Consider the following 57,208-nt stretch of genomic DNA (forward strand, 5'->3'; position numbering starts at 1 on the left):
CGCGACGAGAACTCGCCAACGCCATACGCGCCTTGAGCATGGATGCCGTGCAGAAGGCCAACTCGGGCCATCCCGGGGCGCCGATGGGGATGGCGGACATTGCCGAGGTGCTGTGGAACGACTACCTGTGCCACAACCCGGCCAATCCGAAGTGGCCCAACCGCGACCGCTTCGTGCTGTCCAACGGCCACGGCTCGATGCTGATCTATTCCCTGCTGCATCTGACCGGCTACGATCTGCCCATCGAGGAGCTGCAGAACTTCCGTCAGCTCCACTCCAAAACCCCCGGCCATCCCGAATACGGCTACACCCCCGGGGTGGAGACCACCACGGGTCCGCTGGGCCAGGGCATCACCAACGCCGTCGGCATGGCCCTGGCCGAGCGCACGCTCGCCGGCCAGTTCAACCGCCCCGGCCATACCATCGTCGACCATTACACCTACGTCTTCCTGGGCGATGGCTGCCTGATGGAGGGCATCTCCCACGAGGCCTGCTCGCTGGCCGGCTCCATGAAGCTGGGCAAGCTGATCGCCTTCTACGACGACAACAACATCTCCATCGACGGCGAAGTGCGCGGCCATGGCGGCGTGCCCGGCTGGTTCATGGACGATACCCCCCGGCGCTTCGAGGCTTACGGCTGGCACGTGATCCCCAAGGTCGACGGGCATGATCCGGACGCCGTGAAGGCGGCCATCGAGGAAGCCCGCGCGGTCACCGACAAACCGTCGCTGATCTGCTGCCAGACCATCATCGGCTGGGGTTCGCCCAACAAACAGGGCAAGGAAGACTGCCACGGCGCCGCCCTCGGCACCGACGAGGTCGCCTTGACCCGCGAGAACATCGGCTGGTCGCACCCGCCTTTCGAAATCCCGGCCGACATCTACGAGGCCTGGAGCGCGCGCGAGACCGGCGCCAAGGCCGAAGGCGAGTGGAACGACCGCTTCGAAAACTACCGCCGCGAATTCCCCGAGCTGGCCGCCGAGTTCGAACGCCGCATGGCCGGCGAATTGCCCCGCGACTGGGCGGAGAAATCCGCCGCCTTCGTGGCCCAGGTGAACGAGAAGGCCGAGACCATCGCCAGCCGCAAGGCTTCCCAGAACGCCCTCAACGGCTTCGGGCCCCTGCTGCCGGAGATCCTGGGCGGCTCCGCCGACCTCGCCGGCTCCAACCTGACCCTGTGGTCCGGCTGCAAGGACGTCAACGCCCCCGGCCACGACGGCAACTACGTCTACTACGGCGTGCGTGAATTCGGCATGTCCGCCATCATGAACGGCATCGCCCTGCACGGTGGCTTCAAGCCCTACGGCGCGACCTTCCTGATGTTCTCCGAATATGCCCGCAACGCGCTGCGCATGTCGGCCCTGATGAAGATCCCGGTGATCTACGTCTACACCCACGACTCCATCGGCCTGGGTGAGGACGGCCCCACCCACCAGCCCGTCGAGCAGACCGCCACCCTGCGCCTGATCCCCAACATGCAGGTCTGGCGGCCGTGCGACGCGGTGGAATCGGCGGTGGCCTGGAAGTGCGCGATCGAGCGCCGGGACGGTCCCTCCGCCCTGATCTTCTCGCGCCAGAACCTGCCGCACATGCCCCGCACGCCGGAGCAGATCGCCGCGATCGCCAAGGGCGGCTATGTCCTGGTTGACTGCACCGGCACCCCCGACCTCATCCTGCTGGCCACCGGCTCGGAGGTCGAGCTGGCGGTGAAAGCGGCCGAGGCCCTGACCGCCAAGGGCAGGCAGGTGCGGGTGGTGTCGATGGCCTCCACCAACGTGTTCGATGCCCAGGAGCCGGCGTACCGCGACAGCGTGCTGCCGCCCGCCGTGACCCGCCGCCTCGCCATCGAGGCCGGTGTCAGCGACGGCTGGTGGAAATACGTCGGCAGCCATGGCAAAGTTATCGGCCTGGACCGCTTCGGCGAATCCGCGCCGGCCGGCGTGCTGTTCAAGACCTTCGGCTTCACCGTCGACAACGTGGTCGGCCAGGCCGAGGCCTTGTTCTAACCTCACCCGAGACCATCCCATGGCTTTGATCTCCCTGCGCCAACTGCTGGACCACGCCGCCGAGCACGGCTACGGCCTGCCGGCGTTCAACGTCAACAACATGGAGCAGATCAAGGCCATCATGGAGGCGGCTTCGGCCGTGGACGCCCCGGTGATCCTGCAGGGCTCGGCCGGCGCGAGGACCTATGCCGGCGAGCCGTTCCTGCGCCATCTGGTGCAGGCCGCCATCGAGATGTATCCGCACATCCCGGTGTGCATGCATCAGGATCACGGCGCCTCCCCGGCGGTGTGCATCCGCTCCATCCAATCCGGCTTCAGCTCGGTGATGATGGACGGCTCCCTGCTGGAGGACATGAAAACCCCGGCCAGCTATGCGTACAATGTCGAGACCACCCGCAAGGTGGTCGAGATGGCGCATGCCTGTGGGGTATCGGTGGAAGGCGAACTCGGCTGCCTGGGCTCGCTGGAAACCGGCCGGGCAGGGAAGGAAGACGGCCATGGCGCGGAAGGGGAGCTGGACCACTCGCTGCTGCTGACCGATCCGGACGAGGCGGCGGATTTCGTCCGCCAGACCCAGGTCGATGCCCTGGCGATCGCCATCGGCACCAGCCACGGCGCCTACAAGTTCACCCGCAAACCGACCGGGCAGGTGCTGCGGATCGACCGAGTCAAGGCGATCCACCAGCGGATCCCCACTATCCATCTGGTGATGCACGGCTCGTCTTCGGTCCCCGAGGAGTGGGCGCAGATGATCAACGACTACGGCGGCGACATCGGCCAGACCTACGGCGTGCCGGTCGAGGAGATCGTCGAGGGCATCCGCCACGGTGTCCGCAAGGTCAACATCGATACCGACCTGCGCATCGCCTCCTACGGCGCCATGCGCAGGTTCATGGTCGAGGACAGGAAGAACTTCGACCCGCGCAAGCTCTACAAGGCCGCGCAAACCGCCATGACCGCGATCTGCCGGGCCCGCTACGAGGCCTTCGGCGCCGCCGGCCAGGCCGCCAAGATCAAGCCCCTGCGCCTGGAGGACATGAGCTTGGCGTATGCCCAGGGCAAACTCGATCCGATCGTCCGCTAGCGCGGTGGGCCGAACGGGCGCCGGGAGGCGGACGTGAAAGCGTCCGGCAACGGAACGCAAGCGATGCAATTGGAAAAACAAGGGGGGCGATCCCGCAACCCGCCCCGCCGAGCTTTTGTACCCAACTGACCAGACTTATGGGGGAAACCACGTGAAGAAACCGTTCTCGACCCACATCCTGTCCGCAGCCCTGCTGCTGGCCGCCCCGCTCGCGGGCGCCGCCGATTATCCGCCCGACTTCAAGCCGTCGGTGATCTATCGGGATCCCAGCCTGACCGGCAAGCCCGCGGCCCCCGAAGCCGCCCCGCCGGCCCAACCCCAGGCAGCGCCCGCCGCGTCTGCCCGCCCGGCACCGGCGGCCCCCGCCAAGACCGAGGCAGCCCCCGAACCCCAGGCCGCACCGTCCAGCCCCGCCAAACCCGCCCCGGACACCGGCTCGGATTATTACCTGTTCGGCGGCGTGGTCGCCGCCCTCATCGGCTTCGTGCTCTGGAGCAGCCGCCGTCCGGCCACCGCCCACCCGGCCGCAACCGCCGCAGCGGCCGCCCCCGCCGCCGCACCGGCGCCGGCAGCCACCGGCGTCGCCAAATACCTCCAGGCCCAAGGGCTCGCCACCGGCCCCGAAACCGGTGTCGCCAAATACCTCAAGGCGCTGCCGGAACCCGTCCGTACCGCCGAAACCGGCGTGGCCCGCTACCTCAAGAACCTGCCACTGCCCGAAGTGGCTGCCGCCGCCGAAACCGGTGTCGCCAGGTACATCAAGAACCTGCCCAAGCCCGCCGTCGTGGCCACGGGCGAAACCGGCGTCACCAAGTACCTGAAAAGCCTCAACGGCTGACCCTGCGAAAGGGGAGGGGCTGCATTGACAGCGGCCCCCTCACTCTTTACAGTTGGGAAATTGTGCGTTTAGCAATACCCCATAACTCCTAAGGCTTAAGCCCGACTTTTTTCTCTCTACCTTACTTTTTTGATCGGAGGAGATCTCATGGCAAGACCATTGATTCAGCTCGCCCTGGACACGCTGGACATCCCGCAGACCCTGAAGCTCGCAAGCCTCACCGCGCCCTATGTCGATATCTTCGAAATCGGCACCCCCAGCATCAAGCACAACGGCATCGCCCTGGTGAAGGAGTTCAAAAAACGCTTCCCCAACAAGCTGCTCCTGGTCGACCTCAAAACCATGGACGCCGGTGAATACGAAGCCACCCCCTTCTTCGCCGCCGGCGCCGACATCACCACCGTCCTCGGCGTCGCAGGACTGGCCACCATCAAGGGCGTCATCAACGCCGCCAACAAGCACAACGCCGAGGTCCAGGTCGACCTGATCAACGTCCCCGACAAGGCCGCCTGCGCCCGTGAGTCCGCCAAGGCCGGCGCCCAGATCGTCGGCATCCACACCGGCCTCGACGCCCAGGCCGCCGGCCAGACCCCCTTCGCCGACCTCCAGGCCATCGCCAAGCTCGGCCTCCCCGTCCGCATCTCCGTCGCCGGCGGCATCAAGGCCTCCACCGCCCAACAGGTCGTCAAAACCGGTGCCAACATCATCGTCGTCGGAGCCGCCATCTACGGCGCCGCCTCCCCCGCCGATGCCGCGCGCGAAATCTACGAACAGGTCGTCGCCGCTTCCGCCTAATCGGGAATTTGCATGCATCAGAAACTGATCATAGACAAAATCTCCGGCATCCTCGCCGCCACCGATGCCGGCTATGATGCAAAACTGACTGCCATGCTCGACCAGGCCTCCCGCATCTTCGTCGCGGGGGCCGGCCGGTCGGGGCTGGTCGCCAAGTTCTTCGCCATGCGCCTCATGCACGGCGGCTATGACGTCTTCGTCGTCGGCGAAATCGTCACCCCCAGCATCCGCAAGGGCGACTTGCTGATCGTGATCTCCGGCTCCGGTGAAACCGAAACCATGCTCGCCTTCACCAAAAAAGCCAAGGAGCAGGGCGCCTCCATCGCCCTCATCTCCACCCGCGACAGCTCCTCCCTCGGCGACCTCGCCGACTCCGTCTTCCGCATCGGCTCCCCAGAGCTCTTCGGAAAAGTCGTCGGCATGCCCATGGGCACCGTCTTCGAGCTCTCCACCCTCCTCTTCCTCGAGGCCACCATCTCTCACATCATCCACGAGAAAGGCATCCCCGAAGAAGAAATGAGAACTCGTCACGCCAACCTGGAGTAATCCAGACTCCGGAGCGAGCGGATTCCTTTCGGGGCCGCTCGCGTGGCATGTTGTCCGTCCCTGGCGGCTTTCGCTCGAGCTGCCGGGACGCCGGTTTCCGCCGAGGGCAGGGTCATCCCGACCTCGAAAAACCCTTCCTTGAACGCACCATCGTCACAGGCTCCCGGCCCATGTTCGAGAGGCGATCTCGCGTATAATTGAAACGCACGGGAGGCTAAAATGTCCAAGAAACACCCCATCATCGCCATCACCGGTTCGTCCGGCGCGGGCACGACCACCGTAAAATGCGCCTTCGAGCATATTTTCTTCAGGCTCGGACTCAAACCACTGGTCATCGAGGGCGACAGCTTTCATCGCTATGACCGTGTGGAAATGCGTGCGCAGATCGACAAGGCCAGACGTGAAGGACGTCATTTCAGCCATTTTTCGATCGAGGCCAACATCCTGGACGAGCTCGAAAACGTTTTTCGGCACTACGGGGAAACGGGAACGGCTCGCCGCCGTTTTTATGTCCACAATGAAGCCGAGAGTCAGCGGCTGGGGGGTTACAAACCGGGAACCTTCACTCCATGGGAAGAAGTACCTGCAGGGACGGATCTGCTGTTTTACGAAGGTTTGCACGGAGGCGTGATCACCGACCGCATCAATGTCAGAAAATACGTCGATCTTCTCGTCGGCGTGGTTCCCATCGTCAATTTGGAATGGATTCAAAAAATCCATCGCGATACCGCCGAACGCGGCTATAAGCCCGAAGACGTTACGGAAACGATACTGCGCCGCATGGATGACTACGTCAAGGTCATCACCCCCCAATTTTCACAGACCGACATCAATTTCCAGCGTGTCCCGACGGTCGATACTTCCAATCCGTTCATTGCCCGGGATATTCCCACCCCGGATGAGAGTTTCGTCATCATCCGCTTCAAAGAGCCTGGCAAATTCAACGTGGATTTCCCTTATCTCCTGGCCATGCTGCAAAACTCCTTCATGTCACGACATAATTCGATCGTGATTCCGGGAGGCAAGATGGGGCTCGCAATGGAGATCATTTTCCGGCCGATACTCGAACGCATGATGGCGGATCGTGAGAAAGGCTGACCTCCCTCACGCAGCCCGGCTCGCCATCGACGGTCTGGCGGCGCCCTCCCTGCTTCGCCAGTTCGCGATAGAAGCATCCCCAGTCGAAAGCGGGACCGGGATCCGTTTTCCGCTGCGGGGCGATTGTACTGTGTCCCACGATGCGATCCTCGGTGATCGCCGGATAACGCGCCATCAGCTCCGCCACGAGAGCGGCTAGACTCCTGTATTGTTCCCGCCGGTAGAGAAGATCGTCGGTTCCCTCGAGTTCGATTCCGATCGAAAAGTCGTTACAGGCACTCCGTCCCCGGAACTCGGACACGCCGGCATGCCACGCCCGACGATCGGGCGGCACATAGTGTTCGACTTCACCGCCCCGCCGTATCAGTGCATGGGCCGACACCCTAAGGTGCCGAATAGACTCAAAGAACGGATGGACGGTGCCGTCGAGGGTGTTGGTGAACAAGTGCCGTATCCAGGGACCGCCGAACCGACCCGGCGGAAGACTGATGCCGTGGATCACGATCAGGGAGATCGTCTCCCCCCACGGCCTGTCGTCCTGATTGGGCGAGGACACGGTTTCCTCTCCCCAGCCCGTTCTGTCATCCTCTTTCATCGCCCGCATACCTCGTCAGTCGTGTCGACGCTCACCCGCGCACCGAACAGTCACGCGCCGCCATCGACGGTTCCTCGCCGCGCCGCCCAGGCGGGCCGGCGGTAGGCTAAACTATGGTAGCCGAATTCCGTCTGTCAGTGAGTCCAGCCCATGCCATCAGGCCTTCATCCCGATGCCGACCATCTGCACCCGACCGACGATCTCCCGGACCATCACTCTCTGGCAGCTCAAATTCGCGCCATTTTCGAGACCGGCTTCGGGCAGCTGCTGCAGGACTTGTTCAGCCGGATCGACGACGAGCTGTTCAAGCTCGCCGACAGAGCCGACAACAGCGGCTTGCAAACGCTGTATTTCGATGCCATGCGCCAAATCCGCCGTGACCAGGCCGGCATGCGAAGCCGCTGCCTGCGGGAAATACTCGAGGCCGAGGAGCACTTCTGGAATCCTGCGGACACCCCCTCCGCACAGCCGGAGGATTCCGGCAACCCTGGCCTGACACTCCTGGAAAACGACGTCCTGGAAATCGAGCTCGCGGTGACCCATGCCGCACAGAAGGCAAACCTCCTGTTCCAGGACACGTTGGGGCCGTTCGAACTCCGTCTCGCGGCGCTCAAGGGACTCCAAGGCCCCCCTCTGCCGCCTCATCCGTTCACACCCGAGGCACTGGCCCACGCATTCGCCGCGTCACTCACCGGCCAACCGGTCGACATCCGGGTGACCCTGCTGATACTGAAACTGTTCGACCGCCACGTCCTATGCCAGATGGGGACGACCTACCGGCAAATGAACCAGCTCCTGGCCGACCATGGCGTGCTGCCGGATGCCTCTCTTGTCTTCAAGGCCAAGACTTCCACGATGCCGGAGCAGCACCGGCCATCATCCGCCGCCCACGTGCGAGAAGACGACTCCGCTGAACAGCTGAGTGATCTGCTGCATCTGCTCGATCTCTGGAAGCGCCAAGCGGGAAACGACGCGAGCCAAACCGATGGCCAACACTTCGATCCTGGCGAAGTGGTCGGCGCCTTGAGTCTGCTGCAGCAAAGCGCCAGTGCCCTCGCGTCCGGCGAATGGCGCCCCGGTGCCCCCGTCCCGCGGCTGAAGCAGTCCCTGGTCGAGCAGCTGACCGGCTTTTGTCCCGACGGCGAACTGCGCCGTCTGGGCCGGTTCGAGGAAGACGTCATCGACATGGTGTCGATGATCTTCGATTTCATCCTGGAGGACCGAAACCTGCCCGACCCGGTCAAGGCGCTCATCGCCCGCCTCCAGATCCCCGTCGTCAAAGTCGCGATCATCGAGCGCTCGTTCCTGGCCAAAAAAACGCATCCCCTGCGGGCGCTCTTGAATGCCCTGGCTCAGGCCGGCGTGGGCCTGGAACCGGACGACAGGAAGGACCGGATCGTGCTGAAGAAAATCGAGGAAGTGGTTTACCGGATACTGACCGAATTCGACGAAGATACCCGAATATTCGCTGAGCTGCTGGAGGACTTTTCCGCTTTCATCGAGGGCGAGCGCAAGGGCGTCAAGGCCATGGAAGAACGCACGCGCCAGGCGGCGATCAGCCAGGAGCGGCTAACCCTGGCGAAGCGCGCCGCCGCCGTCGAAATCACGGCCCGCATCGAGAAGCGGCCGCTTCCGCCAGCCCTGGTTTCGCTGCTGCTCAACGCCTGGAAGGACGTGTTGGTGATCGCCCATCTGCGCCGGGAGAAAGATTCCACCGACTGGGACGAGGCCCTGGCCATCATGGATCGGCTCATCGATTGGGCGGACGCCCATGACGCCGAACCGCGGCGAGCGGACGCCGGAACGGGTGAGCCGGAAGCCATCCGGGCCGCTCGCGAGCGGCTGGAGAACATCGCTTTCGATCCGGGGCAATTGCACGCGTTTTTCAAGGACCTCGAACTCTGGCATCTCAGCCGCGGGAACCTCGGTCCCACACCGGCTCCGGCCAATGCAACGGTGGAACCGTGTGAAATCGAGGACATTCTCATCGAGGGCATGGAGGATGCCCAGCCCGCCGCGCAGTCCGCGCCAGCCATCAATGAAAGCTTCGTCGAACAGGCCAGGAACCTCTGCGCGGGGGATTGGGTCGAATTTTGCGATGGCCCGGCATTGCCCTTCCGTGCCAAGCTCCTCTTGAAAAGCCGGTTCACCTCCCGTTATGTTTTCGTCAACCGGCGCGGCATGAAACTTCGCGAAATCGGCCTGCATGAACTGGCTTCCGGACTCGCCGCCAATACGATCCGGCTGATAGCGGGGGCGAACGAACCGTTGCTGGACCGGGCGCTGAACGCGGTCGTCGACACCCTCGCATGCTCGACCGAGCAAAGCCATGCATCCGCAACTTCCTGATATTCCATAGCACCAGCTTCGATCCACAGCCATGACGATCCGCGTCCGATATTTCGCCGCCCTGAGGGAGCAGATGGGCCGCGCCGAAGAACAGCTCGCCTTCGAAGACCTCGCCAGCGTCGCCGATGTCTGGAAAGCCGTCTGCCGGGGCAAACGCCTGCCCGAAGATGTCCTGTGCGCAGTGAACATGGACTACGCCGGGGCCGACACACCGGTGAAAGACGGCGACGAAGTGGCCTTCTTTCCGCCGGTCACCGGAGGCTGACATGCTGATCGAGATCCGCAGTGAGGCCTTCGACCCTCTCGCCGAACTCTCCCGCTACCAGGACGCGTCTCTGCCCACGGCACGCATAGGGGCCCTCGCGGTCTTCATCGGTACCATGCGCGACTTCAACGAAGGCTCATCCGTCCACAAGATGACGCTCGAGCACTACGCCGGCATGACCGAGCGTCAGCTGCAAACCATCGTCGACGAAGCCCGGAACCGCTGGCCGTTCGACGACGCTCTCGTGATTCACCGCGTCGGCGAGCTGTTTCCCGCCGACCCCATCGTGCTGGTCGCCGTCTGGTCGTCCCACCGCGGAACCGCCTTCGATGCCTGCCGCCATATCCTGGAAGCGCTCAAGCACCGTGCTCCGTTCTGGAAGAAAGAGAGCCTGGAGCAAGGCGAGCGCTGGGTCCGGACGAACACGGACGGCCATGCTCCTCCCCCCAGCCCGTGATCCGTTCCACCGATGGCCGAACACCCGTCTTCGATTTACGCAAAGCTGAACCTGGACTCCGGCAAACTGACCTGGCAGGAAATGCAGCCGCACTTCGCCCGGGGAGCCATCGTTCGGGTCACTCCGGGTCTGGATCTCATCGAGGTCGCCACAGTCATGGCTGCCGACGAGACGCGAACCCTGTCCCGCTGGCTCCGCGACGGGCAGGTAGGACGAGCGACCGCAACCGAGGCCCGCGACTGGCACGAGCGCGATCCGCTGTTCTGGGCCGTGGTCGTCGCTCCCTGGGTCTTGGTGCAGGAAATTCCCTCGTCCACGGAAATGAACGATCCGTCGAGGTCGTCACCGCCACGATGATCAGCTACGACCCCAAGTCCTGGTGGGGACTGATTTTCAAGTTCCACAAAAGCGACACGTTCCGGCGTCTGCTGCCGGCCATGCTCTCCCTGGCCCTGTTCTCCGCCGGGATCGCCTATGCGGACCGGCACCTCCTCCCGAATCAGCTCAAGAGCACCACAGCCCTGCACGCCCTGTTGGGCTTCGTCATTTCGATGCTGCTGGTGTTCCGCACCAACACCGCCTACGAACGCTGGTGGGAAGGCCGGAGACTGTGGGGCAGCCTGACCAATGCCTCGCGCAATCTGGCACTCAAGCTGGATGCCTTTCTGCCGAGCGGCCACCCTTCCAGGCCACAGATCGCAGGGCTCATCGGCGCGTATGCGGACAGCCTGACACGCCACCTCCGGGCGGCAGCCACGGCGGAACACCGTCCCAACCGTATCGCCGCCCAACTGTTCGCGGAAACGGCCCGCTTGAGGGACAGAGGCGACCTCTCCGGTGATCAGCTGCTCTGTCTCAATCCCGACCTGAGCGCATTCGCCGAAGTCTGCGGTGGCTGCGAGCGGATCCAGAAAACGCCCATTCCGTATTCCTACAGCCTGTTCCTGAAGAAGTTCATCTTTCTTTACATCGTTTCCATGCCGTTCTGCTTCGTGCCGGAGTTCCACTACTGGACGGCGCTGATCACGACCCTGGTATTCTACGTGCTGGCCAGCCTCGAACTGATCGCCGAGGAAATCGAGAATCCGTTCGGCGAGGACGCGAACGATCTTCCCACCGACGACATCGCAGCGAGCATCCGCCTGAGGGTACGCGAACTCCTGGCTCGAGGCGAGCCCGAACGGTGAGCGCGTGATCGACGTCATGGCACCGATGTGTGATATTAAGGATATTCGGCGAAAACCGGGGCTCCCGCCGCGCCGCCTTTTCAGCCCTTTCCATTGGAGAACAGTCATGCCCGATCACGTCTACAAAGTCATCGAAATCGTCGGCTCGTCCACAGTCAGCACCGACGATGCAATCCGCACGGCCATAACCAAAGCCGGGAAGACCCTGCGCCACATGAACTGGTTCGAAGTCGTCGAAACCCGCGGACACATCGTCGACGGCGAGGTGGCGCATTTTCAGGTCACACTGAAAGTCGGCTTTCGAATCGAAGACTGAAAGCTCCATTTTTTCCCCTGTTTCATACCTCATGACCCTCCCCAGCGCCCGTACCTGTTTCCTCCTCGGCTTCCTGTTCTGCGCCGCCCTATTGGCAGCGGCGCTTTACTTCCAGTTCTCCGGCGGACTCGAGCCCTGCCCCTTGTGCATCTCGCAACGCATCATGGTGCTGGCGGTGGCGCTGGTTTTCCTGGCTGCAGCGATCCACCACCCGGCCTCCATCGGTATCCGGGCTTACGCCCTATTGGGTACCGCCGTGGCTCTGGGCGGCGCTTCGATTTCCGGCCGCCATGTCTGGCTACTGCACCTGCCGCCGGAGGAAGTCCCTGAATGCGGACCAGGACTGAGCTACATGTTCCGGAATTTTCCACTCGGCGACACACTCAAGGCGATGCTGAGCGGTACCGGCGACTGCGCCAAGGTGGACTGGACTTTCCTCGGCCTGAGCATGCCCGCCTGGGTACTGATCTGCTTCCTGGGCCTGGGCGCCTTCAGTCTGCTGCAATGGTGGAACGCCGAACGCTGAGCGGACCACCGCCCCACGGAACGCCGGTACCAGGATTTCGGCCCTGCAAATCGCGATCTGTTAAAATGCACGGATCGTCTTTTCCAGGTTTTCCTTCGACCGTGGCCAGTCACCCCCTCCGCATAGCGACCCGCAAGAGCCCACTGGCTTTGTGGCAGGCAGAATACGTCGCATCCCGTCTTCGGGCGGCCCACCCCGACCTCCGGGTCGAACTGGTCGGGATGACCACCCGGGGCGACAAACTGCTCGATGCTCCACTCGCGAAAGTGGGCGGCAAGGGATTGTTCGTGAAGGAGCTGGAACAGGGCCTGCTCGAGGGCAGGGCCGACATCGCCGTCCATTCCATGAAGGACGTGCCAGTCGAATTCCCCGAAGGGCTCCATCTCGCCGCCATCCTGGAACGCGAAGACCCGCGTGACGCTCTGGTCTCCCGCCGTTACCGGAGCTTCGCGGAGTTGCCGGCCGATGCCCGTATCGGCACCTCCAGCCTGCGGCGCCAGTGCCAGATCAAATGCCGCCTCCCCGGCTGCACCCTGTACGATCTGCGCGGCAACGTCAACACCCGGCTCGCTAGACTGGACGCGGGTGAGTTCGACGCCATCGTGCTCGCCTCTGCCGGCCTGAAACGGCTCGGCTTCCAGGAACGTATCGCCGAAACACTGACACCGGAACAATGCCTCCCGGCCATCGGTCAAGGGGCGATCGGCGTGGAGTGCCGGAGCACCGATACCCGGACCAACGCCCTGCTGGTGCCGCTGCACCATCCGCCCACGGCGTGGTGCGTCCTGGCCGAACGCGCCATGAACCGACGCCTCGACGGCGGCTGCCAGGTTCCGATCGCCGGTTTCGCCCAGCTCGAAGGCGACACCCTGAGCCTGCGCGGACTGGTTGGCAACCCGGACGGCTCGGGCATCATCCGCGCCGAAGCCGTCGGTCACCCGTCCACCTTCGAGGCACTGGGAAAGCGGGTCGCCGAGCATCTGCTCGACCAGGGCGCCGACGAAATACTCCGGCGCGTTTACGCCACCCCCTGACGACGATGAGCCCGCCGCCCTCCTTGTCGGGGATGCGCGTCCTCGTCACGCGACCGAAGGAACAGGCCGAACCCCTGTGCAGGCTGATCGAAACGGCAGGCGGCAAGGCGGTCCGTTTCCCCCTGCTCGACATCGAGCCGAGCGCGCAGGCGGAAGAGGGAGCGGCTCTCCTCCGGCAGGCATCGGATTGGGACTGGTGGATCTTCGTCAGCGTCAACGCGGTGAACCGGGCCCGGGCTCTGGATGTGCTTCGGCCGGACGGTGCCGGGCCGCGCATCGCCGCCATCGGCAAAGCCACGGCCGATGCCCTGGTCGACGGCGGGATTGCCGTGGACCTCGTTCCGGAATCGCAGGCCAATTCGGAAGGACTGCTGGAGACGCCCCCGATGCGGGACGTCGCAGGCCGGCGGATCCTCATCGTGCGCGGCGAGGGCGGGCGGGAAACGCTCAAGGAACGGCTTGTCGAACGTGGGGCACTGGTCCAGTATGCCGAGCTGTACCGGCGGGTGCCGGTGCACACGGGTGCCGAAGCACTGATCGAAGGCCTGCGGACCGCCGGGCTCGACATGCTGACCGCCACCAGCGGCGAAGCCATCGAGCATCTGTACCGCCTGGTTCCACCCGAGGACCGGCCGCGGCTGGTCGAGACGCCGCTGGTCGTCATCAGCGAACGATTGAAAAATCAAGCCGGATCGCTGGGTTTCCGGCACGTGAAGGTGGCCGACGCCGCATCGGATGCCGCCGTGCTGCAAGCCCTGGAGGATGTCGCAGCCCGTTTGGCATCCTTGCGAGCCGCGCCCAACGACGGGGATAAGCCATTGGCCGAGGAAGAAAAACAAATGACCGAAGCGCCGCAATCACCGGCAGCCGGGGAAGTCTCCCGACACCCGCACGGCAACGCTGCCGCGCCTCCGGTGCATCCGCCGCGCAGATCGCGGGTAGTCGCCTGGCTGGGCTACTCGATGCTGGCCGCCATTCTGCTGCTGGCCACCGCCGGCTATTTCCTGATCCAGGAACTGCGCTCCAAGCAGGAGGGTCTGGGCGGCGAGCTCAACAAGGGCGATCTGCACTTGCTGGAACTCAGCCGCCAGGTCAGCAGCCTGCAGACTCAACTCGCCACCCTCCATTCCCAGTTCGCCACCCTCCAGTCCCAGCTCGGGACGGAGGACAGCAAGCTGGAGCGTCTGCTCGGCGAGCAATCCGCCAGTTTCGGCCAGAGGCTCGAGGACAGCCGCAAAGAACTGACGCGGTCCATCGAGACCCTCCAGCGTCAACTAAGCCGGACCCACAGCGATGTCCTGATCGCGGATGCCGAATATCTTTTGGGCATTGCCAATCAGAAGCTGCACCTCACCGGTGACGTGAAATCCGTCCTCGAAGCCATGAAGGCCGCGGACCAAAGACTCCATGACAGCGGCGACCCCGGCGTGTTCAAGGTGCGGGAGGTCTTGGCGGAGGAAATCAACCGACTCGAGGCCTTCCAGCCGCCCGACGTGGTCGGACTGTCGGCCAGGCTGCTGGCGATTGAAGCCAAGACGCGGGAGCTGCCGCTGTTCCTGCCACATCCCGACATGTCGAAGGAACCGCGCGAGACGTCCAAGCCCAAATCACCGGAGCCCGAAACCGGCGATGCCGTCGAGTCCACCCTCGAGCAGCTCAAGGGACTGGTCACCGTGCGCCGCAGCGACCGCCCCGTGCATGCCGTCCTGACTCCCCAGGAGGCCGCCGGCCTCCGGGAAATCCTGCTGCTCAAACTGGAGATGACCCGCACCTCCCTGTTGCGCGGCGACGATGCACTGTTCCACAGCAATCTGGAATCCGCAAACGCCTGGCTGAACGAAAATTTCGACCGCGAGTCCCCCGCCTTCAAGGACATCTCGGACGATCTCCGGGCCCTGGCCGGCGTCCAGCTCAAGGCCGCCTTCCCCGACATCAGCGGATCACTCGCCTTGCTCCGCAACATCGAAAAACTGCGGCTCGAAACCGACCCCGTCGCACCGGCAAGCACGGCCGCCCCCGCCGGGAATGAAGCGCCGGGAGACAGACCGTGAGAAGACTCGCTATTGCGGCCGCGATCCTGGCCCTCGTCGCCGGGGCGGCGTATTACGTCTACCGCCATTTCCTGGCCCAGGGCGATCCCGGCTACGTCATCATCGGCTACGGCCCCTGGACGCTGGAATCTTCCCTGGTGGTCCTCGCCGGTGCCCTCACCCTGGCCTTCATTCTGTTCTACGCCAGCATCCGCCTGGTCATCCACGCCATGCGGCTACCCAAGATACTGCGGCAGCGCGGCGGCCACCGGCGTAGCCGGCAATCGCAGGAGGCGCTCATCACGGGCCTGATCGAATCCGCCGAAGGCAACTGGGAAAAGGCCGAGAAGACGCTCATCCGCCATGCTGCCGACAGCGGCGTTCCCCTGATCAACTACCTGACCGCGGCCCGGGCGGCGCACTCGCGCGGGGCGGCCGAGCAACGTGACGAATACCTGAAACTGGCCCACGAAGCCGTGCCCGAGGCGGAAATCGCCATCGGCCTCACCCGGGCGGAGCTGCAGCTTTCCGACAAACAGTTCGACCAGGCGCTGGAATCGCTGTCGCAGCTCAACCGGATCGCTCCCACCCACGCAACCGTCCTGAGACTGCTCCATCAGGTCTATGCCCAGATGGAAGACTGGGAAGGCCTGCGCAACCTCATCCCCAGCCTCCACACCAACAAGGTGATGATGGAAGCGGAGATCAAGCTGCTGGAGACCGAAACCTACAGCGCCTTGCTGAAGCAGCACGCAGAGACGCGCGATGCCGCGCGCCTGAAAGCGCTTTGGGAGAACATCCCGGCCCATATCCGCAAGGCCGCCGGTATCGAAACGCTGTATTTCGCCGCCATGATCGATGCCGGCGCAGGACCGGAAATCGAACCCGCCGTACGCGCGAGTCTGGACCGCGAATGGAGTCAAACCGTCGTGGTCCTTTACGGCTGCATCCAGCTGCCCGACCCCGGCGAGCAACTCGCCCGGGCAGAGCAGTGGCTGGTCCGCCACAGCAACGACGCCGTGCTGCTGCGGGTGCTCGGCAAGCTCGCGGTACTCGCCCGGCAGACCGAATCCGCCCTGCGCTATCTCGACCGGAGCCTGGCACTGGAACCGAGCGTGGAGGCCTGCCAGCTCATGGGCGACCTGCTCCTGGAGCGGAACGAGACGGCGGCAGCCTGTGACTGTTTCCGTCGAGGACTGCTGCTCGCCTCGAACGAAGTCATCGCCCAGATCGACCGAAACCCCCGCGGCGAATCCGAACCCGCCGGGTTCGACACCGAAACGCCGGACTGACGGCGCCCTCAGCCACGGCTGCCGGCGAATATCCCCAGCGAATCCCAGATTTCATCCACCCGGCGCCGCACCGCCGCATCCATGGTGATGGGCCGGCCCCATTCCCGGCTGGTTTCACCGGGCCACTTGTGGGTGGCATCGAAGCCGACCTTGGAACCCAGTCCCGACACCGGCGAGGCGAAATCCAGGTAGTCGATCGGCGTGTTCTCGATCAGGGTGAGATCACGGGCCGGGTCCATCCGCGTCGTCATCGCCCAGACCACGTCCTTCCAGTTTCTGGCGTCGACGTCGTCATCGACCACGATCACGAACTTGGTGTACATGAACTGCCGCAGAAACGACCATACGCCGAACATCACCCGCTTGGCGTGGCCGGCATACTGCTTTTTCATGCTGACCACGGCCAGGCGATAGGAACAGCCCTCCGGCGGCAGATAGAAATCCACGACTTCGGGAAACTGCTTTTGCAGGATGGGGACGAAAACCTCGTTGAGCGCCACGCCCAGTACCGCGGGTTCGTCAGGAGGCCTCCCGGTATAGGTGCTGTGATAGATCGGCGAATGCCGCTGGGTGATGCATTCGATGGTGAAGACCGGAAACGACTCCACCTCGTTGTAATACCCGGTGTGGTCGCCGAACGGGCCTTCCGGCGCCGTCTCGCCGGGATACAGAAATCCTTCCAGGACGATCTCGGCGCTGGCCGGCACCTGCAGGTCGCTCAGGATGCAGGGGGTAACCTCCGTCCTGGCGCCCCGCAAAAGGCCTGCGAAGCCGTACTCGGACAGCGTATCCGGCACCGGCGTCACCGCCCCCAACATCGTCGCCGGATCGGCGCCCAGGGCCACCGCCACCGGAAAGGGCTCGCCGGGCCTTGCCTCCTGCCAGTCGCGAAAATCCAGGGCACCGCCCCGGTGGGCCAGCCAGCGCATGATGGTCTTGTTGCGGCCGATGACCTGCTGGCGGTAGATTCCCAGATTCTGCCTTGCCTTGTACGGCCCGCGGGTGATGACCAGCGGCCAGGTGATCAGCGGACCGGCATCACCCGGCCAGCAGGTCTGGATCGGATAGCGTCCGAGGTCGATGTCGCTGCCGCGCAGCACCTCCTGTTGGCAGGGGGCGTTGCGGACCTCCTTCGGCGCCATGTGCAGCACCTGGCGGTACAACGGCACCTTCTCGAAGGCATCCCGCATGCCCTTGGGCGGTTCGGGCTCCTTGAGGGAGGCGAGCAGCACGCCCACCTGCCGCAACGCTCCCACCGAAACCTCCCCCATCCCCAAGGCCACCCGCCGCGGGGTGCCGAACAGATTGCCGAGCAAGGGGACGGCGGAGCCTTTGGGATGTTCGAACAAGAGAGCCGGACCTTCCGACTTCAATGTCCGGTCGCAGATTTCGGTGATTTCGAGATTCGGGTCCACCGAAGCACCGATGCGCCGCAGCTCCCCTTCCGCCTCGAGCCGGGCGATGAAATCCCTCAGATCCCGGTATTTGGCACCATTTCGGCTCATTTGCGCTCAGCCGGAAAAAAAACCGTATGGTCAGGCGAAGAAACCCTTCACGCTCGCTTCGATCACCGCCCAAGGCAATACGAAGGGCTTCCTGGTGATCGTGATGGCCAGAACGTCGCCCCTGAATTCGTAAACCCCGTCCACCCCATGGCCGCTGAAACGGCCCGAGGTTTCGTCGCCGAAGAATTCCATACCTTTCTCGCGCGCCGCCTTTTCCGCCTTGGCGACGAGCGAGCGGGGCTCGGAACCGATCTTGATCTCGATGACTTTGCTCATGGTCCTGTGAGGCACTGAGGAATAGCGGCCGGTATGGTAGCCGAATTGGTCGGAGCTGGCGATGACGGCGGACCGGCAACGATCGCCCGGCACGGGTATAATTCCAGTCCGTATCCCATAAGAACCGCCCGGAACGAGGGCGGCGTTCCCACGCATCGGTTCAGTTCAAAGTTAAGAGGAAGCTCGTGCAACTGGAACACATCTTGAGGTCCTATGCGCGTTACGCGCCGGTCTACGACCACACCTTCGGCTGGCTCCTGAACTTCCGCGGACGCTCGCTGGCCGCCCATCTCACCAACCGTCGGCCGGGCCGCATCCTGGAAGTGGGCGTGGGTACCGGCATCAGCCTGCCGTTCTACCGCAAGGAGCATCAGGTGCACGGCATCGACATCTCGCCCCACATGCTGGAGCGCGCGCGCCGGCGGGTACACAGCAAAAACCTCGATCACGTGGTCCGGCTGGAGATCATGGACGCGCGCGAGATGGCATTCCCCGACGATTACTTCGATGCGGTCGTGGCCGCCTACGTGATGTCAGTGGTACCGGAACCGCAGCGGGTGCTGCGCGAAATCGAGCGGGTCTGCAAGGCAGGCGGCGACGTCATCATCGTCAACCACTTCGCGGCCGACAAAAAAGGTACTCGTCGCCATTTCGAGACCCTGCTGTCACCGCTGTCCCACAAGCTCGGCTGGCGTCCCGACATGCCCATCGACGAAATTCTCGCCCATACCTCGCTGCATGAAGTCCGCCGGCAGACACTGCCACCGATGGGGCTGTTCACCCTGCTGCATCTCAAGAAAGCCTCTCCGGACTTTGCCGATCCGGCAAGGACTTGACTCAGCCGTGGGCGGCCGGTGAGCGCAATGTTAGAATTTCGAGAATACATCTGACCCAGCCCGTCTCTGCCGCACAAGACATGCTCGATCCATCGCAAGCCTACGATGTCCCCTTCGAAATCCGCGCGGGCTCGTTCAATCTGCCCGTGCTCAAGCTGACCAGCGACAGCGCGGACGCCATCGCCGGCCTGCTCGCGGCCCGGGTCCAGCAGGCCCCGGACTTCTTCCGGCACGCCCCGGTCATCCTCGATCTACACGAGCTGGCCACTCGTGATCAGGTCCCCGACTTCGACGCCCTGTTGCAAATCCTCCGCGGTAGCGGGCTGACCCCGGTGGGGGTCCGCGGTGGTAATGCGGAACAGAACGCCGCTGCGGATGCGGCGGGGCTGGCCCTGCTGGCCGAGGGCAAGCATCACGAAAGCCACCCCGCGACCGAGTCCCCCCAGCCCACACCGGAACCGATTCGCCCCCCCCGGCAGGGCACGAAAATCATCGACCAGCCGATTCGGTCGGGCCAGCGGGTCTACGCGAACGACGGCGATCTGGTCGTGATTGCCACGGTAAGCCCGGGAGCGGAACTGATGGCCGACGGCAACATCCATGTCTACGGCTCGCTTCGCGGGCGCGCCATGGCCGGTGTCAAGGGTGACCTCGACGCCCGTATCTTTTGCCTGGATCTCCAGGCGGAGCTGATCGCCATCGGCGGCCATTACAAGGTCAGCGAGAACCTCGACGGCACCGCGCGCGGCAGACCGGTACAGATCATGCTGCGCGACAATGCGCTGATCATCCAGGATTTATGACGTTTTCGACGAATATTGGGAGGACCGAAACTTGGCCAGAATCATCGTTGTAACCTCCGGGAAAGGCGGGGTCGGCAAAACCACGACCAGCGCCGCCTTCGCGACGGGGCTTGCGCTCAAGGGTTTCCGCACTGCAGTGATCGATTTCGACGTCGGACTGCGCAACCTGGACCTCATCATGGGCTGCGAACGCCGGGTGGTCTACGATTTCGTCAACGTCATCAACCAGGAGGCGACCCTCAACCAGGCACTCATCCGGGACAAGCGGTGCGACAACCTGTTCATCCTCCCCGCCTCCCAGACCCGGGACAAGGAGAGCCTCACCAAAGAAGGCGTCGAACGTGTCCTGGGCGAATTGGGCGAAACCTTCGACTACATCGTCTGCGATTCCCCGGCCGGCATCGAGCGCGGCGCCACCCTGGCCATGTACTTCGCCGACGACGCCATCGTCGTCACCAATCCCGAGGTCTCGTCGGTACGCGACTCCGACCGCATGCTCGGCATCCTCGCCTCCAAGTCGCGGCGGGCCGAAGCGGGCGGGGAACCGATCAAGGAATACCTGTTGCTCACCCGCTATTCGCCGCAGCGCGCCAAGATCGGTGAAATGCTCAGCGTGGACGACGTTCAGGAAATCCTGTCCCTGCACCTGTTGGGGGTGATCCCGGACTCCCGCGCCGTGCTCAACGCCTCCAACGCGGGCTCGCCGGTGATCCTGGACGAAAAAAGCGATGCGGGACGGGCGTATGATGACGCCGTACGCCGTTATCTGGGTGAGGATGTGCCGCACCGGTTCATCGCGGCGGAAAAGAAAAGCTTCATCAGCCGGCTTTTCAGAGGTTAAGACCATGGGACTCCTGGACTATTTTCGCGGTTCTAGAACCGACAGTGCGGCGGTCGCCAAGGAGCGGCTGCAGATCCTCGTGGCCCACGAACGGGCCGAACGCAACAAGCCCGATTATCTGCCCTTGCTGCAGAAGGAGCTGCTCGAAGTCATACGCAAATACGTCAACGTCGGCCAGGATGCCATCACGGTCACCATGGAAAAGGACGACAACCGGGAGGTGCTCGAACTCAACGTCGTCCTTCCGGACGCCATCGAATCCCGGCCGAAGCGCAAGCGCGGCTGAACGTCCCATTTTCCGACCCGCCCAAACCACGGGAGATCCTCCATGCACGACGACATCGCTACCACCGTTGGGAACGCCGCCGGCAAGATATGGCATTTCCTCGACCAGAACGGCGAAGCCAGCGCCAGCCGGCTTGCCGATGAAACGGGCCTGGACAGGAACGAGGTGCAGCGCGCCATCGGCTGGCTGGCGCGCGAAGGCAAGCTCGTCACCGAAAGACGCGGCCGTTACGAGTTTTTCCGGCTGACCGCCGAATGACCTCGAAATCCTCCCTGCTCCCCAGGGAGCAGGGAAGGCTTCGATGTCGGCAAGGCTTTCCGGCCTTCGGAGCGCGGCGATCCTGCCCTTCATGTCATGAAAATAGCGACGTGGAACGTGAACTCCCTGCGGGTCAGACTGCCGCAGGTGCTCGACTGGCTGGATTCGGTGCAGCCGGGCATCCTGGCCGTGCAGGAAACCAAGCTGACGGATGACGCGTTCCCGGTCGAAGCGCTGCGTGCCGTCGGTTACCACGCCATCTACAGCGGCCAGAAGACCTACAACGGCGTGGCTGTACTGAGCAAAGCGCCGGTCGCGGACGTGTTGACCGATCCGCCCAACCTGGACGATCCGCAGCGGCGCATCCTGGCAGTGACCGCGGGACCCCTGCGCATCATCAACCTGTACGTCCCCAACGGCAGTGAAGTCGGTTCGGACAAATACGCCTACAAGCTCGACTGGCTGGCGAAAGTCCGCGATTTCATCGCGGAAGAAATGGCCGCACACCCCCATACGGTCGTGCTGGGCGACTTCAACATCGCTCCCGAAGACCGCGATGTGCACGACCCGGAAAGCTGGCGCGAAAAGATCCTGTGCAGCACGCCCGAACGCGATGCCTTCCGTGCCTTGGCAGGACTGGGGCTGTCCGATCTATTCCGCCGCTTCGAGCAGCCCGAGGGCAGCTTCTCCTGGTGGGACTACCGCGCCGCCGGCTTCCGCCGCAATCTGGGGCTCCGGATCGACCACATCCTCGCCTCCCTGCCGCTCGCCGGGCGCTGCACCGCCTGCTCCATCGACAAGACGCCGCGCAGCCTCGAACGTCCCTCGGATCACGCACCGGTCGTCGCCGAGTTCGACGGTTTCTGACACCCCGATCGGCTGCGGCTTAATTTTTGCTGGCGTCTGTCGGATAATCGACCGATTGTTTCAAACTCCAAGGAAAGTCCCATGCACAAGATCACCCTCATCCCCGGCGACGGTATCGGCCCCTCCATCGTCGACGCCGCCGTCAAGGTCATCGAGGCCACCGGCGTCCAGGTCCAATGGGACACCCAATCCGCCGGCATGGCGGCGGTCGAGAAATTCGGTACCCCGTTGCCGGACGCCACGCTGGACTCCATCCGCGCCAACCGCATCTGCTTCAAGGGACCGCTCACCACTCCCGTCGGCGGAGGTTACCGCAGCGTCAACGTCACCCTGCGCCAAGCTCTCAACCTCTATGCCAACGTCCGTCCGGCCATCTCCTTCGAGGGCACCGACACCGCCTTCAGCGACGTCAACCTCGTCACCGTCCGCGAGAACACCGAAGGCTTGTACGCCGGCATCGAGCATTTCATCAAGGTCGACGAGGAAAAGATCGCGGCGGAAAGCATCGCGGTCGTCACCCGCAAGGGCTCCGAGCGCATCATCCGCTATGCCTTCGACTATGCCCGCCGCGCCCGGCGCAAGAAGGTCACCCTGGTGCACAAGGCCAACATCCTCAAGTGCACCTCCGGCCTGTTCCTGGAAATCGGTCGCGAAATCGCCAAGGAATACCCGGACATCGAATTCGACGACCGTATCGTCGATGCCTGCTCGATGCAGATGGTCATGCAGCCTCAGCGCTTCGACGTGCTGGTCACCACCAATCTGTTCGGCGATATCCTGTCGGACCTGGCGGCCGGCCTGATCGGCGGCCTCGGGCTCACGGCGGGCGCCAACATCGGCACCGACGCGGCGCTGTTCGAAGCCGTGCACGGCAGCGCGCCTGACATCGCCGACAAAGGCATCGCCAATCCCACCGCCATGATCATGGCCGGCGCCATGATGCTCGAACACATCGGCGAACCGGACGCCGCGCGCAGGATCGAACGCGCGGTGCGCGAGGTGATTGAGGACGGCCGCTCGGTCACGCCGGACCTGGCCAAGGACTCCCCCTGCGGCACCGCACAGATGGCCGAAGCCATCGTCGAGCGGGTGCGTCAGGCGTAGCGCGATTCAACGCTGGCAGCGCGGACAGTAATAGGTCGCGCGCTGCCCCAGCCGCATGCAGCGGATCGGCTCGCCGCAAACCCGGCAAGGCTGACCGGCACGGTCATAGACCCGGAGTACCTGCTTGAAGTAGCCCGGCGCGCCGGATTCGTTGACGAAATCCCGCAAGGTCGTACCTCCCTGCTCGATGGACGCCGCCAGTACCTCGGCGATATGCTCCCCCAGGTTCCGGTAGCGGGCGAGACTGATTTTTCCGGCGGGACGCGCGGGATGGATACCGGCCCGAAACAAGGCTTCGTTGGCGTAGATATTGCCAACGCCAGCCACGACGCGACTGTCCATGATGAAGGATTTGACCGCCGTGTTCCGTCCCGCAGCGAGGCGGTGCAGATGCGCGCCATCGAATGCTTTGTCCAGGGGCTCCGGACCGAGCGCGGCCAACAGCGGGTGCCGCTCAGGCGGTTCCGCAGTCCACAGCAAACAGCCGAAGCGCCGCGGATCGTGGTAGCGCAGGCAAATATCGCCTTCGAACACCAGATCGACATGATCGTGCTTGCGCGGAGGAAAGCCCGGCTTGCAGATACGCAGACTCCCCGACATACCGAGATGGGCGATCAGGGTGCCTTCGTCGAAATCGAGCAGGAGGTATTTGCCGCGGCGACGCACATCCGTCAGTCGCCGACCGGTCAGCGTCTCCCCCAGATCGGCGGGTACCGGCCAGCGCAGCCGCGCCTCCCTCACCCTTACGTCGACGATTCGCCAGCCGGCGATGTGCGGAGCGATGCCGCGGCGGGTGGTTTCGACTTCGGGCAGTTCGGGCATCGTGTCTCAGGAAGTCTTGCGGCAGGAAGCGATCAGATCGGCGAATTCGCGCATGAAACCGGGGTGGCTTTCCAGGAACGTGGCGCGGTCGCGGAAAAATGCCGCGCGCAACGCCGGAACCGCCGCCGGCTCGACCCGGCTCCCGAAACCTTCCTCGCCCAGGCCGAACATCCGGTCCAACAACCGGTTGCCGAATTCGAAATTGAAATGGCCGACGTCCTGCCACAGCCGGGTCTGGTTATCGCGGATGGGCTCCAAAAGATCGGGATCGTAGCCCTGGAAATCCCAGACCTCCGCCCAGCGCCCCTCCGGATCCGCCGCGCGGACGGTGCGTGCAACCGACAGCAGCGCCTCCCAGCGCAGATCGGCGAAGCCGCAGGCGATGTCGGCTTCGGCGCGCAAGGCATGCACGGGATAGGCGACCAGCCGGGTTTCGACACCGGCGCGGGCGAGGCGGTCCACCAGATCTTGGAGGCCGGCGAGGTCCGCGGGAATGGTCGTCCCCAGGGACGGATCGAAATCCGGCGGGACCACGGCGGCCCGGGGCTTGAGCAGGCAAGGCGCATCCGGCCTCAGGTTGGCCAGATAGCGGGCGAAGTCCGCCCGGAAACGGCGCTCCACTTCGTCGACCTCGAAGCGAGTGTAATAGAACAGGCCCTCCGCGGTATGGGTCGGCATCCTGCGCTGGCCTTTCACCGTCCGCAGCGAAGCCTTGATGGCCTTGCCCGACAGCAGCAGCGCAGCGACCGGCAGGTGCTCCATCTCCGCCATGAGCATCCGGCAGTCGACTGCCGGGAACGGATGGCCGGGCTGGAAACCGATGACCATCCGCTTCGGCGCGGCGTACTCGAGGGCGAACCGTACCGAGCAGTACACCCGTTCCCAGTCCGCACCCGCGAGGCCGAAGTTATAGCCCCGTTCGTGCCGGTCCGACCGGGTCAGCGCCGGATGCAGCGGATCGAAGCCGATTTCCGCGTAGGAATTGCCGAACACCAGGGCGGCAGGCCGTTCGCGCCGGACGATCTGCGGCTTGACATGGCGCTCGTAGCGCTTGAACTCCGGTTTGACCGCGTTGAAACCGGGAATGCTCACCTTGCGGTTGTACCAAAACGGATCGACCAGGTAACAGAACGTCGCCAGCGCCGCCAGCAGGGCGAAGATCCCGGTCGATACCGTCTTGAGATAGGCGTCGCTGTCCATCGTCAGAACTGGAAGTAAATGAATTCGCTCAGCCCGGAAATCGCGCACACCGCGGCCACCCCGACGACGATGCTCAGCAACGCCCAGGCCCGATCCGGCCGCCACTGCCAGAACCTCGCTTCGTGCGAACCGACTCTGGCGCCGTTCAGGCCGGGCCGGAAGCGGGCGAAGATTTCGTTGGTGTTGGGCATGGCTACGGAAACCAGCAACAAGACCGCGATCCATAGCACCGGCCCGGCACCGTGCAGCAACGGCGACTCACTGAACTTCCAGCCTTCCGCCGCCAGGTAGTCGCCCAACGCGCCGTCTTTCAACCCGGCCGGCAGCGCCAACCCGTTCAGCCCCAACATGCCGCGCAAGATGCCCCCGGCGGTCGTCAGGCTGTCGGAGCGGAACAACACCCAGCCGAACACCACGGCGAGGAAGGTGAGGAGTCTCCCCGCCCAGCGCGCCGGGCGGGACGCGGGGTCGGCACCCCATCGCGCGCGCCGCCGCAAGCTACGCCAGCCGCGATGGATGACGAGGTAAGTACCGTGGAGCGCGCCCCAGGCCAGATAGGTCCAGTTGGCGCCGTGCCAGAACCCGCCCAGCACCATGGTGACGAACAGGTTCAGGCCGTGCCGCCAGGGCGCACAGCGGTTGCCGCCCAGTGGGATGTAGAGGTAGTCCCGCAGGAAACGGGACAGCGTCATATGCCAGCGCCGCCAGAAATCGGCGATGTCCGTCGCCTTGTAGGGGGAATCAAAGTTGACGGGCAAACGGATTCCGAACAGCAGCGACAGGCCGATCGCCATGTCGGAATACCCGGAAAAGTCGAAATAGAGCTGGAAAGTATAGGCGAGGGCGCCTGTCCAGCTTTCCAGGAACATCGGCGGCTGGCTCTGCGCCGCCGAGAACAACTGCTGGGCATGGGGCGCGATGCCGTCGGCCAGCACCGTCTTCTTGAACAGACCAAACAGGAACAGGGTGAATCCCGTGGCGAAATCGTCGGCGATCCGTCGGCCACCCGGGTCCCGGGAAAACTGCGGCATCATCTCGCCGTGATGCAGGACGGGACCGGCGATCAGGTGGGGAAAATACGTGACGAACAGAAGATAAGGCACGAAACGGTATTCCCGCGCCCGACCCCGGTACGCATCGACCAGGAAGGCGATCTGGGTGAAGGTGAAGAAGGAGATGCCCAGTGGCAGCACGATCTCCTCGAAACCCCAGTGGGCGCCGGACAGATCGTTCACGGCGCGCACGAAAAAATTGGCGTATTTGTAGTAGCCCAGCACGACGAGGTCGACGGCGATGGAACCGGCCAGCAGCCAACGTCGCGCCTTCGACCCTTGCGGCATCAGACTGATGTGGCGCCCGGCGAGAAAATTGAAACCGACGGAAACCAGCAACAGCAGGACATACTTCGGATTCCACCAACCGTAGAAGAACAGCGAAGCCAACGCCAGCCAGGCGAGGGCAAGATCGCTGCGGTGCCGCCGCAGGGCATAGAAGCCGGCAAGCACCGTCGGCAGGTAAAAGAACAGGAATTCGTAGGAGTTGAACAGCATCGGACCGGCTCGAGCGGGGCGACCGGGACCGGTCCGAACGAAAGGCGTAGCGTTGCCTGTGGCGACGGGCCGGAAGGGACACGCCCCGTCTTCAGTCTGCCTCGATTTCCTCGGCCCCGCCCTCGTCCGTTGGGGCCTGGGGGACCGGTGAAGCCGACGGGGACGCTTCCTCGGTCCGGGTCTCGGCAGGTTTGGGATTCAGGCTGAGCAGGCGCTTGGCTGGCTCGCCCACGACCTCATACTGGAGCCCGTAATCCGGGCGAACCAGCAGCAACTCGGGTTCGCGCTGGACGATGACGAAATCCACCGACTCCCCGTTCGCCAATCCGATGTGGAGTTTCTGCCCTTCAGCCGCCTTGTCCAGGTGCTTGACGTCGATCGCACGTGCCGCCTGCCACTGGGTCAGCAGCTCGCCGATGAGGGTCTCTCCGCCTTCCTGCGGCGTCTCGAAGACCCATTTGCCATCCTGCCCCAGCCGGGCTTTCCATTCCGGCAAGGCGATCTCCTGGATCCGCGCGTCCTCGGGCAGCAGTTTCTTGTCGACGTAATCCGTCGCCTGCGCCGTCAGGTGCCGCGAGAAATCATCGCGCACCAGGTGCAGCGTATCCCCGATGCGAACGTAGCGCCGCATGTTGATGGGATCGGCTCCGCCGAAGACCAGCACCACATCTCCCAGGGTCAGGCTGGCGAGGGGCTTGTCCAGCTCGAATTTGGCCAGTTCGTCCGGCTTGAGCGGATAGCTGGCGTCGCTGGGGGTTTTGGCGATCTCCAGCAGCTGGCGGACCCGGAACTCGTTGGCCGGAGCGGAAAACGGCGCCGACACCCACCAATGTCCTCCCTTCTTCGCCAGGACGATGGTCTTGTCCCCCCGCTGCAGGGTCAGAGTATCGACCTTGTCAGTCTCCACGCCTGTCAGCGGCGTCTCGGCGGGCTCCTTCTTGCCGGGCTCGAAATAGGCGACGGCGCCGAGCACCGCCAAGACGGCCAGCAGCGAAAGATTGAGCAGCATACGAGATTTCATAGTCCCTCCACCAAATAACCGGAAGCCGAGGCAGACGACGGCTCCCGGAACGTCCGAACCAGAGCCGCCGCGACCTCGACCCTCAACGCTGGCGCCGCCGCCACCAGATCAGCACGCCGCTGCCGATCAATGCCACAGGGAGCACGATCAGGAACCCGAAACCGATGATGCCCGAAGCCAGCGGAGTGAGCTGCAGATCGCGGTCCGGCGAAGTCTTGGCAGGAATGTTGATGAACTGGTCGTTCTGGCTCAGCCAGTTGATCATGTTGAGGCCCAGATTGAGATTGCCGCCGTTGCCGAGAAAGGCGTTGGACAGGAAATCGCCGTCGCCGATCACCACGATGCGCTGTTCCCGCGGCTTGCCCGCCTCGGCGCCCTCCTTCTTTTCTTCCCCCTTCGGCTCGGGCTTGAGCTCGCGGGTCAGGACGTAGGCGATGTGCAGCGGGCCCTGGCGTTCGCCTTTGTCGGCATCGAACTGAATCTTGCCCTCGATGGGGCCGGTCTCGGTCCAGGAGCGGGAGAGGGTGTTCAGCAGCGCCTCGCGCTCGAAGTCATGGTTGTCCTGCACCGCATCCAACGCCAGCGCCGACGGGAACAGGGTCATGGTCTGGAAGCCGTAGGTGATGGCGTGCGGCGGATATTCGGCGACCAGGGCGAAGGTGGGATCGTCGATGCCGAACAACTGGGTGGAGGCATCCACCACCGTGCCCCGCAGCACCTGTATGCCGAGCTGCTGGGCGAGTGGCCCGAGACCCTTGAGGTTGTCGGAATCGATCATCCACAGGAGATTGCCGCCCTGCTTCACCCAGTCACCGATCAGGCTCACCTCGCCCGGCAGCAGGTTGGCGTTCGGGCCGGCGATGACCAGTACGTCGGTGTTGTCGGGAATCTTCGGCGTGACCCCCAGGTTCACCGTGGATACGGTGAGGCCCTTGCGCCCCAGCTCGTCACCGAACTGGCCCAGATCGTGGTTGGCACGTTCGGTGGGCGAGCGCTCGCCGTGGCCTTCCAGGAACACGATGCGCTGGTCCTTGGCCCGGGCCAGGCGCTGCAGCGCATTGGTGATGGTGGTCTCGTTCGCCTCCTGCACGTTTTCGCTGCGGCCCTGGTATTCGATGACCAGTTCGCCGTCGACCGAGATGCCGAGTTCCCGCACCTTGTCCGGCTGGGTATCGGGGTTGACGAAATTCAGGCTCAGATCTTTCTTGCGACGGCTGTAGCGGCCGACCTGGTCGCTGATCTGATCGCGCAGGCTCTTGGTTTCACGGGCGTAGGCCGTCACCCGGACCGGATCCTTCAGCATGTCCAGCACCTTGACGCTGGCTTCCGACAGTGTGTGTCGGTGGGCGGCGGTCCAATCGAACTGCGCGGAATAGCGGGTGCTCAGCCAGGCGACCAGCGCCACCACGCCGAGAAACAACAGGGTGAACGTCAGGTTCTGGAGCCGTAGCTCCATGTGAGTCTTGCGGTTGATCTTCATTTTTGCAGCCGGTCGTTATCCAGACGATGGACGCTCAGCACCAGGAACGTCAGGATGAACAGGAGGAAATAGATCAGGTCGGTGGTCGAAACCAAACCTTTCAACAAGGCCTCGTAGTGCCTCAGCAGGGATAGGTACTGCAGCACGCCATTGGCGTTTCCTTCCGCACCGCCCGTCCAGTCGATGATCCACAGCAGCAGCAAGGCGCCGAAGGTCGCCACCGCCGCCACCGTCGGCTGGTTGGACGAAGCCGAGATGTAAAGGCCCACCGCTGCGAAACCGGCCAGCAACAGCACCAAGGCCAGGATACAGGAAGCCAGCTTGCCGAGATCGAGCGCGCCGCCCATCAGCAGGGACAGCGGCATCAGCGCCAGCATGCCGACCATGATCAGCAGGAAGAAGAACACGCCCAGGTATTTGCCCACGATGATGTCGGTCATCGACACCGGCGCGGTGAACAGCAGGCTCAGGGTCCGGTTGCGGCGTTCCTCGCTGATCAGGCGCATGGTGAGCAGCGGGGTCACCAGAAGGAGAATGACGCCGGCATTGCCGAACAACGGAGCCACGATAAGGTCCGTCACGCCCGGAACGTCCTCCATGCCGGCCATGCGCGGCTGGACCATCAGGAAATAATCGAGCTGGGCCAGGAACATATAGCCCAGGATGATCTGGATCACGCCGAGCACGGACCAGGCCAACGGCGACAGAAAGAGGGTGCGCAATTCGCGCGCTGCGATCGTGAACGCCATCATGCCGTCTGCTCCTCGCCCTGCGGACTGGTCTGGGTGATATCGATGAAGATCTGCTCCATGCTGCGCCGCTCCGGTACCAGTTCGGCCAGGCCCCAGCCGGCGCCCACCACGATCTCGGCGATCCGGACCGCCGGGTCCTTGTCCTTGTCGTGAAAAATGCGGTAGCGGTTGTGGCCGGTCTCCTCGATGGACTGCACACCCTCCACGCTGTAGAGTTGCCGTACGTCGGCCGGCTCACAGGTCGCCACCACGAGGCTGGAGGCGCGCATCCGCTGCTCCAGGCTGGCGATGGTGCCGTTGAGCACCAGCCTGCCCTTGTGGATGATCTGGACGTGGGTGCAGGACTCTTGCACTTCCGGCAGAATGTGGGTGGACAGGATCACCCCGTGCTCGCGGCCCAGTTCCCGGATCAGCTCGCGGATCTCGCGGATCTGGATCGGGTCCAGGCCCACGGTGGGCTCGTCCAGCACGATCACCGCCGGCATGTGTACGATGGCCTGGGCGATGCCGACACGCTGCTGGTAACCCTTCGACAGGTTGTTGATGAGGCGCGGCCCCACCTCGGTCAGACCGCAACGCTCCTTCGCGGTGTCGACCGCGCGGCGCGACCGGTCCCGGTGGATCCCGTGGAGCCGGGCGCAGAACTCCAGGTATTCATCCACGGTCAGATCCCGATAGACTGGCGGAATCTCCGGAAGGTAGCCGAGCTCGCGCTTGGCTTCGCGTGGCTGGTCGAGGATGTCGATCCCGTTGATCAGGATCTGGCCGGAAGTCGGCGCGAGGTTCCCGCAGATCATCTGCATGGTCGAGGACTTACCGGCGCCATTGGGGCCGAGAAACCCGAGAATCTCGCCTTTCTCCAGCGTGAAGCTCACATTGTTCACAGCGCAGTGATCGCCGTAATACCTATAGAGTTCTTGAACTTGAATCAGGCTCGTCATGTTGCGCGTAAGATACGAAAGTTTGTACGAAATGCAAGTCGACCGGGACGCACGGCCCCGTCCATGCTGAAACCACCACCCTTGGGACTCTACGTCCACGTGCCCTGGTGCGTGCGCAAGTGTCCGTACTGCGACTTCAACTCCCACCGCCTCGAGGGAGGACTGCCGGAGCGCGATTATATCGCGGCCTTGCTGAACGATCTGGCGCGGGACGCAGACAGGGTGACCGGCCGCTGCGTCGAATCGGTCTTCATCGGAGGCGGCACGCCCAGCCTGCTGAGTCCCGAAGCCGTCGGCCTGCTGCTGGAGGGTGTCAGGTCGCGCATCGCCCTGGCCAGCGACGCGGAAATCACGCTCGAAGCCAATCCCGGCACGGCGGAAACCGCCAAGTTCAAGGGCTTCCGCGAAGCCGGCGTCAACCGCCTGTCGATCGGCGTGCAGAGCTTCGACGATGCCAAACTGACCGCGCTGGGCCGCATCCACGACGGCCGCGCCGCCGTCGAGGCCGCGGCGATGGCCCGCGAAGCCGGATTCACCAACTTCAACCTCGACCTGATGTTCGGCCTGCCCGGACAGACCATCGCCCAGGCGAAACGGGATGTGGAAACGGCCATCGCCCAGCGGCCGACCCATGTCTCCTATTACCAGCTCACGCTCGAACCCAACACATTGTTCCACCGCTCCCCCCCTGCATTGCCGGAGGCGGACGCGGTTTGGGACATCCAGCGCGCCGGCCAGGCACTGCTGGCCGATGCCGGCTACGGCCATTACGAAATCTCGGCCTATGCCCGCGACGGCTTCCGCTGCCGCCACAACGTCAACTACTGGCGTTTCGGCGACTATCTGGGGGTGGGCGCCGGCGCCCACGGCAAGGTCACCGACCCGGCATCGGGTCGGATCACGCGCCTGTGGAAGACCCGCCATCCCGCGCGATACCTGGAAACCCAGGGTCTGGGCGGCGAGCACGTCGTGGACGATGCGAGCCTGCCCTTCGAATTCCTGATGAACCAGTTGCGGCTGCGGGAAGGTTTCGAACTCGCAAGCTTCACCGAACGCACCGGACTGACCGCATGCGCCCTGGAACCCGCCCTGTCGGAATGCCTGCAAGAAGGGCTCCTCGAACGCCATGGCGGCGTGATTCGCTGTAGCGACCGCGGCTGGAATTTCCTGGACGACGTCTTGCAGCGCTTCCTCCCGCCGGCCTGAACCAAGGACGAACGGGCTTAGACCGGCCCCAGGAGCGAAGCGACGCCCAGGTTGAGCAGCGTGAGCAGGAGACTCCCCAGCAAGGCCGAAGCGAAATCCCTGACCCTTATGCCCGGCACCAGCACCGACACCAGCCACAGCATCGAGGCGTTGATCACCAGGAGGAACAGCCCGAAGCTCAGAATCGTGAACGGCAGGGTCAGCAGCACCATGACCGGCCTTACGAACGCATTCACCAGGCCGAGCATGATCGCGCCCAGGATCGCCGGCCCCCAGCCTTCCACCTCCACGCCACGCACCAGATGGGCCACCACCAGCAGCAGTGCCGCCGTAAAGAAAAGGTGCACCAAAAATACGACCATGGCCGCCTCCGTCAGTTTCGGCCGTTCATGGACATACAGCCTCGCAGGAGGCCGATCGCAGCAAGCCCTCGAACGCATCCTCCGGCAGCGGCCTGGAAAACAGGTATCCCTGGAAGTAATCACAGCGGATGCGCTCGAGCAGCGCGTACTGCTGCGGAGTTTCCACCCCTTCCGCGATGACCTTCAAGCCCAGCCGGTGCGCCATCGTTACGATGGCTTCCGACAACAAGAAGCTCTTGGAATCCGGCGTCATGTCCCGAACGAACGTCCGGTCGATTTTGAGGTAATCGATTCTGAATTCCTTGAGATACGCAAGCGAAGAATACCCCGTCCCGAAATCGTCGAGCGCAATCTGCACACCCGCGGCCCGAAACTGGGCGAGCTTGTCGGCGATCGCCTGGTCCGTATCCATCAGCAGCGTCTCGGTGATTTCGAGCGCCAGCATACTTCCATCCAGCCCGAGTTCCCCCAGCCGTTCCAGCCAGCGACCGAAATCCCTGCCGCCGGCTTGAAACTGCCGGGGCGAGACATTGATGCTGACCTGGAAATCGGTCCCGAACCGGCTCCGCCAGCGGGCCGCCTGGCAAGCCGCCCGCTCGAACACCCAATCGCCGATGCAATGTATGCTGCCACAGTCTTCGGCGATCGGTATGAAGGCGGCGGGACTCACCTCGCCGAACTCGGGATGCTCCCACCGCAACAGGGCCTCGGCCTTGCGTACCCGTCCGGACGCCAGTTCGACGATGGGTTGGTAATGCAAACGCAACTGACCCGCCTGCACCGCGTCCCGCAGCGCCTGGCTCAGGCGTACCCGCATCGACATGGCGCGCTGCATCTCCGGATTGAACGCCTGGTAACCGTTGCGCCCCGCCCGCTTGGCCGCATACATCGCTTGATCGGCATTCCGCAAAAGACCGTCGGTGTCGGCGGCGTCGTCCGGAAAGACGGTGATACCTATGCTCGCGGAAACATGGGCGAGTTGATCCCCGAGGCGGAAAGGCTCGCTCAGGCTGTCGATGATGGCGCGTGCCAGCCGCTCGACCTCATCCATGCCTTCGAAGTCCGGTACGATCACGGTAAACTCGTCGCCCCCGAGCCTGGCGACGGTTACGGTCTCCGACTCGCGGACACAGCGCCGGACGCGGTGGGCCACCTGGACCAGCAGGGCATCACCCTGGTGGTGCCCCAGTGTGTCGTTGACCTCCTTGAAATGATCCAGATCGATGTATAACAGCGCCACGCGGCCGCGGTCGCGGTGCGCCCGTTCACTGGCCAGTGCCAGGCGCTCGGCGAACAACCGTCGGTTGGGCAACCGGGTCAGGGCGTCGTAGCAGGACTGGAACTCGATCAGGGCTTCCGACGCCTTTTTCTCGGTGATGTCGGAGAACAGGGCGACGCGTAGGTGGACTTTGCCGGCTTCGTCGTAAATCGTGTTGATGGTGAGATGCTCGGCGTATTCCTCGCCGTTCCTGCGCCTGTTCCAGATCTCGCCGCGCCAGGTTCCGGTAGCCTCGAGGGCCGCCCACATGGCCTGGTAAAAGGCGGGACCGTGCCGCCCCGATTGCAGCAGCTTCGGGTCCTTGCCGACCACGTCTTCCGGCCCGTATCCGGTGAGGGCGACGAAAGCGGGGTTGACCGCCACGATCCGGTTGTCGGCATTCACCAGCAGCATGCCTTCGCTGGAGGCGCTGAACACCATTCCGGCCACTTGCAGCTGCTCCCGGGCTGCCTTGTGCTCGGCGATCTCCCGCTGCAGGCGCCGTTCCTGCATGACCAGTCTGGCATGGTTGCGCAACCGCGCCTTCACGATGGCCATGGGAGACGACTTGGCGATGTAGTCCACCGCCCCGAGAGCCAAGCCGAAGGTTTCGTCGTGTTCCCCATCCTCGGCGGTCAGGAAGATGACCGGGATGTCGCGGGTCCTCCCGTCCGCCTTGAGCCGCCGGCAAACCTCGAAGCCGTCCATGTCCGGCATCGCCACGTCGAGGAGGATGAGGTCGGGCTGCGCCCCCGCTTCCAACAGAAATAACGCCTCGGCCCCGGACGTCGCGAACTGGACGTCGAACTCGGGTTCCAGGGCGTCCAGCAACAGGCCGACGTTCGCCAAGGCGTCATCGACGATCAAGATACGGGCTTGCCGGTCATCCGTTTCGTTCATTCCTCTCCCCAGACTTGCGATGCCATCCAGGCGCCGATGCCTCGCTGGCTTCCTTGAAATTCAATGGCCTGACTCGAACCTCGATGGCACTGAATGCCAGCGCCGTACCGGTAGGGCCTGCAACTCACGCTGCCGAGGCCGCAATACCTCGGCGTCGAATTCCCCACCGGACGGCCGCGACTCGCCGGAATCGCGAACCGCGACGGCGGCTCCTGCGGGCTGCCCACGCACCGTAAACCAGAGAGCCGATGAGCGTTCTGTTTGTCTCTAATGTAACAAAACTCTGGAAACACGGGGTACAGCGGTGCCCTCCAGACCGTCCACCGCGGCAGTACAGGCGGCCAGGCAAAGGGGGAGCAGAATCGAAGGGATTGGGCGATTCATGACAAGGGTGGATGGACAACCCGGTGACGGGACAGTGTACCGACACGGCGTGAGGGTTCATGCCGGGCTCTCGTGCCCGGCGCCCTCGGGGTCGATGCATGAATCGACAGGAAAGCCGGTTTGCCCGGGTGGCGCCCGAAGGGTTCGGCATGGGGATGCGCCGAACGAATACCGCTCCTGGGGGAGAATTAAAGCAAAGGGGCTGCGACTTTCGGGCCGACCGGCAAACCTCATTTGACCCCGCCGCTCTGGAGCGCTTTAATTCTTTCTCACCGAGGCATCGAGCCCCTGCCGAATTCCGCTTCGTACCGCGTTCCGCCTCTTCCACTCCGCATCCGATGAGCAGTATGCCACACCCGGCTGGCCCTACCGCCGACCTGGTCCGCCCTTCGCTGGCCGGGCTGATCCGCCTGAACCATCCGGCCTCCGGCATCGGGCTGTACCGGATCGCGGTGAAGGCGGTGGAGAGCGGCGGCTACCTGTCACGCTTCAAGGCCCGCGGCATGGAATTCGCGGAATCCCGCCCCTATGCCCCGGGCGACGACGTTCGCAACCTAGACTGGCGGGTCACGGCGCGGACCGGCCGGACCCACACCAAGCTGTTCCGGGAAGAACGCGAGCGGCCGGTGATGCTGTCGGTGGACTACCGCGCGGCGATGTGGTTCGCCACCCGCGGGGCGTTCAAATCGGTGCGCGTCGCTCAGCTCGCTTCCCTCCTGGCCTGGAGCGCAAGCCACCACGGCGACCGGGTGGGCGGCCAGATCTTTTCCGATCACGGCTGCAGCGAGTTCAAGCCAGAGCACGGCCAGCGCGGGGTGCTTCGCCTCATCCGGCAGCTGGCGGAGGCGCAGGCTCCGGCGTTGCCGGCAACGGCGTCCGAAACCGTACCGGCCATGGCCATGAAGCACTTACAGCAGCACGCGAAACCGGGGACTTTGGTGTTCGTGCTCAGCGACTTCCGCGGCTTCGACGCCGCCGCGCAGACCGCCTTGAGTGCCCTGGCGCGGCATTCCTCGGTGGTGTTGGTGTTCGTGTACGATCCTCTGGAGGCGGAATTGCCGAAATCCGGCCATTTCCGGGTCAGCGACACGGTCCGGGAAACGGCCTTCGACGCCGGCCGCCGCAGCGCCGAGCGCTGGCGCGCGAAATTCGAAACGCGCCGCGGCGCACTGGAGCGTTTCGCCCGCGGCCGCGGCATGCGCTGGCTCGAATGTTCCACCGCCGACGATCCGCTGGCTTTCCTGCAGCGGTCGCTGCGCGCCTCGTCGAAAACACGCTGAGAGCATGGAACAGCAGCTCGATCTCCGTGACATCCATCTGCCCCCGCCGGTCGGCGGGTGGCCTCCAGCGCCCGGCTGGTACCTGGCGCCGCTGCTCGTCCTGGCGCTGATCCTGACCCTGTGGATCGCATGGCGGCGCCTCATCCGCAACCCGTTCCGGGCGGCACTGCTGCGCGAGCTGGCCGTAATCGAGGCATCGGACGAGCTCGAACCGGCCGAGAAGATCGCGCGGGTCTCGATCCTGCTGCGGCGCGCCTGCCTCACACTCTATCCGCGTGAGGACGTGGCGGGATTGACCGGCCCGGCGTGGCTGGAACGGCTGGACGCCGTATTGGGCGGTCGCCAGTTCCGCGATGGCCCCGGCCGCTGCCTGATCGACGCTCCTTACCGCCCCGGCGGCGCAGTGCAACTGGATGTCCTGTTTGCCCTCTGCCGGAGCTGGGCGCGCAAACTTCCCCGATCCCGGCGATACCCGCCCTGAGCTTCACTGCCATGTTCGAATTCGCCTGGCCTCTGCTGTTCCTCGTCCTGCCCGCGCCGCTCCTCGTGCATCGGTTCTGGAAACCCGCGCCGCGCGGCGGCGAAGCAGCGCTGCGGGTTGCTTTCGCCGGCGAGTTCGCCGATCTGGGAGCCGCGGGGAGCACGATGCCGGGCAGCCGCGCGCCCCTGATCCTGGCCGTGGTGGGCTGGCTACTGCTGGTGGCCGCCGCCGCCCGCCCGCAGTGGCTGGGCGAACCGATCGAGCAGACCGTGAGCGGGCGCGACCTGATGCTGGCGGTGGACTTGTCTGGCAGCATGGACATCGAGGATTTCGTGGTCGACGGGGAGGTTTCCAACCGGCTCGAGGCGGTCAAGCGGGTCGCGAGCGCTTTCATCGAACGCCGCAGCGGCGACCGGATCGGTCTGATCCTGTTCGGCGAACAGGCCTATCTCCAGGTGCCGCTCACCTTCGACCGCAAGACCGTCGAGAAGCTGCTCGATGAGGCGGCGATCGGCCTGGCCGGCGACAAGACCGCGATCGGCGATGCCATCGGCCTGGCGATCAAGCGCCTGCGCGACAACCCGGCCGACCAGCGGGTGCTGATCCTGCTCAGCGACGGCGCCAACACCGCCGGCCAGGTCCAGCCGCTGCAGGCCGCCGAGCTGGCGGCGCGGGAAGGGCTGAAGATCTACACCATCGGCGTCGGCGCGGACGAAATGATCGTGCGCGACTTTTTCGGCACCCGCCGGGTCAATCCGTCCGAGGACCTGGACGAGGCCGCGATGACCGCCATCGCGGAGAAGACCGGGGGACGCTATTTCCGCGCCCGCAATACCGAGGAATTGGACAGGATCTACGCCCTGCTGGACCGACTCGAACCCATCGCGCGTGATGCCCGCTATTTCCGCCCCCGGGACGAACTCTATCCCTGGCCGCTGGGACTCGGGCTGCTGGCCGGTGCCGGTGCGTTGTGGCTGCGCGGGAGGAACGCCACGTGACGGAGTTTCATTTCCTGCGTCCGCTCTGGCTGCTGGCCTGGATTCCCCTGATGCTGGCACTCGGTTACTGGTATCGCCGCAGCCAGGGCGGAGGCGACTGGGCCAAGATTTGCGACGAGGTGCTACTGCCTCATCTGTTGACCGGTACGCCGGGGCGGAACGGCAAGCTGCCGTGGTGGCTGGGTACGATCGTCGGCGCCCTGGCGATCCTGGCAGCGGCCGGCCCCACGTGGGAACGCCAGCCGATGCCGGCCTTCCGAAACCAGTCGGCATTGGTGATCGCGCTGGAGCTGTCTCCGGCGGTGGACGCGACGGACCTTCGACCCTCCCGCCTCACCCGGTTGCGCTACGCGGTCACCGACCTGCTGAAACGCCGCAAGGACGGCCAGACGGCACTGCTCGTCTACGGCGGTGATGCTTTCACGGTCACGCCGTTGACCGACGACGTCGACACCATCGACGCCCAGCTTCCGGCCCTGAGCTCCGATCTGGTACCGGCCACCGGCCACGATGCCGGCCGGGCGCTGACACTGGCCGCGCAGCTCCTGCGCGATGCCGGTTTCCGCCACGGCGACATTCTGCTAGCCGCGGTCCGGGCGGACCCGGCGGCCGCGGAGCTGGCAGCGGAACTGCACGGCGAAGGCTTCCGGATTTCGGTACTGGGGGTCGGTACCGAAGCGGGCGCCCCCATACCGCTGCGAAACGGTGGCTTCCGCAAAGGAGCCAGCGGCGAAATCGAACTGTCGCGCCTGGATGCGCCTGCGCTGCGCGAACTGGCGGCCCAGGGCGGCGGGCGTTACCTCGAATTGAACTCCGGCGCCGCGACCACCGATGCCCTCACCACCTTCTTCGAACAAAACGCCCGCCGCCACGAGGACAGGGAGGCGGCCAGCGAGCTGGAGCTGTGGGAAGACCGCGGCCCCTGGCTGCTCCTGCTGGTCTTGCCTTTGGCGGCCCTGGGCTTCCGTCGCGGCTGGCTCGCCGCGCTGGTGCTTGCATTGCCCTGGCCTGACCCCGCCCACGCACTGGACTGGCAGGGGCTCTGGAAGACGCCGGACCAGCGGGCGGCGGAAGCCTTCGAAGCCGGACGATTCGACCAGGCCGCCACCGGCTTTCACGACCCGGCCTGGAAGAGCGCTGCCGAGTACCGCGCCGGCAAATACGAGGAAGCGGCGCGGGCGCTGGAAGGACTGGATGGCGCCGACGCCGCTTACAACCGGGGCAACGCGCTGGCGAAAGCAGGCAGGCTCGAGGAGGCACTGGAAGCCTACGAACAGGCCGAACGGCTCGCCCCCGACGACGAAGACATTCGCCACAACCGCGCAGTCGTGGAAGACGCACTGAAGCGACGGGAACAGCAGAAACAGCCATCCGGTTCCCATGACCGGGACCAGAATCCGAAGGACGATCAGCAACAGGATCCGAACGACCGCGGCAGAGATTCGCCGGAACGACGGCCAGACCCGTCCGAGGAAGAATCCAGACCAAACGAAACACCACCCGAGCCGCCGCCCGGCCAGAAAGACGGTGAACGGCAAACCCCCGAGCCGGAAGCACCGGACCAAACCCATGGTGCATCGCCGACCCCCCAGTCCGGCGAGCCACCGGCGGAAGAACGAGAAACCCAGGAAAAGCCGATGCAGCAATCCGAATCCCAGACCGAGCAGGAAAAGGAGCAGGCCACCGAACAATGGCTCAAACGCATCCCGGACGACCCCGGCGGCCTGCTGCGGCGCAAATTCCTTTACCAGTATCGGCAACGCCAGCAGGGCACGGGAGGGCAGTGAGCATGGCGGCACGAGGCTTGCGCGCATGGGGCCCGCTCATCCTTGGCCTACTGCTTTGGCTGGGCTGGAGCGGCGCCGTCCTGGCAACGGAGATCATCGTCACAGCCGACCGCGAGCCAGTCTCCGTCGACGAGTCCTTCAACCTCACCTTCAGCGCCGACGAATCGCCGGACGGTGAGCCGGACTTCACGCCGCTGAGCCGGGATTTCCGGGTACTGAGCCAAAGTCAGAACAGCCAGATCTCGATGGTCAACGGCAAGGTCAGCCGCACCTTCGAATGGACCGTCACGGTCGTCGCCAAGCAGGCCGGCACACTGACCGTGCCGCCCATCGCCTTCGGCGACGACCGCTCCAAGCCCTTGACGGTGACGGTCACCGATCGGCCGGCGCCGGGACCGGCGGGTAGTGCGGGCGACGACGCGTTGCTGATCGAAGTCGACGTCTCGCCGAAGAACCCGTACGTCCAGGCGCAGGTGATCTACACGGTGCGGGTGCTCTACCGGACCCGTCTGGGCGGCGCCCGGTTGAGCCCCTTGGAGATTCCCGATGCGCTGGTGCAGCAGCTGGGAGACAAACACAATTACTCGACGGAACGCAACGGCGCGACCTACTCGGCGACCGAAATCCGCTATGCGATCTTCCCGCAGAAGAGCGGCCCCCTGCTCATCCCGCCGCTGACCCTGGACGCCGAAGTACAGGCCAGCGGACGGGGCGGCTTCAACCCGTTCTTCGGCCGGCCGATGAAGACCGTTAGCCTGCGTTCCAAGGCCATAGAGCTGCAGGTGCGGCCGGCACCCGCCGCATTTTCCGGCAAGCACTGGCTACCCGCGCAAAACGTGACGCTGGAGGAGACCTTGTCACCCGATACCGGTCGGATAGAGACTGGCCAGCCGCTCACCCGCACCCTCACGCTCAGGGCGCAAGGGGCCACCGTGGGGGTGCTGCCGGAACTCGGCCTGGCGGGACTGCCGGAGGACATCCGGCGCTATCCCGATCAGCCGGCCCTCGACGAGCAGCGGCAAGGCACGGGGCTCCTCAGCACCCGCCAGGAGAAGACGGCCCTGGTCCCCGACAGACCGGGCCGCTACCTCCTTCCCGCCATCGAGGTGCCGTGGTGGAACACCGCGGCCGAAAGAATGGAAGTGGCCCGTCTTCCCGAACGCGAGATCGAAGTCGCCGCAGGTGCTGCAGCGCCGATCCAGCCGGTCCCGGAACCGACGCCTGCATCCGCACAGGAGACGGCAGGTACCCCGCCCGTCAAGGGCGGCGAACCAGAAAGCGGCCGAGCGGACTCGCCGATCTGGTTCTGGCTCTGCCTCTTCCTCGCCGGAGGATGGCTGATCACCGCCGGCCTGTGGTGGCGAACGGCCCGGTGGAGCCAGGAGAAAACCGTCATGAAGCCATCGGAATCCCCGCAGCTTTCCGGTTCACGGCTCATGCGCGAACTGAAGGAGGCCTGTGCCGCCAACGATCCAGGCCGTGCCCGCCGGGCCCTGCTCGACTGGGCCGCGCAGCGCTGGCCCGACTGTGACGCTTCGCTGGAAGGGATTGCCGGACACTCCCAAGGCGAGCTCAAGCACGCCGTCCAAGCACTCGGCCGGGCGCTTTATGGATATCCCCGGACGGAATGGAACGGTGCGGCCTTGTGGGCCGCGATCGTCACCACCGATCTCGGCAAAGCCAGAGCGGAGAACCGCGGTCCGGTCGCGCTCGCCCCCCTGCATCCGCCGGCCCAGGCCAGTCCTCAGAGCGGCGCGCGGCGGCCGAATGCCCTGTCAATGACCCAGTAGAGCGCATGGGTCAGCAGGAAGCCCAACATAAAGCCGCCGATGAAAAACTCGGAAGCATGGTGACCGAAATGCCCTCCGAGCAGTTTGCCCACCAGGAAACCGGCGAGCAAGGCCAGCCCCACGCGGAGGCGATGAAAAATATCCCGTGTGGTCATGACGATTGATCATCTCCGATGGTGAAAGACCTGCCCGTCGTATTGGGCGGCAGGCGTGCCTTTATAGGATAATAATCGCTTTTTCACCATTCTCCCTTTGTCCGGCTCCCCGTTCATGAAAAAGCGTCTGGAAACCCTGCTCCGTAGTGCGCTGGAGCGACTCAAAACAGCCGGCGACCTCCCCGCCGACCAGGAAGTACCTCTTCAGATCGAACGCACCCGTGATCCGGCGCACGGCGATTTCGCGGCCAACACCGCCATGCTGTTGGCCAAATCCGCCCGTTGCGACCCGCGGCGGCTGGCGGAAAAAATCCGCGCCGCACTGCCCGAGGACCCGGCGGTCATCCGCACCGAAATCGCGGGCCCCGGCTTCATCAACTTCTTCCTGGATGCGATCGCCCAGCACCGGGTCATCGCCGATATACACGGTCAGGGTCCCGGCTTCGGCCGCAGCAGCATCGGTGCGGGACAGCGGGTGCAGGTCGAATTCGTGTCCGCCAATCCCACCGGCCCCCTCCACGTCGGCCATGGCCGCGGCGCCGCCTATGGCGCCGTCGTCGCCGACCTGCTCGAAGCGGCGGGTTTCGACGTCCACCGGGAATACTACGTCAACGACGCCGGCCGGCAGATGGACATCCTGGCCGCCAGCGTCTGGCTGCGTTACCTGGAAAACTGCGGGGAAGTGCTGCCTTTTCCGGCCAACGGTTACCGCGGCGAATACGTCCGCGACATCGCCTCCGATCTTTACCGTACCCAGGGCGAGCGTTACCGGACGTCCGCCGACGAAGTCCTCTTGGGACTGCCGCCGGACGAGCCCCAGGGGGGAGATAAGGAGGAATATATCGACGCCGTGGTGAGCAAGTCGAAAAACCTCCTCGGCCCCGAGCGTTACTGCGAGGTGTTCAACGCCGGCCTGGACAGCATCCTCGACGACATCCGCGACGATCTGGGCGAATTCGGCACCCATTACCAGGAATGGTTCTCAGAACAGAGTCTCACCGAAACCGGAGCCGTGGAACGTGCCCTGGAAAGACTCAAGTCCTCGGGCTACGTCTATGAGAAGGACGGGGCGCAGTGGTTCGCTTCCACCCGGCTGGGCGACGAAAAGGACCGGGTCTTGGTGCGAGAGAACGGCCAGACCACTTATTTCGCCTCCGACGTCGCCTATCACCTGAACAAGCTGGAACGCGGCTTCGACCGTATCGTCAACGTCTGGGGTGCCGACCATCACGGCTACATCCCCCGCGTCAAGGCCGCCATCCAGGCACTGGGGGGCGATGCCAGCAAACTGGAGGTGCTGCTGGTACAGTTCGCCGTGCTGTACCGGGGTACGGAGCGGGTGCAGATGTCCACCCGCTCCGGGGAGTTCGTGACCCTCCGCCAGCTCCGCAACGAGGTCGGCAAGGATGCGGCACGCTTCTTCTATGTGATGCGCAAATCCGACCAGCACATGGACTTCGATCTCAAGCTGGCCACCTCGCGAACCAACGAAAATCCCGTCTACTACGTGCAGTATGCCCATGCCCGGGTATGCAGCGTGTTCCGCCAGCTCGACGAGAAAGGCTGGGCACGGGATCTGGGGCGCGGGATGCGTCGTCTGGAAAGACTCTGCGAACCGCATGAGCTCACGCTGGTGGCCAGCCTCTCGCGCTACCCGGAAGTCGTGGAGCAGGCGGCGCTGCAATACGCCCCGCATCACCTGGTGCACTATCTGCGCGACCTCGCCGCGGAATTCCACGGCTACTATAATAGCTGTCAGTTCCTGGTCGAGGACGGCGACCTGCGAGATGCCCGTCTGAATCTGATCGATGCCGTACGGCAGGTCATCGCCAACGGTCTCGGCTTGCTGGGCGTGTCCGCTCCCGAAACCATGTAGCAATGCCTAAGGATTACAAACACAGGGTTCCCGGTTACCGCCAGGCACGGCGCCGAGGCAAGCGGGGCTGGCTGGCGGCGGGCATCGTCGTGGTATGCCTCGCGGCCGGAGCCGGAACCTATGTCATCCTTTCCCGACAGGCCGAAACAGCCACGGTGAACCCTACGCCGGAAGCTCCCCCCCAGCCGGCGCCGGCGGTTCCCACAGGAACCGGGACCGAAGCCAGGCGTTTGGAAACGCCTGCCCCCACGGCCGTCAAGAAAGCCGCTCCCCCCCGCTTTACCTTCTACAAGATATTGTCGGAAAAGGAAGAAATCATCCCGGAAGCGGAAATCCGGACCATCAAGCGCGAGGAGGAACAGGGCAGGTCGCCGCCGGGTGGCGGCTACATCGTCCAGGCGGGATCCTACCGCTCGCGGCCCGATGCCGAAAAAATGCGTGCCGAACTGGCCAAGCTCAAGGTCAAAGCCCGGCTGGAGAGAGTCAAAATAGAAAACGTCGAATGGTTCCGCGTGAAGATCGGACCCTATGAGAATCTGGCCGAAGCCGACCGCCTGCGCACGATCCTCAAAAAGAACGGGATCGACAGCGTGGTACAGAAAATGACACCCCGCCAGTCCCCCGCCCCCGCCGCGAAACATTGAACGGCTTCAGGCGACCAGTCGGTAACACGGCTCGTATTTCGTCCCCGGCAGCTTCATTCTCTTCTGCGCCACGAACGTCGCGAGCAATTCGTCCAGGGGATCGAGGATCGAACGGTCGCCGCGGATCTCGAACGGCCCTTCCTGCTCGATCCGGCGGATGCCGTCGGCCTTGACGTTCCCCGCGACGATCCCGGAGAAAGCCCGCCGCAGATTCGCCGCCAGCGCATGAGGAGGCTGGTTCCGGTGCAGGGCGAGGCCGGCCATGTTTTCGTGGCTCGGCACGAAAGGCGTCTGAAACGCCGGTTCGAGGTGAAGCAGCCAGTTATAGTAATAGGCGTCGTCATGGTGGCGCCGGAACTGCCGCACCAGATCGATGCCTTCTTTCATCCGTCGGGCGACCTGCGCAGGGTCGCCGATCACGATCTGGTAGCGCTTCCGTGCTTCCTGCCCCAGAGTCGCGCCGATGAAGCGGTCGATCTGCTCGAAATAGCCAGCGCTGTGGCGGGGGCCGGTGAAGACCAGGGGAAACGGCAGGTATTTGTTTTCCGGATGCAGCAGGATACCGAGCAGGTGCAAAACCTCCTCCGCCGTACCCACACCGCCAGGAAACACGACGATGCCATGGCCCGTCCGCACGAAGGCCTCCAGGCGCTTTTCGATGTCAGGCATGATGACCAGTTCGTTGACGATCGGATTGGGCGGCTCGGCGGCAATGATGCCGGGCTCACTGATACCGACATAGCGCGGGCTCCGGATACGCTGCTTGGCATGGGCGATGGTGGCACCCTTCATGGGCCCTTTCATCGCACCCGGTCCGCAACCGGTGCACACGTCCAGTCCCCTCAGACCCAGTTCGTGGCCGACTTCCTTGGTGTACTCGTACTCGCCGCGGTCGATGGAATGACCACCCCAGCACACCACCATGTTCGGCGGCACATCGGGGATTAGGCAATTGGCGTTGCGGAGGATGTGGAACACTGCATCGGTGATGTGCCGCGATTGGGACAGGTCGAATTTGGGATCACCGACGATCTCGAAGCGGGTATAGACGATGTCCCGCAACACCGAGAACAGGTGCTCGCGTATCCCACGGATCATTTCACCGTCCACGAAAGCGCTCGGCGGGGGGTCGATGAGTTCCAGGCGCACGCCGCGCGCCGTGGGGAGAACTCGGATGTCGAAGTTGCGGTACTTATCGAACACCGCCCTGCTGTCATCGACCTGGCCGCCGCAGTTCAACACCGCGAGCGAACAATTGCGGAACAGTTCGTGAAGAGCGCTCTCGCTGCTGTCGAGCAACTTCCCAACTTCGAGTTTGGAAAGGACTTCGAGACTGCCTTCCGGGCTGACCTGGACATTCATGGCTGACATGGGTTCAGGGGGCGGATAACCTGTGGATAACTTTGTGGGAAAAATGCGGGATATGCCCGAATAGCTCCGTCAACTGCCACGGCATCGCCGTCCCTCGTCTCGAGATTCTCATAAAATGACTTTTAATACAAATATTTGCCGACACGGCTTCGGCATGGGACAAAGACCTTCAACAAAACGGGGCGATCCGTACGATTGTGCACAACTCGCAGCAGAATGCCCTGTCAGCGTGCATTCCAGTCACACAAAGAACGCCATGCGGGATGGCTGTGAATGAGCCCCAGCGCCTGTTCGAGCAGACTCCTGCCCGGCTCGCGCCGATGCCAAGTGGATGCGCCGGATGGGTGCGGCAGCGGAATCAGATCCGTTCTTACCCCTCCGAGTTCGACACGGTGCCGCTTCCCCACAACGTCGCCGAGCTGCCCGAACGTCAGAAACCGGCTCGCCGCGAGCTTTCCCACCGGAATGATCAGCGCCGGCCTGAGCAGATCGAGTTCGGTATGCAGCCAGACCGAACACCGCTCGATCTCCTGCGGAGCCGGGACACGGTCTCCGCCCTTGGGGTTCTTGCCGGGAAAACAGCGACATACCGCAGCCATGTAGACCCGCTCCCGGAACGTTTCCTCGTCCAGGCCGATGTTCGCGAACCAGCGGAACATCGTCCTGCCCGCCGTCCAGGCGAACGGCCTGCCCAGCGCGCCCTCTTTTGCGCCCGGCGCCTGCCCCACCAGGTACACCGGCGAGACGACCGGCTGACCCACGACCACCGGCGGCACCATGTCCGGGCAACGGCTGCACCGCCGTAACTCGGCTTGATGGCGCTCTATCGCTTCCGTGACGTCAGTCAATGGCTTTCGCCCCGGCTCCAGGCAAGGGTGTGCAGCCGCATCAAGGTATCCGGATCGGAAACGAGGCTGCGCTTCTCTGCGCTGGAAAGCGTTTCCGGGCCTTCCTCGACCAACTGATACATCAGTGCATGCCGTTGGTGGCGCAGACGCTTCTTCGGAAGCCGCTGAGGAAGCAATGCCGCATGCAATGCACAGGCGGCGGGATCGACGATCTTGCCGTAGCTGCTTTCTTCCACGCCGGAGTCGCGCTCGAGATTCCGATGTAAGAGTTCGATCACCCGGGGAGCCCGGGATTCCTCCGGCGTCAAAAACAGCCCAAGCCGGCGGGCGAGGAGACCCAACCCGGCGCTGCTGGAAATCATGGAGGTCGGTATGGCGAAAACGAGGCCAGCGAGGACCGGGGTGAACCACCAGAAAAAGCTGGGCACATAGTAATAGCTGAGGGCACCGGCGACGATGCCGACCAACGTCTGTCCACCGTGGGCCAGAAACGCCTCCTTGAAGCTCAAGCCATGCGCATCGCGTTGCTGGGGCGGCCAGCCCACACTCTTCCTCGCCAGAATGGAGATGACGAATTTGCTCTGGTAAAGCATCAGCACCGGCGCGGTGAAAATCGAGAACACGCTCTCGAAAAGCACGCTGAGCGTCACCCGGAAAACGCCCCCGAACGCCTTCAGCTTGCGGCGGTTGCGGGTAAAAAGCAGAACGAGGCTCCACAGTTTGGGCAAAAACAGCATGGCCAGGGTGACCAGGAGGACCGTCGTCATCTCGACGGCGTAGGACTCCGGCCAGACCGGGAAGATGTTGTCACCGAAAAAGTACACCGGCAGAGTCTGGCTTTGGATATAGGCCTCGAAACCGGTGATGAGCAGGAACAGCAGCCACAAGGGGGACGAGAGGTAGGACATGATACCCATCACCAAATGCAACCGGCTGATGCCGGAGAGTCCGCGGGCGAACACCATGCGGACGTGCTGAAGATTGCCTTGGCACCAGCGCCGGTCCCGCTTGGCGTAATCGATGAGGGTGGGCGGCAGTTCTTCATAGCTGCCGGCAAGCTCGTAGGCCAGCCAGACTTCCCAGCCCGCCTCCCGCAGCAGGGCAGCCTCGACGAAGTCGTGGCTGAGGATTTCGCCACCGAAGGGCTCGCGGCCCGGCAGCCTGGGCAGGCCGCAATGTTTCACGAACGGCTGCATGCGGATGATGGCATTGTGGCCCCAGTAATTGCTGTCGGCGAGCTGCCAGTACGACGACCCGGCGGTGAAGATGTCTGAATACAGACTGCTGGCGAACTGCAGGATCCGAGCGAACAGCGACTTCTGATTGACCGGGAGCGGTGGAGACTGGATCAGCGCGACGTTGGGATGCGCCTCCATCAGATCCACCATGCGCACCAGCGTCTCGCCACTCATCAGACTGTCGGCATCGAGCACGACCATGTAACGATAGCGGTTGCCCCAGCGATGGCAGAACTCCTCGATGTTGCCGCTCTTGCGGGCGATGTTCTTTTCCCGGTTGCGGTAGAAAATGCGCCCGTGCCCGTCGAACTCCTCGCACAGCCGGTACCAGCGAGTCTCCTCCTGAATCCAGATCTCCGGGTCGCGGGTATCGCTCAGGATGAACAGTTCGAAACCCTCGGAACGCCCGGTTTCCAGCAGGGATTGCCAGATCGCCGCCAGGCCGGAAAACACCCGCTGTGGATCTTCGTTGTAGATCGGCATGACGATGGCCGTCCGCAGCGGCGTCGCCTCCGGCTCCGGCGACGCCGTCGGCGGCAAACGGCCGATCGACTGGCCGTCGCCGCCGAACAGCAGGACCAGAAAACCGATCGTCGCAGTCCAGAACGACGTGCTGATCCACAGGATAAGCAGTGTATAGAGCAGCAGCAGCACGAGTTCCTGCGGCGTCAGGCCGTTCTGCTGGAAGGCACTGGTGATCATGAACATGGCGGCGAAGGTGGTCAGCGTCACCAGGGTCAGGAACACGGTTCGACGGAACAGCCTGGGCCGGCGGGGCATCGGCGAATGAACGGCCATGCGGGTCCTGATGAATCAGACGGATTTGAAGAGAAAGAAGCGAAGCTTCTGCGGCTGCATCGACGCGGGCGCCTCGGGCGGCTGAGCCTGGGGAAGGTGTCTGGACAGACGCGAGGCCAGCGCCGGATTGGCCGAGGCAGTCAGGTAGACCTCGTCGGCAGTGACCCCCGCATCGGCCAGCAGCAACGCGGCGCGCGCAGCCGCGATCAACGCCGGCTCGCGACCGGCATTCACGCCCAGCGCCCGCGCCAGCGCCTGATCCAGGCGCCGCTGGGCTTCCTCGATGGCGCGCCGCGACAGCTCGGCCGGGTCGTGTCGGGAGACGCGCCGGCGAGCCCGTTCCACGCATTCCGCCGCCAGCCTTTCGATGAGGGCTGGATCCTGGAACCGAAGGCGCCGTAGATAAGATCTGACTGTTTCCCCGGTCTCGCAAGCACCGTGCGCGGTGGTATCGGCTGCCATGGCCGCAGAAACGGCCGCCGGCTCGGCACTCATTGAGCACTCCATTGATACAGCCAGGTCTCGGTGAGCACGTCCTTGCCTGCACGCAGCACCGCACGCAACTCGACGGGATCCTTATCCTTCTCAGGCTCCAGCTCGAAGCTCAGGCGCCAGGCCCCGGTCTCGGTGTTCTTGTGGACCACCGTGTCGCGGATCGAGCCCGAAGAGGTGCCAACGTCCGCTTCGATCTTCGCGTCCTCGCCGTACAGTCTCAGGGTTTCGCTGGCGAAATCGACCACGAACTTGCGTCTGCCGGCTTCCTGGGCATTGGTGCCACCCGCACCGATCCGGGTCGCCTGGACCTTGCCGGAACGTGGCGCCATCAGCTCGTCGGAAGTGAAATGCAGCCGGTACGAGAAGCTCATCTCCTTGCCCGCATCGACCGGCTGATCCGGCACCCAGAACGCGACGATGTTGTCGTACTTCTCCGCATCGCTCGGAATCTCGATGAGATAAATCGCACCGGGACCCCAATCACCCACGGCTTCGACCCAGGACGTCGGCCGGCGATGATAATTCGCCTCCAGATCCTGATAATGGTCGAAGCCGCGGTCGCGCTGGAGCAAGCCAAACCCGTTGAACTTCTCGTCCCGGAACACGCTGATCCGCAGATGGCGAGGATTGTTCAGGGGACGCCAGATCCACTCGCCGTTGCTGCGAGAGATAAGCAAGCCGTCCGAGTCATGGACTTCAGGGCGGAAGTCGTCCGCGAAACGGTCGGTGTTCTCGCCATGGAAGAACATGCTGGTCAGCGGCGCTATCCCCAGACGCTCGACCTTGCGGCGGAAATAGAGATGATGGGTCACGTCCAAGGCGGTATCCAGGCCCGGTCGCAGCACGAAGCGATAGGCACCGGTGACACTGGGGCTGTCCATGAGCGCGTGGATGACCAGCTCAGACCCACCCGGGGCCGGTTTTTCGATCCAGAACTCCCGGAAGACCGGAAACTCTTCCGCCTTGGTGAGCCCGGTATCGACCGCCAGCCCCCGGGCCGAAAGGCCGTACGTCTGGCCCAGACCCACGGCGCGGAAATAGCTGGCGCCCAGGAAGACGGCGGCTTCATCGAAAACGTCGTTGCGGCGCAAGGGGTAATGGAAGCGGACACCGGCAAACCCGAGGTCGGCATCGAGCGGGCCCGGCAGCGGGTTCTTGCCGAAGTCGAACAATTCCGGCGAATAAGCCAGGCGTGTCGCTTCGCCGTTGCTGACCACGTTGATCATGACCCGGTCCTTGAACATGAATCCCCGATGGAACAGCTGGATCTGGAAGGGCAGCCCCTCGTCGCGCCACAGCGCCTTTTCAGCCTTGAAGCGGATATCGCGGTACTGATCGTAGTCCAGTTTGCCGAGGAATTCCGGCACACCGCCGTCGTCACGGACATAGGGTTGGGCTGCCAGGGCACGGGCGCGCCGTTCAACCACATCGAAACCAAAAGGCCTGTCTTCCTCTGTGGCCGGAGGCAGGGGGGTGGAACTCGGGAGCGGTACCGGTGCGGGCTGTCTCGCCGGGCCTGCGTGCGCCAAACCGCCGGCCCATGCCAGGCACAGATACAGGAGCATCCCGGTGCGTCTGTTCAATGGAATCGTTCTCGCCAAGAGAGTTGCAAAAAAACCAATCGAGTGCCGGCACGCCGCCGGGCGGGGAGATCTACGGATGGAGCGACGCCCCTCAGGACGCCCGGCGCATCATCACCAGCGGCATCACAAAAATGCTCACGCGTTGGCACATCGTGCCGTTCATAGTATACAACGGGGTGTCCATTACCTGAACTTGAACCCCTGCCATCCACACGCACGAGAGAGAGGCTTGTGAAAGAGCTGCTATTGATCCGGCATGCGAAATCCGCCTGGGACGACGCATCGCTCAGCGACCGCGACCGGCCGCTCAACAAGCGCGGCAAGCGCGATGCCCCCTTCATGGGGAGTCTGTTGCGGTTCAGAGGCATGGAACCCGATTGCATGGTGTCCAGCCCCGCGCGGCGGGCGCGGAAAACCGCCCACCTCATTGCCAGCAAAGTCGGCTACGACAAAGACTCCATCGTCATCGCGGAAGAACTCTATCTCGGCGGGACGAGGGCCATCGTGGAATTGGTGCGGGCGCTGGACGACAAGAACGGGCGGGTGTACGTGATCGGCCACAATCCCGACCTGTCGGAAGCCGCTTCCTGCCTTATCGGCGAAAGTCTGGGACAGATACCCACCTGCGGCATCGTGGCGATCGAATTCCCGCTCGACAGTTGGGCGCATGTCATGGAAGGCGCCGGCCGGCTGAAATTCTTGGACTACCCGAAGAAACACCTGTCACCCTGAAGGCCCGGGTTTGTCATGGCGGCTCGCCGAGGTCGCCCGTCGACGGGATCCGCAACAGGATCTTCACTCGCGCATCGGCCTGGGCTTGCCGCACATAGCCGATGGCCGCCGGCGTGGCAGCGACGAACCGGAGCACGGCCTCCTCGGACGAGAGCACCTCAGGCGGATTGATGCCCTGGAAATACTGCTCGTTCCAATATTCCTCCATGTCCTCGGGCAGGGCGTCGAACACGGCGAGCGAGAAGAGCCGGCGCAGAGGATGCGCGGGAGGTAGGTTCACCGGAATCCAGCGGTCGCCATACGCGTTCACCATGCTCTTGCGCTTGAAGATGAGCTTGACCGTGTCGAGGGACAGCTTGTCCAGACGGCTTCCGGCTGCGGCGACCACGGCTATGGATTCCCCCGCCCAGGGAAACGCCTGCCAGGATGCGAGAACAAGGATGAGGAGCAACCGGCACACGGCGATCAAAACAACACCGCAAACGACCCGTACAGACCGTCCGGAGCCGAAATTTCGTTATGGCTGCCGATCCGGTACTCCACCTTCCAAACCAACGGTGGGACGGGTCGGAATGCCAGTCCGAACACGCCCAGCTGCCCGGCTGGCTGCTGTACCTGATCGAAATACTCGTAGCGCCCGATGGCGTACCAATGGCTTACCAACGGTGCCACCCCCTGCACAAAGCCCTGGTACAGACCTTGGAGCCCGCCGTTCCGGTATACCCACTCGGTGTTGAGTTCGAACCGGCGGTAAAACCAGGCCCCTTCGACGCCGACGAGGTTGAAGCGGTGGCTGGGATCGTCATGCAATTGGTAATTGACATAGGACAGCCCCAGCTCCAGGTTGTCCGCCAACGAATAAAGCCAGTGGGAACCCAGAGCATTGTCGAACGGATCAGCCGAGCGATACGGATCGAGGTCTTCCGTCAGGTCGGCATAAAAGGCATAGTCCATGTGCCGATCCAACACGGGGAAACCGCCGTGCAGCATCAGGCCGGTGGCATGCTTGGAGAACAGATCGTAGGTCGCGACCGGCCGTGTCGTGGTCCAGGTCAGGGGGCTGGCGTGGAGCAGGTTCCAGCGGCCAACGGGGGTCAGAAACTTGCCGAAACGTAACGAGAACAAATCGTCGAACAGCCGGTCGATGTACAGACGTTCGAGTTCGAAATGCGCGTTGCGGGTACTGAAACCCTGGTTCCCCCCCGCGGTCAGCGCTTCGCCCACTTCGGTTTCCGAAAAGAAGCGCCAGTGCGCGTGGTCGGTCCAGGTCGTGAAAAGGCTGAGATCGCTGACGCTGAATTCCCATGGGCCGGGACTCGGCGCTCCCGCTTCGACGCTGGCATAACCGCCGAAGCGGATGCCGGTATCCCCTACCGCCAAACCCCGCCCCAGCTGATAGCTGGAGCCATCGCCGCCTGGTTCGGCCCGCGCGGCGGACAGGACAAGAACCGAGAGGAGAAAGAGAAGGAGTCGGGCGAGCAAAAGCTTGGCCGTCGGCGACAGGATGGTGAAAAATTCGGCCTGCGAAAGCAGGCTCCACAGGAACCACGAATGTTACATTAACTTCGCGAACCGGACTCTCCTTCCCGTCTCATGACCATCTCCCGGCTGCTGCTGATCGCCTTCCTGTCGCTGACTTTCCTGGCGTTGGCCCTGTTGGCGAGCCTTTCGTTCTTCGCCTCACGCGAAGCGCTGGCGGAGGAAATCGGCCGCAACCTCGCCAAGGACGCCACGCTGTTGATGGAACAGGTCGACATGCAGTTGTTCGAGCGCCTGCAGAACATCCATTCCTGGAGCCGGCTCGACGTCATGCAGGACGCCAGAGTGGGCGATGTGGACAAACGGCTCGCCCGCTTCCTCACGGACATCCGCCAAGGCTATGGCGAGGTCTACAGCGAGCTCTTCTTCGCCGACGGGACCGGCCGTGTCGTCGCCTCCAGCACCACCGCCGCCATCGGCCGAACCCAAGCGCTCCAGGCACCTTGGGTCGGCGCCAAGCTGCCCAATGGCGAAGTCTTCCTGCAACCGTTGGATCTGCAAGCGCCCTACAGCCAGGCCTCCCTCCTGATCCACACCCCGGTTTACAGCCGTTACGACGGACGCGAAATCGGCGGTCTGTACGGCGCATTCGACCTGTGGCAGATTTTCCGCCTGTTCGACCAGGCCGAACATTCCGTTTCGGGCAACCGGTACGTCGCCCTCATAGACCAGGAAGGACGTCTGGTTGCCGGTTCGGCGTCGTTGCGCGATCGTGGACTCCTGCTGGCAAAAGCATTGTCGGACTGGCGCCCCGACGGCATGGCGACGTTCACCCGGAACGGCGTGCCGCTGCTGAAGGGGGAGGTCTTGATCGGACATGCCGCTTCCCGCGGCTATCAGGGTTATCCCGGCCTCGGCTGGTCGGTCCTGGTATTCCAGCCGACCGATCAGGCCTTTCGCTCGGTGAGGGCACTGCTCTGGCTGTTCAGCCTGGTTTTCCTCGTCACCGGGCTACTCGCCGGCGTCGCCGCGCTGGCGGTCGCCGGCAGGATCGCCCGCCCCCTGGTACGGCTGACGGCCTGGACCCGCGATTTCGTGCGTCACGAAAACGCCGTCGGCCCTCACATCGCCGGCACCCGTGAAGTGAGGGAACTGGGAACGGCATTCGGGCAGATGCTCGAGAATCTGCAACAATCCCGCCAGCAAGTCATCCACGCCGCAAAGCTGGCGATGGTCGGCGAAATGGCCGCGATCATGGCGCACGAGGTACGTACTCCTCTGGGAATCCTGCACACCTCGGCGCAGATGCTGCAGCGCGAACCTCAACTGAGCGCCGAAGGGCTCGAACTGACCCGCTTCATGCTCGACGAGTCGGCTCGGCTCGAGCGGCTGATCTCAACCCTGCTGGAATGCGCTCGCCCCCGCCCGCCGAGAATGCGGTCGTGCGATGTGCACGCCATCGTGCGGCGCGTCGCCGATTTGCTGGCGACCCAGGCGCGGAAAAAGAACATCCGCCTCGGCTGCTCGCTGAAAGCGGAAAATTCGACGACGGCATGCGACGAGGAGCTGCTGATGCAAGTGTTCCTTAACCTTGTCATGAACGCCATCCAGATCACCCCTTCCGGGGGACGTGTGGAAGTCCGCTCGAGCTCGGATCGGGAGGCACTGTCGGTGGAAGTCGACGACGATGGTCCCGGAATCCCCGAGCAAAACCGCCCGAAGGTGTTCGATCCGTTCTTCACCACTCGCGAAGGCGGCATCGGCCTAGGGCTCACCGTCACCCGCCAGATCGTCGACGCCCATCACGGCCGCATCGTCGCGGAAGCCTCCGAGTGGGGCGGAGCGCGCTTCAAGGTCAGCCTGCCACTGAAGGAGGAAACCACGTCATGACCAGACCCTGCATCCTGGTAGTGGACGACGAACCCAACGGCCGTCGGATGCTGGAAATACTGCTGTCCCGGCTGGGCTGCGATGTGTTGTCGGCGGGCGATGGAAAATCGGCCCTGAAGCAAATCGGCGAAAGCGCCATCGATCTGATCATCACCGACATCAACATGCCGGAACTGGACGGGTTGAGCCTGCTCGCGGCGCTGAAAACCATGGGCATCACGACCCCGGTCATCCTGGTGACAGCCTATGGCACCGACGAAAGCGCGCTCACTGCCCTGAATCAGGGCGCATTCGACTACCTGGTGCGCCCGCTCTGCCTGGACCGGGTGGAATCGGTCATACGCAAAGCGCTGGAACGGCATTGAGACGGCCGTCAGCCAAGCAGGGCGATGCGCATGGACAGATCGATCGCGCGGAGGTGTTTGGTCAATCCGCCAACCGAAATGAAATCCACCCCGGTTTCCGCCACGGCACGAACATTGTCGAGATCGATGTTGCCGGACACTTCCAGTTCCGCACGCCCTGCGGCGACGGCGACCGCCTTGCTCAAGGCATCCCGTTCGAAGTCATCCAGCATGATCCGGTCGGCACCGGCGGCCAAGGCCTGTTCGAGTTCCGGGAAGTTTTCCACCTCGACCTCGACCAGGACACCCGGATGCAGTCGGCGCGCCGTTGCCACCGCCTCACCGATGGAGCCGGCGGCGGCGATGTGATTTTCCTTGATGAGCACGGCATCGTAGAGACCGGCGCGGTGATTGTGGCAGCCTCCGCACCGCACGGCGTATTTCTGGGCCAGACGCAGGCCGGGAAGGGTTTTCCGGGTGTCCAGGACTTTCACGCCGGTGCCGGCGACGGCCTGGGCGTACCGGCGGGCGATGGTCGCGGTCCCGGACAAGGTCTGTAGCAGGTTGAGCGCCGTGCGCTCGCCGCTGAGCAACGCCCTGGCGTTTCCTTCGACTTCACACACGCAGTCACCGGCGGAAACTTCCGCGCCTTCCTCGGCCAACCAGATTACCCTAACGGCGGGATCGAGCCGCCGGAAAACGGCCTCGAACCATGCCTGCCCGCACAAGACCATGGACTCCCGGGTAACGACCTCGGCCCGGGCGGAAACCGACGCTGGAACGACGTCGGCCGTCAGATCGCCGGCGCCTAGATCTTCGGCGATGTAGCGATCGATGTCGTCGAGGTTCAACTCGACCGGGGTCTGGCTCATCGGCCTATCCGTGCGACTTCCTGGCCCCCTTCTCCTTAGCGGATTTGGCTTTGCTGGCCGACTTGCTTTCCCTGCTTCCGGGTTTCTTTCCGTTCTTGGCTGCCGCGGGCTCCGCCAAGGCCACGATTCCTTTCAATTTCTCCAACTCGATGGTCCGTTCGGCGGCTGGCATCGGGATCAGACCGTCGGCGATGAGATAGCCTTCGTCACCCCAGGCCCTATCGCTGGTGAATTCCTTGAGATAGGCCTCCATGCCCGGTGCCAGGCCCAAATGCGCCTGTTTGACATACATGTAAAGGGGCCGACCCACCGGATAGCGCTGTGATTTGACGGATTCGTAGGTCGGCTCGATGCCTTCGATGGGAGCCGCGACCAGTTCGGACCGGTGCTTGGCAAGGACGCCGAAATCGATGATGCCTAGGCCATGGCCGCTTGCAATATGATCGATGATGCTGCTTTCCGGCTCACTCTCATAAACACCGTCCTCGCGGATGGACTGGCAGAGTTTTTTGAACCTGGCCTCGTTGGCCAGCATCATCTGTTTCATCGCCGGAAAGCCCGCGCAGCCCGCTTCGAGCACGTCCTCGGCGAAAGTGTCACGGGTTCCGGAACTCAAGGGCGGTCCCCACACTACGATGGGCCGATCCGGCAAAGCGGGGTTGACTTCGCTCCATTTCCTGTAGGGGTTCGGTATCAGCCGGTCGCAGGACCCACTGCACTTGGGATCCGGGACCATTTTGGCCAAGGCCAGGTACAGGTCGCGGTTGGTCAAGTTCCAAGGCCCGTCTTTACGTGACTGCGCGACGACGATGCCGTCATAGCCGATCTTCAATTCGGTGATTTCGTTCACGCCGTTGAGCCCGCATTCCTCGCGCTCGACCTTCTTCATCATTCGGGAGGCAAGCACGATGTCGGGATAGTTCCGACCCGTCCCTTCGCAGAACAGCTTGATGCCGCCGCCGGTGCCGGTGGACTCGACTTTCGGCTTGCGGATCTTGCCCGATGCCGACACATGGTCCGCCACGGCGCTGGCTAGGGGGAAAATCGTCGACGAGCCCGCGATCAAGAGATAAGGGCGTCCGAATTCCGCTTGCGCCGTTGCGGCATGGAAAAACAGGACTGAAGCGGCGGCGTACGCCGGGAATCTTTTTAGCACCTGATATCCTCGTGAATGGGTTGGACCAACAGCAGTGGCGTCTACCCGAACGTCGGGTATCCGACGGGGCCGATTGTACTACTGCCTCGGCGCGCGCCAAAAAAGCAAACCCGCCGGAAGGCGGGTTTGCGGGTCGGGCGGTGCGGAAGGCCGGCCGAAGCCAGCCGCCGGTCAGTCACCCATCCAGATCAGTTCCACGCGGCGGTTCTTTTCACGATCCGCTTCGCTATGCTCGGGAACCAGCGGATATTCCTCGCCATAGCCCTTCGGATAGAGCTGGTTGGTCACGCCCTTGGCCTTCAGGTAGTCGGCCACCGAATG

At 64.0% G+C, this 57,208-nt stretch carries 58 protein-coding genes (1 of these 58 cut by a window edge); 36 read left to right on the forward strand and 22 right to left on the reverse strand.

Annotated elements, in window-relative coordinates; all coding sequences use genetic code 11:
* From tkt to H156_RS0106125, 6 genes are all read left to right on the forward strand, one after another.
* On the forward strand, positions 1-2,006 hold a 2,006-nt coding region (tkt, locus tag H156_RS0106100), incomplete at its 5' end, for a transketolase (RefSeq protein WP_154656676.1).
* Between the two features lie 19 nt (positions 2,007-2,025).
* The gene (fba, locus tag H156_RS0106105) at positions 2,026-3,090 is read left to right on the forward strand and encodes a class II fructose-bisphosphate aldolase (RefSeq protein WP_017364098.1); all 1,065 of its coding nucleotides are present in this window, start codon (positions 2,026-2,028) and stop codon (positions 3,088-3,090) included.
* 151 nt (positions 3,091-3,241) lie between these two features.
* Positions 3,242-3,928, forward strand: coding sequence for a hypothetical protein (locus H156_RS0106110; protein ID WP_026597591.1), 687 nt, complete (start codon positions 3,242-3,244; stop codon positions 3,926-3,928).
* Positions 3,929-4,075: 147 nt separating this feature from the next.
* On the forward strand, positions 4,076-4,723 hold the full coding sequence (gene hxlA, locus H156_RS0106115; protein ID WP_010962231.1) for a 3-hexulose-6-phosphate synthase: 648 nt from the start codon (positions 4,076-4,078) through the stop codon (positions 4,721-4,723).
* A gap of 12 nt (positions 4,724-4,735) precedes the next feature.
* Positions 4,736-5,269, forward strand: coding sequence for a 6-phospho-3-hexuloisomerase (gene hxlB / locus H156_RS0106120; RefSeq protein ID WP_010962232.1), 534 nt, complete (start codon positions 4,736-4,738; stop codon positions 5,267-5,269).
* Between the two features lie 219 nt (positions 5,270-5,488).
* Positions 5,489-6,367, forward strand: a complete 879-nt coding sequence (locus H156_RS0106125) for a phosphoribulokinase (protein WP_010962235.1) — start codon at positions 5,489-5,491, stop codon at positions 6,365-6,367.
* Here the strand turns inward: H156_RS0106125 and ampD are convergent.
* Positions 6,315-6,962: a 1,6-anhydro-N-acetylmuramyl-L-alanine amidase AmpD gene (gene ampD / locus H156_RS0106130; protein ID WP_017364790.1), complete on the reverse strand. Its 648-nt coding sequence runs from the start codon at positions 6,960-6,962 to the stop codon at positions 6,315-6,317. The genes H156_RS0106125 and ampD overlap by 53 nt on opposite strands.
* A 150-nt stretch (positions 6,963-7,112) precedes the next feature.
* Here ampD and H156_RS0106135 point away from each other — a divergent pair, with 150 nt between their 5' ends.
* From H156_RS0106135 to H156_RS0106180, 10 genes are all read left to right on the forward strand, one after another.
* The gene (locus H156_RS0106135; protein WP_017364791.1) at positions 7,113-9,311 is read left to right on the forward strand and encodes a DUF1631 domain-containing protein; all 2,199 of its coding nucleotides are present in this window, start codon (positions 7,113-7,115) and stop codon (positions 9,309-9,311) included.
* A 31-nt stretch (positions 9,312-9,342) separates the two neighbouring features.
* Entirely contained in the window at positions 9,343-9,576 is a 234-nt protein-coding gene (gene moaD / locus H156_RS0106140; protein WP_010962238.1) for a molybdopterin converting factor subunit 1, read from the forward strand.
* Position 9,577: 1 nt separating this feature from the next.
* Positions 9,578-10,033 (forward strand): molybdenum cofactor biosynthesis protein MoaE, encoded by a 456-nt coding sequence (locus tag H156_RS0106145; RefSeq protein ID WP_010962239.1) that lies wholly within the window; start codon positions 9,578-9,580, stop codon positions 10,031-10,033.
* Positions 10,034-10,045: 12 nt separating this feature from the next.
* Positions 10,046-10,390 carry a DUF2288 domain-containing protein gene (locus tag H156_RS0106150; protein WP_017364792.1) on the forward strand — a complete coding sequence of 115 codons (345 nt, stop codon included), beginning with the start codon at positions 10,046-10,048 and terminating at the stop codon, positions 10,388-10,390.
* On the forward strand, positions 10,387-11,220 hold the full coding sequence (locus H156_RS0106155) for a bestrophin family protein (RefSeq protein ID WP_010962241.1): 834 nt from the start codon (positions 10,387-10,389) through the stop codon (positions 11,218-11,220). Before H156_RS0106150 ends, H156_RS0106155 begins: the two co-directional genes overlap by 4 nt.
* Positions 11,221-11,326: 106 nt before the next feature.
* Complete coding sequence (locus H156_RS0106160) at positions 11,327-11,536, forward strand: dodecin (RefSeq protein ID WP_010962242.1); 210 nt, start codon at positions 11,327-11,329, stop codon at positions 11,534-11,536.
* A 31-nt stretch (positions 11,537-11,567) separates the two neighbouring features.
* Positions 11,568-12,062 carry a disulfide bond formation protein B gene (locus tag H156_RS0106165; RefSeq protein ID WP_017364794.1) on the forward strand — a complete coding sequence of 165 codons (495 nt, stop codon included), beginning with the start codon at positions 11,568-11,570 and terminating at the stop codon, positions 12,060-12,062.
* A 101-nt stretch (positions 12,063-12,163) separates the two neighbouring features.
* Entirely contained in the window at positions 12,164-13,096 is a 933-nt protein-coding gene (gene hemC / locus H156_RS0106170; protein ID WP_026045872.1) for a hydroxymethylbilane synthase, read from the forward strand.
* Between the two features lie 5 nt (positions 13,097-13,101).
* Complete coding sequence (hemDX, locus tag H156_RS0106175) at positions 13,102-15,147, forward strand: fused uroporphyrinogen-III synthase HemD/membrane protein HemX (protein ID WP_238536824.1); 2,046 nt, start codon at positions 13,102-13,104, stop codon at positions 15,145-15,147.
* A complete protein-coding gene (locus H156_RS0106180; protein ID WP_017364797.1) occupies positions 15,144-16,418 on the forward strand; it encodes a heme biosynthesis HemY N-terminal domain-containing protein in 1,275 nt (424 codons plus the stop codon). Before hemDX ends, H156_RS0106180 begins: the two co-directional genes overlap by 4 nt.
* An 8-nt stretch (positions 16,419-16,426) precedes the next feature.
* On the opposite strand, the gene ubiD is transcribed toward H156_RS0106180, so the two are convergent.
* Positions 16,427-17,923: a 4-hydroxy-3-polyprenylbenzoate decarboxylase gene (gene ubiD / locus H156_RS0106185; protein WP_017364798.1), complete on the reverse strand. Its 1,497-nt coding sequence runs from the start codon at positions 17,921-17,923 to the stop codon at positions 16,427-16,429.
* 30 nt (positions 17,924-17,953) lie between these two features.
* Positions 17,954-18,199, reverse strand: coding sequence for a hypothetical protein (locus H156_RS0106190; RefSeq protein WP_228370235.1), 246 nt, complete (start codon positions 18,197-18,199; stop codon positions 17,954-17,956).
* Positions 18,200-18,384: 185 nt separating this feature from the next.
* On the opposite strand from H156_RS0106190, the gene H156_RS0106195 reads away from it, so the two are divergent.
* The 7 genes from H156_RS0106195 to H156_RS0106225 all read left to right on the forward strand — a co-directional run bounded on the left by H156_RS0106195 (position 18,385) and on the right by H156_RS0106225 (position 23,194).
* Positions 18,385-19,035 (forward strand): class I SAM-dependent methyltransferase, encoded by a 651-nt coding sequence (locus H156_RS0106195; protein WP_017364799.1) that lies wholly within the window; start codon positions 18,385-18,387, stop codon positions 19,033-19,035.
* An 80-nt stretch (positions 19,036-19,115) separates the two neighbouring features.
* Positions 19,116-19,838: a septum site-determining protein MinC gene (gene minC, locus H156_RS0106200; RefSeq protein WP_017364800.1), complete on the forward strand. Its 723-nt coding sequence runs from the start codon at positions 19,116-19,118 to the stop codon at positions 19,836-19,838.
* A gap of 31 nt (positions 19,839-19,869) precedes the next feature.
* Positions 19,870-20,679: a septum site-determining protein MinD gene (gene minD, locus H156_RS0106205; protein ID WP_017364801.1), complete on the forward strand. Its 810-nt coding sequence runs from the start codon at positions 19,870-19,872 to the stop codon at positions 20,677-20,679.
* Between the two features lie 4 nt (positions 20,680-20,683).
* Positions 20,684-20,965 (forward strand): cell division topological specificity factor MinE, encoded by a 282-nt coding sequence (gene minE, locus H156_RS0106210; RefSeq protein WP_010962252.1) that lies wholly within the window; start codon positions 20,684-20,686, stop codon positions 20,963-20,965.
* A gap of 42 nt (positions 20,966-21,007) precedes the next feature.
* On the forward strand, positions 21,008-21,223 hold the full coding sequence (locus tag H156_RS0106215; RefSeq protein ID WP_010962253.1) for a winged helix-turn-helix domain-containing protein: 216 nt from the start codon (positions 21,008-21,010) through the stop codon (positions 21,221-21,223).
* Between the two features lie 96 nt (positions 21,224-21,319).
* Positions 21,320-22,090, forward strand: a complete 771-nt coding sequence (xth, locus tag H156_RS0106220) for an exodeoxyribonuclease III (RefSeq protein WP_017364802.1) — start codon at positions 21,320-21,322, stop codon at positions 22,088-22,090.
* A gap of 81 nt (positions 22,091-22,171) precedes the next feature.
* Positions 22,172-23,194, forward strand: a complete 1,023-nt coding sequence (locus H156_RS0106225; RefSeq protein ID WP_017364803.1) for an isocitrate/isopropylmalate dehydrogenase family protein — start codon at positions 22,172-22,174, stop codon at positions 23,192-23,194.
* A 6-nt stretch (positions 23,195-23,200) separates the two neighbouring features.
* On the opposite strand, the gene mutM is transcribed toward H156_RS0106225, so the two are convergent.
* From mutM to H156_RS0106260, 7 genes are all read right to left on the reverse strand, one after another.
* On the reverse strand, positions 23,201-24,016 hold the full coding sequence (gene mutM / locus H156_RS0106230) for a bifunctional DNA-formamidopyrimidine glycosylase/DNA-(apurinic or apyrimidinic site) lyase (RefSeq protein WP_017364804.1): 816 nt from the start codon (positions 24,014-24,016) through the stop codon (positions 23,201-23,203).
* A 6-nt stretch (positions 24,017-24,022) separates the two neighbouring features.
* A complete protein-coding gene (locus H156_RS0106235; RefSeq protein ID WP_017364805.1) occupies positions 24,023-25,216 on the reverse strand; it encodes a hypothetical protein in 1,194 nt (397 codons plus the stop codon).
* A 2-nt stretch (positions 25,217-25,218) separates the two neighbouring features.
* On the reverse strand, positions 25,219-26,766 hold the full coding sequence (locus tag H156_RS0106240; protein WP_017364806.1) for an MBOAT family O-acyltransferase: 1,548 nt from the start codon (positions 26,764-26,766) through the stop codon (positions 25,219-25,221).
* Positions 26,767-26,857: 91 nt separating this feature from the next.
* A complete protein-coding gene (locus H156_RS0106245; RefSeq protein WP_010962259.1) occupies positions 26,858-27,787 on the reverse strand; it encodes a DUF4340 domain-containing protein in 930 nt (309 codons plus the stop codon).
* Positions 27,788-27,869: 82 nt separating this feature from the next.
* The gene (locus H156_RS0106250) at positions 27,870-29,267 is read right to left on the reverse strand and encodes a GldG family protein (RefSeq protein WP_017364808.1); all 1,398 of its coding nucleotides are present in this window, start codon (positions 29,265-29,267) and stop codon (positions 27,870-27,872) included.
* A complete protein-coding gene (locus H156_RS0106255) occupies positions 29,264-30,019 on the reverse strand; it encodes an ABC transporter permease subunit (protein WP_010962261.1) in 756 nt (251 codons plus the stop codon). Before H156_RS0106255 ends, H156_RS0106250 begins: the two co-directional genes overlap by 4 nt.
* On the reverse strand, positions 30,016-30,960 hold the full coding sequence (locus H156_RS0106260) for an ABC transporter ATP-binding protein (protein WP_010962262.1): 945 nt from the start codon (positions 30,958-30,960) through the stop codon (positions 30,016-30,018). Before H156_RS0106260 ends, H156_RS0106255 begins: the two co-directional genes overlap by 4 nt.
* Before the next feature lie 63 nt (positions 30,961-31,023).
* Between H156_RS0106260 and hemW the strand changes: the two genes are divergently transcribed.
* Positions 31,024-32,166: a radical SAM family heme chaperone HemW gene (gene hemW, locus H156_RS0106265; RefSeq protein WP_017364809.1), complete on the forward strand. Its 1,143-nt coding sequence runs from the start codon at positions 31,024-31,026 to the stop codon at positions 32,164-32,166.
* A 17-nt stretch (positions 32,167-32,183) separates the two neighbouring features.
* On the opposite strand, the gene H156_RS0106270 is transcribed toward hemW, so the two are convergent.
* Entirely contained in the window at positions 32,184-32,528 is a 345-nt protein-coding gene (locus tag H156_RS0106270) for a phage holin family protein (protein WP_017364810.1), read from the reverse strand.
* Between the two features lie 25 nt (positions 32,529-32,553).
* Entirely contained in the window at positions 32,554-34,686 is a 2,133-nt protein-coding gene (locus H156_RS0106275; protein ID WP_017364811.1) for an EAL domain-containing response regulator, read from the reverse strand.
* A gap of 731 nt (positions 34,687-35,417) precedes the next feature.
* Here H156_RS0106275 and H156_RS15870 point away from each other — a divergent pair.
* The 8 genes from H156_RS15870 to H156_RS0106315 all read left to right on the forward strand — a co-directional run bounded on the left by H156_RS15870 (position 35,418) and on the right by H156_RS0106315 (position 44,081).
* Positions 35,418-36,350 carry a DUF58 domain-containing protein gene (locus tag H156_RS15870; RefSeq protein ID WP_017364812.1) on the forward strand — a complete coding sequence of 311 codons (933 nt, stop codon included), beginning with the start codon at positions 35,418-35,420 and terminating at the stop codon, positions 36,348-36,350.
* A gap of 4 nt (positions 36,351-36,354) precedes the next feature.
* Positions 36,355-36,831 carry a DUF4381 domain-containing protein gene (locus H156_RS0106285; protein ID WP_010962268.1) on the forward strand — a complete coding sequence of 159 codons (477 nt, stop codon included), beginning with the start codon at positions 36,355-36,357 and terminating at the stop codon, positions 36,829-36,831.
* A gap of 11 nt (positions 36,832-36,842) precedes the next feature.
* Entirely contained in the window at positions 36,843-37,829 is a 987-nt protein-coding gene (locus tag H156_RS0106290) for a vWA domain-containing protein (protein ID WP_017364813.1), read from the forward strand.
* Positions 37,826-39,616, forward strand: coding sequence for a VWA domain-containing protein (locus tag H156_RS0106295; protein ID WP_017364814.1), 1,791 nt, complete (start codon positions 37,826-37,828; stop codon positions 39,614-39,616). The genes H156_RS0106290 and H156_RS0106295 overlap by 4 nt, the downstream gene beginning before the upstream one ends.
* A 2-nt stretch (positions 39,617-39,618) precedes the next feature.
* Positions 39,619-41,406, forward strand: a complete 1,788-nt coding sequence (locus tag H156_RS0106300; RefSeq protein ID WP_017364815.1) for a BatD family protein — start codon at positions 39,619-39,621, stop codon at positions 41,404-41,406.
* A 5-nt stretch (positions 41,407-41,411) separates the two neighbouring features.
* Positions 41,412-41,570: a hypothetical protein gene (locus H156_RS17320; RefSeq protein WP_187148241.1), complete on the forward strand. Its 159-nt coding sequence runs from the start codon at positions 41,412-41,414 to the stop codon at positions 41,568-41,570.
* A gap of 106 nt (positions 41,571-41,676) precedes the next feature.
* On the forward strand, positions 41,677-43,437 hold the full coding sequence (gene argS / locus H156_RS0106310; RefSeq protein ID WP_026045873.1) for an arginine--tRNA ligase: 1,761 nt from the start codon (positions 41,677-41,679) through the stop codon (positions 43,435-43,437).
* A 2-nt stretch (positions 43,438-43,439) separates the two neighbouring features.
* Positions 43,440-44,081 carry an SPOR domain-containing protein gene (locus H156_RS0106315; protein WP_010962274.1) on the forward strand — a complete coding sequence of 214 codons (642 nt, stop codon included), beginning with the start codon at positions 43,440-43,442 and terminating at the stop codon, positions 44,079-44,081.
* Positions 44,082-44,087: 6 nt separating this feature from the next.
* On the opposite strand, the gene ppnN is transcribed toward H156_RS0106315, so the two are convergent.
* From ppnN to H156_RS0106340, 5 genes are all read right to left on the reverse strand, one after another.
* Complete coding sequence (ppnN, locus tag H156_RS0106320; protein WP_010962275.1) at positions 44,088-45,452, reverse strand: nucleotide 5'-monophosphate nucleosidase PpnN; 1,365 nt, start codon at positions 45,450-45,452, stop codon at positions 44,088-44,090.
* Positions 45,453-45,676: 224 nt separating this feature from the next.
* Positions 45,677-46,231 (reverse strand): uracil-DNA glycosylase family protein, encoded by a 555-nt coding sequence (locus tag H156_RS0106325; RefSeq protein WP_017364817.1) that lies wholly within the window; start codon positions 46,229-46,231, stop codon positions 45,677-45,679.
* A 65-nt stretch (positions 46,232-46,296) separates the two neighbouring features.
* Positions 46,297-48,336: a glucans biosynthesis glucosyltransferase MdoH gene (gene mdoH / locus H156_RS0106330; RefSeq protein ID WP_017364818.1), complete on the reverse strand. Its 2,040-nt coding sequence runs from the start codon at positions 48,334-48,336 to the stop codon at positions 46,297-46,299.
* A gap of 15 nt (positions 48,337-48,351) precedes the next feature.
* Positions 48,352-48,831, reverse strand: a complete 480-nt coding sequence (locus H156_RS0106335; protein ID WP_010962278.1) for a hypothetical protein — start codon at positions 48,829-48,831, stop codon at positions 48,352-48,354.
* Complete coding sequence (locus H156_RS0106340) at positions 48,828-50,258, reverse strand: glucan biosynthesis protein G (RefSeq protein ID WP_218796722.1); 1,431 nt, start codon at positions 50,256-50,258, stop codon at positions 48,828-48,830. Before H156_RS0106340 ends, H156_RS0106335 begins: the two co-directional genes overlap by 4 nt.
* Before the next feature lie 155 nt (positions 50,259-50,413).
* On the opposite strand from H156_RS0106340, the gene H156_RS15875 reads away from it, so the two are divergent.
* On the forward strand, positions 50,414-50,605 hold the full coding sequence (locus H156_RS15875; protein ID WP_017364820.1) for a hypothetical protein: 192 nt from the start codon (positions 50,414-50,416) through the stop codon (positions 50,603-50,605).
* Between the two features lie 40 nt (positions 50,606-50,645).
* Positions 50,646-51,146, forward strand: coding sequence for a SixA phosphatase family protein (locus H156_RS0106350; protein WP_017364821.1), 501 nt, complete (start codon positions 50,646-50,648; stop codon positions 51,144-51,146).
* Positions 51,147-51,159: 13 nt separating this feature from the next.
* On the opposite strand, the gene H156_RS0106355 is transcribed toward H156_RS0106350, so the two are convergent.
* On the reverse strand, positions 51,160-51,534 hold the full coding sequence (locus tag H156_RS0106355; protein ID WP_010962281.1) for a hypothetical protein: 375 nt from the start codon (positions 51,532-51,534) through the stop codon (positions 51,160-51,162).
* 77 nt (positions 51,535-51,611) lie between these two features.
* A complete protein-coding gene (locus H156_RS0106360; protein ID WP_017364822.1) occupies positions 51,612-52,628 on the reverse strand; it encodes a hypothetical protein in 1,017 nt (338 codons plus the stop codon).
* 111 nt (positions 52,629-52,739) lie between these two features.
* On the opposite strand from H156_RS0106360, the gene H156_RS0106365 reads away from it, so the two are divergent.
* Both H156_RS0106365 and H156_RS0106370 read left to right on the forward strand, forming a co-directional pair.
* The gene (locus H156_RS0106365) at positions 52,740-54,515 is read left to right on the forward strand and encodes a sensor histidine kinase (protein WP_020376767.1); all 1,776 of its coding nucleotides are present in this window, start codon (positions 52,740-52,742) and stop codon (positions 54,513-54,515) included.
* Positions 54,512-54,880 (forward strand): response regulator, encoded by a 369-nt coding sequence (locus H156_RS0106370; protein ID WP_010962284.1) that lies wholly within the window; start codon positions 54,512-54,514, stop codon positions 54,878-54,880. Before H156_RS0106365 ends, H156_RS0106370 begins: the two co-directional genes overlap by 4 nt.
* Before the next feature lie 8 nt (positions 54,881-54,888).
* Here H156_RS0106370 and nadC read toward each other — a convergent pair whose 3' ends face one another.
* From nadC to H156_RS0106385, 3 genes are all read right to left on the reverse strand, one after another.
* Positions 54,889-55,731, reverse strand: a complete 843-nt coding sequence (gene nadC / locus H156_RS0106375) for a carboxylating nicotinate-nucleotide diphosphorylase (protein ID WP_017364826.1) — start codon at positions 55,729-55,731, stop codon at positions 54,889-54,891.
* A 4-nt stretch (positions 55,732-55,735) separates the two neighbouring features.
* Complete coding sequence (locus H156_RS0106380) at positions 55,736-56,887, reverse strand: PstS family phosphate ABC transporter substrate-binding protein (RefSeq protein WP_017364827.1); 1,152 nt, start codon at positions 56,885-56,887, stop codon at positions 55,736-55,738.
* Positions 56,888-57,058: 171 nt separating this feature from the next.
* On the reverse strand, positions 57,059-57,208 hold the final stretch of the coding sequence (locus H156_RS0106385) for an OmpA family protein (protein ID WP_010962287.1). The gene runs 897 nt beyond the window's last position; the window shows 150 of its 1,047 coding nt (coding positions 898-1,047); its start codon lies off the right edge, out of view — the gene reads right to left on this strand; the stop codon is at positions 57,059-57,061.

The sequence above is a fragment of the Methylococcus capsulatus str. Texas = ATCC 19069 genome, assembly GCF_000424685.1.
In the GTDB taxonomy this organism is placed as follows: domain Bacteria; phylum Pseudomonadota; class Gammaproteobacteria; order Methylococcales; family Methylococcaceae; genus Methylococcus; species Methylococcus capsulatus.

Coding starts and splice junctions, on each gene's coding strand:
- fba (WP_017364098.1), top strand. CDS start 2,026: ATGGCTTTGATCTCCCTGCGCCAACTGCTGGACCACGCCGCCGAGCAC.
- hxlA (WP_010962231.1), top strand. CDS start 4,076: ATGGCAAGACCATTGATTCAGCTCGCCCTGGACACGCTGGACATCCCG.
- hxlB (WP_010962232.1), top strand. CDS start 4,736: ATGCATCAGAAACTGATCATAGACAAAATCTCCGGCATCCTCGCCGCC.
- H156_RS0106125 (WP_010962235.1), top strand. CDS start 5,489: ATGTCCAAGAAACACCCCATCATCGCCATCACCGGTTCGTCCGGCGCG.
- ampD (WP_017364790.1), bottom strand. CDS start 6,962: ATGAAAGAGGATGACAGAACGGGCTGGGGAGAGGAAACCGTGTCCTCG.
- H156_RS0106135 (WP_017364791.1), top strand. CDS start 7,113: ATGCCATCAGGCCTTCATCCCGATGCCGACCATCTGCACCCGACCGAC.
- moaD (WP_010962238.1), top strand. CDS start 9,343: ATGACGATCCGCGTCCGATATTTCGCCGCCCTGAGGGAGCAGATGGGC.
- H156_RS0106145 (WP_010962239.1), top strand. CDS start 9,578: ATGCTGATCGAGATCCGCAGTGAGGCCTTCGACCCTCTCGCCGAACTC.
- H156_RS0106150 (WP_017364792.1), top strand. CDS start 10,046: ATGGCCGAACACCCGTCTTCGATTTACGCAAAGCTGAACCTGGACTCC.
- H156_RS0106155 (WP_010962241.1), top strand. CDS start 10,387: ATGATCAGCTACGACCCCAAGTCCTGGTGGGGACTGATTTTCAAGTTC.
- H156_RS0106160 (WP_010962242.1), top strand. CDS start 11,327: ATGCCCGATCACGTCTACAAAGTCATCGAAATCGTCGGCTCGTCCACA.
- H156_RS0106165 (WP_017364794.1), top strand. CDS start 11,568: ATGACCCTCCCCAGCGCCCGTACCTGTTTCCTCCTCGGCTTCCTGTTC.
- hemDX (WP_238536824.1), top strand. CDS start 13,102: ATGAGCCCGCCGCCCTCCTTGTCGGGGATGCGCGTCCTCGTCACGCGA.
- ubiD (WP_017364798.1), bottom strand. CDS start 17,923: ATGAGCCGAAATGGTGCCAAATACCGGGATCTGAGGGATTTCATCGCC.
- H156_RS0106190 (WP_228370235.1), bottom strand. CDS start 18,199: ATGAGCAAAGTCATCGAGATCAAGATCGGTTCCGAGCCCCGCTCGCTC.
- minC (WP_017364800.1), top strand. CDS start 19,116: ATGCTCGATCCATCGCAAGCCTACGATGTCCCCTTCGAAATCCGCGCG.
- minE (WP_010962252.1), top strand. CDS start 20,684: ATGGGACTCCTGGACTATTTTCGCGGTTCTAGAACCGACAGTGCGGCG.
- H156_RS0106215 (WP_010962253.1), top strand. CDS start 21,008: ATGCACGACGACATCGCTACCACCGTTGGGAACGCCGCCGGCAAGATA.
- xth (WP_017364802.1), top strand. CDS start 21,320: ATGAAAATAGCGACGTGGAACGTGAACTCCCTGCGGGTCAGACTGCCG.
- H156_RS0106225 (WP_017364803.1), top strand. CDS start 22,172: ATGCACAAGATCACCCTCATCCCCGGCGACGGTATCGGCCCCTCCATC.
- mutM (WP_017364804.1), bottom strand. CDS start 24,016: ATGCCCGAACTGCCCGAAGTCGAAACCACCCGCCGCGGCATCGCTCCG.
- H156_RS0106235 (WP_017364805.1), bottom strand. CDS start 25,216: ATGGACAGCGACGCCTATCTCAAGACGGTATCGACCGGGATCTTCGCC.
- H156_RS0106240 (WP_017364806.1), bottom strand. CDS start 26,766: ATGCTGTTCAACTCCTACGAATTCCTGTTCTTTTACCTGCCGACGGTG.
- H156_RS0106245 (WP_010962259.1), bottom strand. CDS start 27,787: ATGAAATCTCGTATGCTGCTCAATCTTTCGCTGCTGGCCGTCTTGGCG.
- H156_RS0106250 (WP_017364808.1), bottom strand. CDS start 29,267: ATGAAGATCAACCGCAAGACTCACATGGAGCTACGGCTCCAGAACCTG.
- H156_RS0106255 (WP_010962261.1), bottom strand. CDS start 30,019: ATGATGGCGTTCACGATCGCAGCGCGCGAATTGCGCACCCTCTTTCTG.
- H156_RS0106260 (WP_010962262.1), bottom strand. CDS start 30,960: ATGACGAGCCTGATTCAAGTTCAAGAACTCTATAGGTATTACGGCGAT.
- hemW (WP_017364809.1), top strand. CDS start 31,024: ATGCTGAAACCACCACCCTTGGGACTCTACGTCCACGTGCCCTGGTGC.
- H156_RS0106270 (WP_017364810.1), bottom strand. CDS start 32,528: ATGGTCGTATTTTTGGTGCACCTTTTCTTTACGGCGGCACTGCTGCTG.
- H156_RS0106275 (WP_017364811.1), bottom strand. CDS start 34,686: ATGAACGAAACGGATGACCGGCAAGCCCGTATCTTGATCGTCGATGAC.
- H156_RS15870 (WP_017364812.1), top strand. CDS start 35,418: ATGCCACACCCGGCTGGCCCTACCGCCGACCTGGTCCGCCCTTCGCTG.
- H156_RS0106285 (WP_010962268.1), top strand. CDS start 36,355: ATGGAACAGCAGCTCGATCTCCGTGACATCCATCTGCCCCCGCCGGTC.
- H156_RS0106290 (WP_017364813.1), top strand. CDS start 36,843: ATGTTCGAATTCGCCTGGCCTCTGCTGTTCCTCGTCCTGCCCGCGCCG.
- H156_RS0106300 (WP_017364815.1), top strand. CDS start 39,619: ATGGCGGCACGAGGCTTGCGCGCATGGGGCCCGCTCATCCTTGGCCTA.
- H156_RS17320 (WP_187148241.1), top strand. CDS start 41,412: ATGGGTCAGCAGGAAGCCCAACATAAAGCCGCCGATGAAAAACTCGGA.
- argS (WP_026045873.1), top strand. CDS start 41,677: ATGAAAAAGCGTCTGGAAACCCTGCTCCGTAGTGCGCTGGAGCGACTC.
- H156_RS0106315 (WP_010962274.1), top strand. CDS start 43,440: ATGCCTAAGGATTACAAACACAGGGTTCCCGGTTACCGCCAGGCACGG.
- ppnN (WP_010962275.1), bottom strand. CDS start 45,452: ATGTCAGCCATGAATGTCCAGGTCAGCCCGGAAGGCAGTCTCGAAGTC.
- H156_RS0106325 (WP_017364817.1), bottom strand. CDS start 46,231: ATGGTGCCGCCGGTGGTCGTGGGTCAGCCGGTCGTCTCGCCGGTGTAC.
- mdoH (WP_017364818.1), bottom strand. CDS start 48,336: ATGGCCGTTCATTCGCCGATGCCCCGCCGGCCCAGGCTGTTCCGTCGA.
- H156_RS0106335 (WP_010962278.1), bottom strand. CDS start 48,831: ATGAGTGCCGAGCCGGCGGCCGTTTCTGCGGCCATGGCAGCCGATACC.
- H156_RS15875 (WP_017364820.1), top strand. CDS start 50,414: ATGGAATCGTTCTCGCCAAGAGAGTTGCAAAAAAACCAATCGAGTGCC.
- H156_RS0106365 (WP_020376767.1), top strand. CDS start 52,740: ATGACCATCTCCCGGCTGCTGCTGATCGCCTTCCTGTCGCTGACTTTC.
- H156_RS0106370 (WP_010962284.1), top strand. CDS start 54,512: ATGACCAGACCCTGCATCCTGGTAGTGGACGACGAACCCAACGGCCGT.
- nadC (WP_017364826.1), bottom strand. CDS start 55,731: ATGAGCCAGACCCCGGTCGAGTTGAACCTCGACGACATCGATCGCTAC.